The sequence below is a fragment of the Shewanella sp. WXL01 genome (assembly GCF_012263345.1).
GTDB lineage: Bacteria > Pseudomonadota > Gammaproteobacteria > Enterobacterales > Shewanellaceae > Shewanella > Shewanella maritima.
Genome location: NZ_JAAIKQ010000003.1, coordinates 173,015 through 230,685 on the forward strand (window position 1 = coordinate 173,015; position 57,671 = coordinate 230,685).

General features: G+C 44.0%; 54 protein-coding genes (2 of these 54 running past the window's edge). 34 read left to right on the forward strand and 20 right to left on the reverse strand.

Annotated features, from left to right (window positions below; genetic code table 11):
• The 6 genes from mnhG to G3R49_RS09600 all read right to left on the reverse strand — a co-directional run.
• Positions 1-291, reverse strand: the 5' portion of a protein-coding gene (mnhG, locus tag G3R49_RS09575; protein ID WP_167869506.1) for a monovalent cation/H(+) antiporter subunit G. The gene continues 51 nt to the left of window position 1, outside the view; only the first 291 of its 342 coding nucleotides appear in the window; its start codon is at positions 289-291; its stop codon lies off the left edge, out of view.
• Positions 288-584: a monovalent cation/H+ antiporter complex subunit F gene (locus tag G3R49_RS09580; RefSeq protein ID WP_130601257.1), complete on the reverse strand. Its 297-nt coding sequence runs from the start codon at positions 582-584 to the stop codon at positions 288-290. The genes mnhG and G3R49_RS09580 overlap by 4 nt, the downstream gene beginning before the upstream one ends.
• Positions 584-1,084 carry a Na+/H+ antiporter subunit E gene (locus G3R49_RS09585; protein ID WP_130601259.1) on the reverse strand — a complete coding sequence of 167 codons (501 nt, stop codon included), beginning with the start codon at positions 1,082-1,084 and terminating at the stop codon, positions 584-586. The genes G3R49_RS09580 and G3R49_RS09585 overlap by 1 nt, the downstream gene beginning before the upstream one ends.
• Before the next feature lie 108 nt (positions 1,085-1,192).
• Entirely contained in the window at positions 1,193-1,642 is a 450-nt protein-coding gene (locus G3R49_RS09590; protein ID WP_167869507.1) for a hypothetical protein, read from the reverse strand.
• Positions 1,643-2,925: 1,283 nt separating this feature from the next.
• A complete protein-coding gene (locus tag G3R49_RS09595) occupies positions 2,926-3,957 on the reverse strand; it encodes a CPBP family intramembrane glutamic endopeptidase (protein ID WP_167869508.1) in 1,032 nt (343 codons plus the stop codon).
• Positions 3,958-4,355: 398 nt separating this feature from the next.
• On the reverse strand, positions 4,356-6,161 hold the full coding sequence (locus tag G3R49_RS09600; RefSeq protein WP_167869509.1) for an acyl-CoA dehydrogenase: 1,806 nt from the start codon (positions 6,159-6,161) through the stop codon (positions 4,356-4,358).
• Positions 6,162-6,343: 182 nt separating this feature from the next.
• Here G3R49_RS09600 and G3R49_RS09605 point away from each other — a divergent pair, with 182 nt between their 5' ends.
• From G3R49_RS09605 to G3R49_RS09645, 9 genes are all read left to right on the forward strand, one after another.
• Positions 6,344-7,237: a helix-turn-helix domain-containing protein gene (locus G3R49_RS09605; protein ID WP_167869510.1), complete on the forward strand. Its 894-nt coding sequence runs from the start codon at positions 6,344-6,346 to the stop codon at positions 7,235-7,237.
• 337 nt (positions 7,238-7,574) lie between these two features.
• Complete coding sequence (locus G3R49_RS09610) at positions 7,575-9,689, forward strand: TonB-dependent siderophore receptor (RefSeq protein WP_167869511.1); 2,115 nt, start codon at positions 7,575-7,577, stop codon at positions 9,687-9,689.
• Positions 9,690-9,879: 190 nt separating this feature from the next.
• A complete protein-coding gene (locus tag G3R49_RS09615; protein ID WP_167869512.1) occupies positions 9,880-10,602 on the forward strand; it encodes an ABC transporter ATP-binding protein in 723 nt (240 codons plus the stop codon).
• A complete protein-coding gene (locus G3R49_RS09620) occupies positions 10,599-12,020 on the forward strand; it encodes a DUF3526 domain-containing protein (protein WP_130601275.1) in 1,422 nt (473 codons plus the stop codon). The genes G3R49_RS09615 and G3R49_RS09620 overlap by 4 nt, the downstream gene beginning before the upstream one ends.
• 56 nt (positions 12,021-12,076) lie before the next feature.
• Positions 12,077-13,291 (forward strand): DUF3526 domain-containing protein, encoded by a 1,215-nt coding sequence (locus G3R49_RS09625; protein WP_348633920.1) that lies wholly within the window; start codon positions 12,077-12,079, stop codon positions 13,289-13,291.
• Between the two features lie 159 nt (positions 13,292-13,450).
• Positions 13,451-14,659: a DUF1624 domain-containing protein gene (locus G3R49_RS09630; protein ID WP_167869514.1), complete on the forward strand. Its 1,209-nt coding sequence runs from the start codon at positions 13,451-13,453 to the stop codon at positions 14,657-14,659.
• A 259-nt stretch (positions 14,660-14,918) separates the two neighbouring features.
• A complete protein-coding gene (locus tag G3R49_RS09635; protein ID WP_167869515.1) occupies positions 14,919-15,347 on the forward strand; it encodes an HPP family protein in 429 nt (142 codons plus the stop codon).
• Positions 15,348-15,677: 330 nt separating this feature from the next.
• Positions 15,678-16,643 carry an ABC transporter substrate-binding protein gene (locus G3R49_RS09640; RefSeq protein WP_167869516.1) on the forward strand — a complete coding sequence of 322 codons (966 nt, stop codon included), beginning with the start codon at positions 15,678-15,680 and terminating at the stop codon, positions 16,641-16,643.
• A gap of 130 nt (positions 16,644-16,773) precedes the next feature.
• The gene (locus G3R49_RS09645; protein ID WP_130601285.1) at positions 16,774-17,019 is read left to right on the forward strand and encodes a DUF3297 family protein; all 246 of its coding nucleotides are present in this window, start codon (positions 16,774-16,776) and stop codon (positions 17,017-17,019) included.
• A gap of 112 nt (positions 17,020-17,131) precedes the next feature.
• Here the strand turns inward: G3R49_RS09645 and G3R49_RS09650 are convergent, their stop codons facing one another.
• Both G3R49_RS09650 and G3R49_RS09655 read right to left on the reverse strand, forming a co-directional pair.
• A complete protein-coding gene (locus G3R49_RS09650; protein ID WP_167869517.1) occupies positions 17,132-19,039 on the reverse strand; it encodes a monovalent cation:proton antiporter-2 (CPA2) family protein in 1,908 nt (635 codons plus the stop codon).
• A gap of 2 nt (positions 19,040-19,041) precedes the next feature.
• Positions 19,042-19,659 (reverse strand): NAD(P)H-dependent oxidoreductase, encoded by a 618-nt coding sequence (locus G3R49_RS09655; protein WP_167869518.1) that lies wholly within the window; start codon positions 19,657-19,659, stop codon positions 19,042-19,044.
• A 363-nt stretch (positions 19,660-20,022) separates the two neighbouring features.
• Between G3R49_RS09655 and G3R49_RS09660 the strand changes: the two genes are divergently transcribed.
• The gene (locus G3R49_RS09660) at positions 20,023-20,664 is read left to right on the forward strand and encodes a LysE family translocator (protein WP_167869519.1); all 642 of its coding nucleotides are present in this window, start codon (positions 20,023-20,025) and stop codon (positions 20,662-20,664) included.
• Between the two features lie 244 nt (positions 20,665-20,908).
• On the opposite strand, the gene G3R49_RS09665 is transcribed toward G3R49_RS09660, so the two are convergent.
• The 4 genes from G3R49_RS09665 to G3R49_RS09680 form a co-directional block, all read right to left on the reverse strand.
• Positions 20,909-21,580, reverse strand: a complete 672-nt coding sequence (locus G3R49_RS09665) for a transposase (RefSeq protein WP_167869520.1) — start codon at positions 21,578-21,580, stop codon at positions 20,909-20,911.
• Positions 21,581-21,776: 196 nt separating this feature from the next.
• A complete protein-coding gene (locus G3R49_RS09670) occupies positions 21,777-22,934 on the reverse strand; it encodes a DUF1624 domain-containing protein (protein WP_130601293.1) in 1,158 nt (385 codons plus the stop codon).
• Positions 22,935-23,180: 246 nt separating this feature from the next.
• On the reverse strand, positions 23,181-23,483 hold the full coding sequence (locus G3R49_RS09675) for a DUF3861 domain-containing protein (RefSeq protein WP_167869521.1): 303 nt from the start codon (positions 23,481-23,483) through the stop codon (positions 23,181-23,183).
• A gap of 77 nt (positions 23,484-23,560) precedes the next feature.
• The gene (locus tag G3R49_RS09680) at positions 23,561-24,055 is read right to left on the reverse strand and encodes a DUF2798 domain-containing protein (protein ID WP_167869522.1); all 495 of its coding nucleotides are present in this window, start codon (positions 24,053-24,055) and stop codon (positions 23,561-23,563) included.
• A gap of 145 nt (positions 24,056-24,200) precedes the next feature.
• Here G3R49_RS09680 and G3R49_RS09685 point away from each other — a divergent pair, with 145 nt between their 5' ends.
• On the forward strand, positions 24,201-24,626 hold the full coding sequence (locus G3R49_RS09685) for a MarR family winged helix-turn-helix transcriptional regulator (RefSeq protein WP_167869523.1): 426 nt from the start codon (positions 24,201-24,203) through the stop codon (positions 24,624-24,626).
• Positions 24,627-24,774: 148 nt separating this feature from the next.
• On the opposite strand, the gene G3R49_RS09690 is transcribed toward G3R49_RS09685, so the two are convergent.
• The 3 genes from G3R49_RS09690 to G3R49_RS09700 form a co-directional block, all read right to left on the reverse strand.
• Positions 24,775-25,383 (reverse strand): DsbA family protein, encoded by a 609-nt coding sequence (locus G3R49_RS09690; protein ID WP_130601299.1) that lies wholly within the window; start codon positions 25,381-25,383, stop codon positions 24,775-24,777.
• Positions 25,384-25,649: 266 nt separating this feature from the next.
• Entirely contained in the window at positions 25,650-26,354 is a 705-nt protein-coding gene (trmH, locus tag G3R49_RS09695; RefSeq protein ID WP_167869524.1) for a tRNA (guanosine(18)-2'-O)-methyltransferase TrmH, read from the reverse strand.
• A gap of 314 nt (positions 26,355-26,668) precedes the next feature.
• Positions 26,669-27,505 (reverse strand): mechanosensitive ion channel family protein, encoded by an 837-nt coding sequence (locus tag G3R49_RS09700; RefSeq protein WP_130601301.1) that lies wholly within the window; start codon positions 27,503-27,505, stop codon positions 26,669-26,671.
• Positions 27,506-27,662: 157 nt separating this feature from the next.
• Here G3R49_RS09700 and G3R49_RS09705 point away from each other — a divergent pair, with 157 nt between their 5' ends.
• Both G3R49_RS09705 and G3R49_RS09710 read left to right on the forward strand, forming a co-directional pair.
• Complete coding sequence (locus G3R49_RS09705) at positions 27,663-28,073, forward strand: ribosome recycling factor family protein (protein ID WP_348633921.1); 411 nt, start codon at positions 27,663-27,665, stop codon at positions 28,071-28,073.
• A 478-nt stretch (positions 28,074-28,551) separates the two neighbouring features.
• A complete protein-coding gene (locus tag G3R49_RS09710) occupies positions 28,552-30,294 on the forward strand; it encodes an AMP-binding protein (protein WP_245335324.1) in 1,743 nt (580 codons plus the stop codon).
• A 378-nt stretch (positions 30,295-30,672) separates the two neighbouring features.
• Here the strand turns inward: G3R49_RS09710 and G3R49_RS20090 are convergent, their stop codons facing one another.
• Complete coding sequence (locus G3R49_RS20090) at positions 30,673-30,921, reverse strand: EF-hand domain-containing protein (RefSeq protein ID WP_167869525.1); 249 nt, start codon at positions 30,919-30,921, stop codon at positions 30,673-30,675.
• Positions 30,922-31,246: 325 nt separating this feature from the next.
• Here G3R49_RS20090 and G3R49_RS09720 point away from each other — a divergent pair, with 325 nt between their 5' ends.
• The 7 genes from G3R49_RS09720 to G3R49_RS09750 all read left to right on the forward strand — a co-directional run bounded on the left by G3R49_RS09720 (position 31,247) and on the right by G3R49_RS09750 (position 40,194).
• Entirely contained in the window at positions 31,247-31,897 is a 651-nt protein-coding gene (locus G3R49_RS09720; protein WP_167869526.1) for a TetR/AcrR family transcriptional regulator, read from the forward strand.
• A gap of 50 nt (positions 31,898-31,947) precedes the next feature.
• On the forward strand, positions 31,948-33,222 hold the full coding sequence (locus G3R49_RS09725) for an NADH:flavin oxidoreductase/NADH oxidase family protein (RefSeq protein ID WP_167869527.1): 1,275 nt from the start codon (positions 31,948-31,950) through the stop codon (positions 33,220-33,222).
• A 193-nt stretch (positions 33,223-33,415) separates the two neighbouring features.
• Positions 33,416-33,655 carry a hypothetical protein gene (locus tag G3R49_RS09730; RefSeq protein WP_167869528.1) on the forward strand — a complete coding sequence of 80 codons (240 nt, stop codon included), beginning with the start codon at positions 33,416-33,418 and terminating at the stop codon, positions 33,653-33,655.
• A 388-nt stretch (positions 33,656-34,043) separates the two neighbouring features.
• Positions 34,044-36,218, forward strand: coding sequence for an OsmC domain/YcaO domain-containing protein (locus G3R49_RS09735; protein WP_167869529.1), 2,175 nt, complete (start codon positions 34,044-34,046; stop codon positions 36,216-36,218).
• 332 nt (positions 36,219-36,550) lie between these two features.
• Positions 36,551-38,410, forward strand: coding sequence for a DUF885 family protein (locus G3R49_RS09740; protein ID WP_210147178.1), 1,860 nt, complete (start codon positions 36,551-36,553; stop codon positions 38,408-38,410).
• A 218-nt stretch (positions 38,411-38,628) separates the two neighbouring features.
• Positions 38,629-39,648, forward strand: a complete 1,020-nt coding sequence (gene arsB, locus G3R49_RS09745) for an ACR3 family arsenite efflux transporter (RefSeq protein WP_167869530.1) — start codon at positions 38,629-38,631, stop codon at positions 39,646-39,648.
• A gap of 57 nt (positions 39,649-39,705) precedes the next feature.
• Positions 39,706-40,194, forward strand: a complete 489-nt coding sequence (locus G3R49_RS09750; protein WP_167869531.1) for a tyrosine-protein phosphatase — start codon at positions 39,706-39,708, stop codon at positions 40,192-40,194.
• A gap of 763 nt (positions 40,195-40,957) precedes the next feature.
• Here the strand turns inward: G3R49_RS09750 and G3R49_RS09755 are convergent.
• Positions 40,958-41,800: a LysR family transcriptional regulator gene (locus tag G3R49_RS09755; RefSeq protein WP_167869532.1), complete on the reverse strand. Its 843-nt coding sequence runs from the start codon at positions 41,798-41,800 to the stop codon at positions 40,958-40,960.
• A 172-nt stretch (positions 41,801-41,972) separates the two neighbouring features.
• On the opposite strand from G3R49_RS09755, the gene rimK reads away from it, so the two are divergent.
• The 11 genes from rimK (at position 41,973) to G3R49_RS09810 (ending at position 51,280) form a co-directional block, all read left to right on the forward strand.
• On the forward strand, positions 41,973-42,878 hold the full coding sequence (gene rimK / locus G3R49_RS09760; RefSeq protein ID WP_167869533.1) for a 30S ribosomal protein S6--L-glutamate ligase: 906 nt from the start codon (positions 41,973-41,975) through the stop codon (positions 42,876-42,878).
• Between the two features lie 9 nt (positions 42,879-42,887).
• Positions 42,888-43,931, forward strand: coding sequence for a succinylglutamate desuccinylase/aspartoacylase family protein (locus tag G3R49_RS09765; RefSeq protein ID WP_210147179.1), 1,044 nt, complete (start codon positions 42,888-42,890; stop codon positions 43,929-43,931).
• On the forward strand, positions 43,928-44,359 hold the full coding sequence (locus G3R49_RS09770; RefSeq protein WP_167869534.1) for a RimK/LysX family protein: 432 nt from the start codon (positions 43,928-43,930) through the stop codon (positions 44,357-44,359). The genes G3R49_RS09765 and G3R49_RS09770 overlap by 4 nt, the downstream gene beginning before the upstream one ends.
• Positions 44,360-44,383: 24 nt before the next feature.
• Positions 44,384-45,250 (forward strand): mechanosensitive ion channel family protein, encoded by an 867-nt coding sequence (locus G3R49_RS09775; protein ID WP_130601319.1) that lies wholly within the window; start codon positions 44,384-44,386, stop codon positions 45,248-45,250.
• Between the two features lie 24 nt (positions 45,251-45,274).
• The gene (locus tag G3R49_RS09780; protein WP_167869535.1) at positions 45,275-46,219 is read left to right on the forward strand and encodes a zinc transporter ZntB; all 945 of its coding nucleotides are present in this window, start codon (positions 45,275-45,277) and stop codon (positions 46,217-46,219) included.
• 259 nt (positions 46,220-46,478) lie between these two features.
• Complete coding sequence (locus G3R49_RS09785; protein ID WP_167869536.1) at positions 46,479-47,561, forward strand: GGDEF domain-containing protein; 1,083 nt, start codon at positions 46,479-46,481, stop codon at positions 47,559-47,561.
• Positions 47,562-47,635: 74 nt separating this feature from the next.
• On the forward strand, positions 47,636-47,881 hold the full coding sequence (locus G3R49_RS09790; RefSeq protein WP_130601325.1) for a hypothetical protein: 246 nt from the start codon (positions 47,636-47,638) through the stop codon (positions 47,879-47,881).
• 505 nt (positions 47,882-48,386) lie between these two features.
• On the forward strand, positions 48,387-49,046 hold the full coding sequence (locus G3R49_RS09795; protein ID WP_130601327.1) for a nitroreductase family protein: 660 nt from the start codon (positions 48,387-48,389) through the stop codon (positions 49,044-49,046).
• 297 nt (positions 49,047-49,343) lie between these two features.
• Positions 49,344-50,003, forward strand: a complete 660-nt coding sequence (locus G3R49_RS09800) for a nitroreductase family protein (protein WP_167869537.1) — start codon at positions 49,344-49,346, stop codon at positions 50,001-50,003.
• 164 nt (positions 50,004-50,167) lie between these two features.
• Complete coding sequence (locus G3R49_RS09805; RefSeq protein WP_210147180.1) at positions 50,168-50,662, forward strand: acyltransferase; 495 nt, start codon at positions 50,168-50,170, stop codon at positions 50,660-50,662.
• Between the two features lie 27 nt (positions 50,663-50,689).
• Complete coding sequence (locus G3R49_RS09810; protein WP_167869538.1) at positions 50,690-51,280, forward strand: hypothetical protein; 591 nt, start codon at positions 50,690-50,692, stop codon at positions 51,278-51,280.
• Between the two features lie 17 nt (positions 51,281-51,297).
• Here the strand turns inward: G3R49_RS09810 and G3R49_RS09815 are convergent, their stop codons facing one another.
• Positions 51,298-52,233, reverse strand: a complete 936-nt coding sequence (locus G3R49_RS09815; protein WP_167869735.1) for a LysR family transcriptional regulator — start codon at positions 52,231-52,233, stop codon at positions 51,298-51,300.
• Positions 52,234-52,480: 247 nt separating this feature from the next.
• Between G3R49_RS09815 and G3R49_RS09820 the strand changes: the two genes are divergently transcribed.
• From G3R49_RS09820 to G3R49_RS09830, 3 genes are all read left to right on the forward strand, one after another.
• On the forward strand, positions 52,481-53,134 hold the full coding sequence (locus G3R49_RS09820) for a magnesium transporter (RefSeq protein WP_245335325.1): 654 nt from the start codon (positions 52,481-52,483) through the stop codon (positions 53,132-53,134).
• A complete protein-coding gene (locus G3R49_RS09825) occupies positions 53,131-54,120 on the forward strand; it encodes an efflux RND transporter periplasmic adaptor subunit (protein WP_167869539.1) in 990 nt (329 codons plus the stop codon). The genes G3R49_RS09820 and G3R49_RS09825 overlap by 4 nt, the downstream gene beginning before the upstream one ends.
• Positions 54,121-54,264: 144 nt before the next feature.
• Complete coding sequence (locus G3R49_RS09830; RefSeq protein WP_167869540.1) at positions 54,265-55,548, forward strand: OmpP1/FadL family transporter; 1,284 nt, start codon at positions 54,265-54,267, stop codon at positions 55,546-55,548.
• A gap of 85 nt (positions 55,549-55,633) precedes the next feature.
• Here G3R49_RS09830 and G3R49_RS09835 read toward each other — a convergent pair whose 3' ends face one another.
• The gene (locus G3R49_RS09835; RefSeq protein ID WP_130601335.1) at positions 55,634-56,323 is read right to left on the reverse strand and encodes a response regulator; all 690 of its coding nucleotides are present in this window, start codon (positions 56,321-56,323) and stop codon (positions 55,634-55,636) included.
• An 86-nt stretch (positions 56,324-56,409) separates the two neighbouring features.
• On the reverse strand, positions 56,410-57,671 hold the 3' portion of the coding sequence (locus G3R49_RS09840) for an ATP-binding protein (RefSeq protein ID WP_130601337.1). Its footprint extends 241 nt past the window's final position; 1,262 of the gene's 1,503 nt are visible here — the last part of the coding sequence; its start codon lies off the right edge, out of view; it ends in the stop codon at positions 56,410-56,412.

Here is a 57,671-nt window from a genome sequence, read left to right on the forward strand (position 1 = left end):
AGGCTCTAAACCATTGTGAAGCGCCGCTTTAGCTAGTGCATGGCTAGCAGACGGGTTGATAAATAGGGTAAATACTAAAATTAAGATGAGTTTAATTAGCACCATACCGCTTGGGGTTTGCAGCATTAAGCCCAATAGGACTAAGCCTGCACCTAATGTATCGGTGACACTTACCGCATGCATTCGGGTGTAGAAGTCAGGAAAGCGTAAGATGCCAACCCCACCAGATAGACATAGGAAGCAGCCTACAAATAGGCATATGGCGCTGCTGATTTCCAGAAACAGGCTCATTTCTCATCTCCCTTGCTTGACTCGTGTTCATAGGGCGTGACCTTGAACTCTGCTGAGTCTGAAAAACGTAGCACGCCAATAACACTGATAAAGTTAATCAGTGCATAGACGAGCGCGATGTCGAGAAACTCTGGGCGACCCATTAAAAAGCCCAATACAGAGATCAGCAGTACGGTTTTAGTACCAAACATATTGAAGGCCAATATGCGATCGTAAAGGGTTGGACCGACGATGCAGCGAAGTATCGCTAGCAACATCACGACGAGAATGGCAATGGTGGCTGCAGCTAACATTATTTTTCTAGCTCTCTTACACGGCGGTCCATCTCGCCGGCTTTTAGTGTGTCGATATCAGCCTTGTGCAAGGCGTGAACGGTGAGTTGATCGTCAATTAAGTCGATGGCAACGGTACCTGGAGTAAGGGTAATAGAGTTGGCGTAAATGACTTTATTGATGTCGGTACGCTGACGAGTATCAATGGTGGTTAAGGTTGGCGCGATACTCGTGTTGCCTAGCCAAATACGTTTGACCACATTGATGTTAGATAAGATGACCTCTTTCGCTAGCCATAAGATATAGCCTGGCATACTGGTTGAAAGGTGGATTGGCTGAGACTCATGGTCAATCACATCCATTTTTTGAGATATATACAACACCAGCATGATGGATGCCGCACCTAGTGACAGCAGCAGAGGATTACTGTAGTTGGAGTTGATCCACCAAAACAGCGCTAAGGTTAGCAATAGACTCAGCTTGTGGCTTGGAACAAAGCTGGTGTTATTTTCTTGTGTCATAGTATTTCACGTCTTTTAATGGCTCTATTAAGTTGGCTGTACCATATCGTCAGGCAATGTTCGCAGTGAGCTGCATAGACTCACTACAGTTTAGGTTGTGATTGTTTGTTATCCACCTTGATTACAAGCTGATTCGGCAGCCAGTGCTTGGTAGATTTGTTTATGTAATAGCTGTATTGAGTCTGTTGTTGTTGGCAGTTGGGTTATTGTTCGATTGACCACGTTATCAAGCAGTTGTTGTTTGCTTTGATTTGATGGTATGCACACGCCTGTAGCATGTCTTTTCGATGTTTGGTTCCCCACACGTGTTCGATACGCTCGGTCTTCAAATCCGCTGAACGTTGTTCTCAATTCATATTGTTGATTAGAGCTCAATGAGCCAACTAGAAAGCCTTGAATATAGTAGGCGCAGGGTGAGTTTGCCGTATTGGTTTGTGAAGCTTTTTGAGATAAACAAGATGAAAGCAGTAATTGCTCGTCTTGCACATTATTTGCGGTAGCAGAAAATGGAAAAGATAGGGTAAATATTACTACTAACAAGCGCTGTATCATCTTCATATAAACACCTTGGTTTTATGTTGATTTTATTATTGATTAGTAATCAGCGGAGCTAAGAGTATTCATTGCTATTCACAGTCAGTTTTGTGTCGGCTAAAAGTATTAGGACTTATGGTTTAAAGCCTAACACTTTAGTGTAGTTGCCTTTTTTTGCTGTGTAATATCAATACTACCTCGTTGGCATGTATTGATTCGGTAGCCATGTTGTCACTTATTAATGTGCTTGCTTAAATCAACATGAAATCAATGTGAAACCAACTCCTCTCGCTCTACCTAAGTTATTTATAACACAAAATATTTAAGTTTAAATACTTAGCCTGTGTAAACTCGGATTTTGTTTCTTAATGCTGAGGAATTTCCGAGTTGATGAGTAAAACCCTTATTTTCTTTGCTCTGCAGCTCCCTTGTGGCAAGAGTTTGAGCCTGAAGTGAGCAAAGTTAAGCTTTGATTTATGTTAAGTTAAGCTGCTTTTCATTTTGGCTTAATTTTAAATTAAGTTTATTTTAAGGTTTGTGGTCGATTAACGGTAACCCATCATCAGTGGTTTTGTTGTGGTAATTATGCTTGTTGGAGGTAGTTATTTTTTTAGTTGATGGTTGAGCTTTTATAGGTTGTAGGGTCTTGATGTTTTTTTGTTATTTAGAGCTGTTTTTTATGCTCGTTATATAAGGTGAGGGGAGTATTAATTGAAAGACGTTAACGGCAAACTCGTTGCTATAAAGTTGGCTTGCCAAAATATGGAGTACTTCATCACTAATCTTGATTGGGGGAGTCGCAGTTAGCGTGAAAATATATCGGCTTGAATGACCCGCTTTATAATGTTCTTTGCTTGAATGTTAACTTGTTTACTTCCCTGTCTTAATTGAATAAAAGCTCTACTTTATATTGTTGTAATACCTCAACTTTATGATTTGTTTTTCTGTGATAGTTTAAGCAGCGTATTAAAAATTAGTTTCTAACAATCGTTAAGTAGAATCGCTAAAATCAATGATTGAATAGGCTTCTCTCACTAGTGTACCAATCACTAATTAGCGCTTTAACATTTGGGTCATAACATTTGGGTCAGAGTAAGATGTTAAATGCTAATCTTAATACTAGGCTTAAATAGCTTTTTTAATCTAGAAAGCAGAAAGCAGAAAGCAGAAAGCAGAAAGCAGAAAGCAGAAAGCAGAAAGCAGAAAGCAGAAAGTAGAAAGTAGAAAGCGCTGGATTATAGGCCAGCACTTTTTAACATCTGGGTCAGAGTAAACTAGCTCGTAGTTCTGAGAGGACATAGTTGTAGTTAATTCAATGCCCTGTTTACGTGCTGAGCAAGCTCATCACTTTTGTTGGTTCTCCACATCCGATCAACAACAATCATTGAAATAACCGCTAGTAGCAAGAATATGCCCATTTGCTCCGAAAACGGTAATATTTTCGGGGTATTGTTCATCGTTGTATGAAGGGCTACCGCCATTAATAGGCTTCCTCCGCTGCGGTTATATAGCCAGGTAAAAATGACACCTAACATGATGCAAGCACCTGTTTTGGCGAATATCATTTCTGGTGGGTCATCGTATTGGCCTATTAAAAACAAGGGTAAATGCCAAACTCCCCATACAATGCCAACAAAAACAGTACTCAGTAGAGGACTGAACCTTTCTTGAAGCTTAGGTAGCATCCAGGCTCGCCATCCTGATTCCTCACCAATTGCGACAACTAAGAAAGTGAGCAATATTGAGCGAGCAATAAAGAGTAGCCAGGTAGATTGTTCAAGGCTGTGCGAAATAGGAGTTATGGTTGCATCTTGTTGTTGAGCAACCAAAAGGCCTAGAGTCATCCATAACGCTGGCAAAAATAATGCAACTAGCCACCATTTGTACGATATGCGCCATTTGTTCAATGAATTCAGTGCAATTGAGCGACTACAGAGTAAACAAGCGATAATAAAGCTGCCGACACTGGCAGAGATGATAGAGGCTAGAATGCTGGTGACGCTGAAGCCTACAGGTTTAGCGTTGCTAAAGGACTCTGCCGATATCGCATCGCCAGTCACAAGAATCGAGAAGTAAAGACCAAGCAAAATCGCGAAGAAAACGACAAAGCAAAGCCACCAATTTTTTGTGCCTATCTGAGTCCCAGTGCCACTGAGATGATTAAGTACAATTGCCGCGATCGCAGGTCCAAAACCTGCGCCAACCACAATTCGGCCTAACGCCCAGTTGTCTCCAGCAATAAACGGGACACTAAACCACACCGCCCAGGTAAAGCTAATACTGATGAAAATAAAAGTTAAAATCGGGTACCGAGTTGAAACGCTTTTCAACCATTCCATTTGCTAATCCTTTAACGATAAGAGTCATTCTAGTTATTCAGCTAATGAAGTTATGCTGAGCGCTGTTTGTATCCATATGTATCACACTATTTTGGGTTTATTACGCATGAATGGTCAATTGGGCAATCGCATCAATAATGTAAGGCTTTATGTAGGCATGAAACATTTACGCTTGCGTCTTCAAGTCGTCTTATGATGTTTCGTCGCGGCTGGAACAGTAGCATTTGGGGTCAGAGTAAGATGTTAAATGCTAACCTGAATAGCTGGTTTAAGTTACCTTTTACAATCGGGACAGTGAAAAAAGTGCGGACTCAAAGCCAGCACTTTTTTACATTTGGGTCAGAGTAAACTTGTGTTTTTCCTTGGCAGTTGACATTTGATCTTAGTACTCACAGTGCTTAAAACCACTCTGGTTGCATATCAAAGTTAGTGGTGTCGAGATCAGACACTAACTTCGCCCAATGATAGATTTGCGGCAGCTCTGCGCGGTAGAAGTACTTCATTGCGTGCAGTTTGCCGTCATAGAAATGGACGTCATTTTCATGTGGCTGTGCTTTTAGGGCTTTGTCAGCCAACAAGCCTTGCTTAAGCCATAGCCAGGCGATGACTACATGTCCAAACACTTCTAAGTACTTCACTGAGTTGGAAAATGCTGCATCAATATTCATCGTTCGGGTAGCGCTCATGACGGTTTCTGTGGTCTTAACTAGCGTATCGATAGCTTGAGCGAGCTCGGTGCCATAGCATTCCAGCGAGCCTGTTAATTTAGTTTTCTCAATGGTGTTCCTCATTTCTGCAAGACACGCTTTATAGCCTGCGAAGTTGTTCATTGGCACTTTACGGCCGAGCAGATCTAGTGACTGAATCCCTGTTGTGCCTTCGTGAATAGGATTAAGTCGATTGTCGCGATATAGCTGCTCGACTGGATGCTCATTAATATAGCCATGGCCGCCCAGCACTTGAATAGCAAGGTCGTTAGCTTTGGGGCCATATTCTGATGGCCAGCTTTTAATAATGGGCGTTAAAAAGTCGAGTAGGGTATGAGCATCTTTGCGCTCTTGCTCAGTCGGCGCAGTGCGCTCATCATCGGCAAGCTGGGTGCCAAACAAACACAAAGCATAGGCGCCTTCAGCATAGGCTTTTTGTGCGAGCAGCATACGGCGAACGTCGCTATGTTCGATGATGCTAACTGGTGGCGAGTGCGGATCTTTTTCTGATAGTAACCGACCTTGTGGGCGCTCTTTGGCGTAATCGAGTGAGTACTGAAAGCCAGTTAAGGCATTGGTTGCAGCGCCTGTACCGACAAGAATACGCGCTTCGTTCATCATGTGGAACATGTAGGCAAGGCCTTTGTTTTCTTCACCCACTAGATAACCAATTGAGCCCTGATCTTCACCAAAGTTAAGTGCAGTTGAGGTTTGCGCGCGGCCACCCATTTTGTGGAACAAGCCTGCTAGTGCGACCTCATTTGACTCGCCTAATGAGCCATCGTCATTGACTAAGTATTTGGGCACGATAAATAGCGAGATCCCTTTAACGCCCTTAGGCGCGCCTTTTACTCTTGCGAGCACAAGGTGGACGATATTCTCATTGAGATTATGATCACCGCCAGAGATAAAAATCTTGTTACCCGATATGCGGTAGTTGCCATCACTATCGATTGTGGCGGTTGTGGTCAGGTCGGCAAGCCCAGAGCCTGCGCCTGGCTCGGTCATTGCCATAGTGCCGGCAAAGCGTCCCTCACGCATAGGCACGACCCATTTTTCAATTTGTTCTGGTGTGCCGTGAGCATCAATTAAATTAGCGTTAGCATTAGTCAGCGCGGTGTAGCCCATTGCGACGCCGCCTGCAGCACTCAAATATGCGCTAACAGCATTGGCAACGATTCCCGGCAGCTGCATGCCGCCAAGTTCAAAGTCGGCTGTGGTTGCAGCTAAGCCAGATTCAATTACTGCATCAATGGCGGTTTTTAGCTCGAAGGGTTGATGGACTTTCTCGCCATCGAATGTGGGTTGGCAGTTATCCAACTTTTGACGAATAGGTAGAAAGTACTTCTCGGCGATGGTGCGTGATGTATTCATCGCCATGGTAAACGTTTCGCGGTTGTGGTCACGATAGCGTGGGCGCGCGGTAAGGCTTTCGGCATCAAATAGCTCATATAACATGAATTCTAAATCGCGTTCGCAAAGTATTGGAGCTGGCATAGTTCGTTCCCTGTTAAGCTGCTGTTTTTGTCTCTAACAGACTGTATTGTTATCGGTTAGCCTGAGTTGTTTAGTGAACAGATTGTGCAGTGGCCTTTGCGCAGATAACATGACCTATCAGGTCAAGTTGTTACCAATTAGCCAGATCAATTAGCCAGATCAGTCAGCCAGAGTGAAAGGAAATGCCCAAGCAAATTGAGTCCAGCCTAGTCAGTGAAAAAACAGCGTCAGATGGGGTCAACAATGACCAAAGAAGTGAGCTAGCGTTTGGACGTATGCTGAAGTTTTGGCGTGGCGTTCGTCGCATGAGTCAGGAAGATTTGGCCTTTAGTTTAGATTCGTCTGCTCGGCATATTAGCCGCATGGAGAATAGCCGCGTACACCCAAGTAAAACCATGGTCGAGGCGATAGCTAGGGCAATGGACTTAGGGCAGCGCGATTCGTTAAATTTGATGATGTCAGCAGGCTTCACGCCGCAGCCGAAAAAGATAGACTTTCACGCGCCCGAGCTAAAGTGGCTTCGCAAGGCTATGATGCTGACATTAAGGGCATACGATCCATACCCTGCAATGCTGATGGACGCTTCAACTAACATCCTTATGGTCAATAAAGGTTGGGTAGGATTTTTTCAAAATGTGGTTTCCAAACAAGCCCTTGAACAGGTAGATAACCATTTTGATTTTTTGTTTAGCCAGCAAGGCGCTGGCAATATTATCAGCGGTTGGGAAGATACCTTGTCGGTGATTTTGATGTCGCTGCAACAAGCGACCTTGATGAATGGCGACCAAGGCATTGAGGCGTTATTGAATCGTTTGGCTCAAACTCCGAATGTACCTGATGATTGGCAACAGCGCGGCGCAAAGCTAGAGCCTATGGCGAGTTATCGGGTGCAGATGGAGCTTAGTGGTCAGTTGCAGACGTTTTTTAGTGTTAGCCAAAATGTAGGAGCGCTAGGGCCAAATGCTTTTGTGTCTGAGCCATATTTAACGGTGAGCACTCTATTCCCAGAAGATGAAAATCTCGATTTATCTCAACTAGTTGAGGGGGATTTGAGCCACCCGCTGCTTTTCTACTAGCTGTTAGTTTTGTACATATCACTGCAAGTATCTTTGCTAAATACACTCTCAAATGAAAACTATTTTCATTCGTTACAGTACTTGTAAGTTCATTGCAAGTAACTCTGTGTTACGGTTTTGTGTTCTGCGATCGCCTTCATGATACTGTGTATCATTTTTGTTTGGTTTATTTTTAGCGAATACCATACAGCCCAATTCAGCATACCTAACTTACTTTGGTTATTGAGACTGCAGCTCAAGTATCCATAGGCATTAAGTGTGCCCCTTCAATACTGATTGATGTGAAGCTCGCTTAGTTAGAGGTGAACATCATAAATAAGCTAAACAGGATTTTTTAATGAGCAACGAAGTTACCCGTGCGCCTAAAGGCATGGTGTTATTGCCATTGTTATGTACATTGCCGTTAGCCGCTCAGGCAAGCGATCAAGACACTAGTGATTCAACTGCAAATGTTGAGGTTATTCAGGTGACCGGTATGCGTCAGGCGTACCGTGGCAATGTACAAGAAAAAGACATGCCACAAGCTGTGGTTAAAATTGATAATGACACCATTGAAGCTGCAGGCATTACCAATCTTATGGATACCTTAGATTTAGTCAGTGGTGTTAGCCGTCAAAACGACTTTGGCGGCTTGTGGGACATGTTCGCCATTCGTGGTTTTGCGGGGGACGAGAACTCACCATCTGGCTATTTGATTAACGGGTTTAACGCTGGCCGTGGCTATAGCGGTAACCGTGATATGTCGAACGTTGAAATGATTGAAGTGCTAAAAGGGCCTAGTTCAGCGCTATATGGCCGCGGTGAGCCTGGTGGCACAATTAATATCACTACTAAAAAGCCCCAGTTTGAAGAGGCTGGTTCATTTAAATTAACTGGCGGCAGCTTCAATACTTACCGTGCAGAAGGTGACTATACCAATGCGATTACTGACAATTTAGCGTTTCGCATTAATGGTGCCCACGAAGATGGAGAAAGCTATCGCGATCATGTGTACAACAAGAAAACCGTGTTGACGCCATCTTTCTTGTACGAACTGAGCCGTGACACCAAGGTAAGTTATGAGCTTGAACTCGTTGATCAAGAAGCTGTGATGGATCGCGGTATTGTTGCTGTTGAAGGGAAAGAGTTTAATCGCAATCGCTTTTATGGTGAGCCTGGTGATGGTCCAGTAAAGATTAAGGCACTAGGGCACCAAGTCCAGGTGCAGCACGATTTTGAGAATGATTGGGCATTAACCGCAGGTGCAAGTTATCGTACGTCACAATTCCAAGGTACAGCGACAGAGGCTACCGGCTATATTGCTGAAACTAATCAGGTTTCTCGTCAGCGTCGTTACCGTGATTTTAATACTGAAGATTTATCGCTACGTTTTGAGTTTAGTGGCTCAGTTGAGACATTAGGCCTGACTCATAACTTATTAGTGGGCGGTGACGCCTACGAGTATGAACTTGATCGGGTGGTGTTGCGATACCGAGATAATGCCAACAAAGGTGATTATGCGATTGACTTTGACAAGCCAGTATATCGCGATCCAAAAGACCTGCCTGCGATGGGTGATAACATCAACGATGTTGAGTTGCAAAAAGGTCAAGGCGTGTATTTCCAAGATCAGATTGATCTATCTGATAAGTGGAAAGCGATGTTTGGGATGCGTTATGACAACTTCAGTCAAGAGATCACAAATCGATTAGGTGACACCAATACTGTCAAAAGTTCTTACTCCTTTTTTAACCCGCGCTTTGGCTTAGTGTATGAGCTTTCAAATGATGCGCGTGTTTATGCCAGTTACTCTGAAGGTGCTCGCCCCAATGCTGGTGTTGATACCAAGGGAAATGCCCATGACCCAGAGCAAAGTCACTCTTATGAGTTGGGGATTAAGTGGGATTCGCAAGCACTGGGTTTACGCGGCACTGCAGCAATTTTTGACACTAAAAAATTCAATATTCTAGCCAGTGCTCCTTCGGGAGATGGCTCAACAGAGGCTATTGGGGAAGCAACTAGTAAGGGCTTTGAGCTTGATTTGGCTTATGACTTAACCGAAGACACATTGGTGTCATTAGCGTATGCATACATCGATGCGCAAAATGCTAAGGATATTAAGTTATGGGGTGCGCCGATTAAAAAAGGTGCTGGCCTTGCCAATGTACCTAAACATAGCGGGAGTTTAATCGTGCGTCACTTTGCTGAAATTGGTAACTACGAAGGTAATGCAGGCTTCATTGCTAAGTACGTTGGTGAGCAAGTGGGTGACTTTACCGATCAAGATTTCAAGCTTCCTAGCTACCAACTGTTGAATTTGTTTGCCAATGTCAGCTTAAACGACAGCTTGGAGTTGAGCTTTAACATCGAAAACCTGTTTAACGAGGAGTACTACATCAATTCGTACCAACGAGCCTGGACGATGCCGGGAGCTCCGCGTACGTTCAAAGCCTCAGTTAAGTACACCTTTTAGGTAAGCAGATTCTGAGCAAACCAACCTGAACAAGCCAAAAATATAAAATGTTACCTAGTATCATTGCCTTGTTTTGGTTTAGTATTAGCCGGCATTTTGCCGGCTTTGTTTGTTCTATCGACAGCTTAGTTTTTGGTTGCATCAATGGGCGTAGAGCATTGATTAATGATAAAAACAAGAGAACTTATTTGTGAATAAAGAGATAGTTAAAGCGTCATCGTTAAGCGTTAGTTTCAATAATCAAACAGTACTTGAACACGTCGATTTTTCCATTGGTGAAGGAGAGGTGTTTGCGCTTCTTGGTGGCAATGGCGCGGGCAAGTCAACCACGCTTAAAACATTTCTAGGGACTGTTAAATCAAGCGGTGGTAGTGCCAGCGTACTTGGAATGGACGTGGCAGAAGATATTGACCAAATCCGCCGTAAGGTTGCCTATTTGCCTGAGTCAGTCACCCTTTATGGACATTTGACAGGTGTTGAAAATATTGAATATTTCTTGTCATTGGCAAATGTGGACCGCTCTAGTACTGAGATTGAACAAGCTTTAGTTCGCGTAGCATTGCAGCAAGAAGCATGGCACCGTGAAATGTCTCACTATTCTAAGGGGATGCGTCAAAAAACAGCAATTGCATTGGCATTGCTACGTGAAGCACCTGTACTGTTTTTGGATGAGCCAACCTCGGGTCTAGACCCAAATGCCATTGATGAGTTTAACCAGCTAATTGCGACCCTAGCGGCAGAAGGCACCACAGTATTTATGGTGACCCATGACGTGTATGGCGCCTGCCAAATTGCTCATCGAATTGGCTTGCTTGATCAGGGACGCATAGTAGGCATGTTTGAGCGTGGAGAGGGTGAACGAATCGATACCGAAGTGGTGCATACTGCGTTCTCTAATCGAGGTAAGTCATGACTCCAATTAAGCTCATCATGGCTGACGAATGGCGTTTTTGGAAGCGCACTCGCCTTGCCGTTAGCGTCATTTTTATGGGGATAGCACTCACTCTGGTAGCCGCTATTGTCAATACAGTCGAGATGCAACATGCCACCCATGAACGCGAACATCTGCAACATACCTCTGAGTCGCGATTTTTAGAACAACCTGACCGACACCCGCATCGTATGGTGCACTATGGTCACTATGTGTTTAGAACGCCAGCACCGCTTAGTATTATTGAACCAGGCGTAGATGACTATAGTGGCTCATCGATTTTCTTAGAAGGCCACAAGCAAAATACACCTATGTTCGCCGAGCAAGGGCAAGCCTCTGGCATGACGCATTTTAGTAATCTCACTCCAAGCTTTTTGCTTCAGGTGATTGTGCCTCTGTTCATTATCTTGGTTGGTTACGCCAGTATTACCCGAGAGAAAGAAGCTGGAACGTTAAATATTATGCTTACACAAGGTGTCAGCCTGTGGAGCTTAATGCTAGGTAAGTTGTTCGCCTTAGCTGGAAGTGGTTTGTTAATGCTTGTACCCCTTGTAATCGCAGTGATTTGGGCTGCATCAAATGGTGAGGCGCTGCTGACTAGTTTGAGTTTTGTGTTTGGCTACCTTGTATACATTCTGATTTGGAGTGGCATTGTGATTGCCGCATCAGCCATGCATAAAAGAAGTAGCGCTAGCTTTACGACGCTGGTGGGACTGTGGATTGTGCTATGTATTTTGACTCCTCGAATAGCCAGTACAGGCGCTTCAGCTATTGCACCCACTCCGGGAAAATTGGAAACCGACTTCATTGTCACCAAAGAGCTAGAAAAGCTTGGTAATGGACACAATGTTTCTGATCCTGCTTTTGACCAGTTAAAGCAAGAATTATTTAGTAAGTATAATGTTGATAAAATTGAAGATTTACCGTTTAACTTTCGTGGTACAGCAGTGCAAATTTTTGAAGAGAAACTCACTACGGTGCTAAATGAATTTGCCGAGCAACGCATGGCTGAGGAACTAAACCAAGCCCTTATTGCTCGCCAATTCGGTTGGTTGTCACCAACGACAGCAATGCGTTCATTATCTATGGTGATCGCTGGCAGCAGTATTGAAACTCATCATCGCTTTTTGCGAGAAGCAGAAACCCTGCGATACGACTTTGTGCAGTCGTTAAACAAAATCCAAACCGACGACATGACCTATGAAGACGATATGAAAGGATATGATGATCCTGCATCACGCGTAGAGTCTAGCAACTGGGAACTGCTGTCAACGTTCTCATTTAAGCCTGACTCAGCATCAACTCGGGTGGCGCGAAGCTTACCTTATGCAGCGCAATTATTGTTTTGGTTATTGCTAGTTGGACTGTCGATGCGCTTGGCGTTAAGGAGAGTGAGTTGATGAGTTATTTGGCACACATTAAAAGAGAAACTAGGTTTCTTTTTAAGCAGCGCTATGTGCTAGCAATATTGTCTATTGTGTTTTCGCTTTCAGTGTTTGCGGTTTGGTCTGGCATTGTGGAGTCTCAAGCACAATCTAAGACCATTGAGCGTTTAATTGAAAAAGATGCGCAAGAGCGTGCGCATATTCTCACCAAAAAGTCAGATTATGGCAGTGCAGGCTACTACAGTTTTCACTTAACGTACTCAGAGCCATCAAGTGCCGCATTTGCTGCGATTGGTCAACGTGATATTCATCCTTGGAAGCATCGCATTCGTCTGTTGGCGCTAGAAGGGCAAATTTACGAAACCGATGCGGCTAACCCTGAATTATCATTTGTTGGGCGTTTTGACTTTGCCTTCTTAGCGAGCGTACTTTTGCCCTTATTCGTGATTTTACTATTGCATGATATGCGAGCTGCTGAGCGATCATCAGGGCGTTATGATTTGTTGATTTCGACTGCTGGTTCATGGAAGCATTTATGGCTAGCAAGAGCACTCGTGCTTACTAGCGCGTTGATGCTTGCTTTGATATTACCTTTGCTAGCTGGTGCACTTTGGTCACAAACGCCTATTAAGCTAACTGCCTCTATGGCGCTAGTCGTGATAGGTCACCTTGTTTTTTGGTCGTTAATGGTGCTGTGGTATACCGCGAGCAGCTTTGCGCAAAAACAAACTTCGGCCCAAATTGCGTCAGTGCTGCTGTCTGCATGGCTTGCTGTTACTGTGTTGGTGCCAGTAGCTAGCGATATGGCTATCAATCATATGATAGATAGCCCAAATGGTGGTGACATAGTGTTAACTCAGCGAGAAGCTGTTAATGATGCTTGGGATTTGCCAGCTAAAGAGACATGGGATGTGTTCCTTACTGATTACCCTCAATGGCGAGAACTTGCTACCAAACCACCTGAAAAGGGTTTCAATTGGAAGTGGTACTACGCTTTCCAGCATGTCGGCGATTTAAAAACGCATGAGTTGTCGCAAGGCTTTCGCGATGCAAAGATAGCTAAAGATACGTTAGCAGGGCGTTTTGCGCTGCTATCCCCACCGATGTTTACTCAACGCCTGATTGCATCCATTGCACAAACAGATACTCAAGCTGCAGTCGCTTATGAGCAAAGCGTTCGCGATTATCATCAGACCATGAGGCACTTTTATTATCTAAGGTTATTTGGTGAGGCTGAGTTTGACCAACAGGAGATGGCAAAGCTTCCTGAGTTTTCACATTTATAGCGTTTTGCTTTGAAGTTGTGAGGGCGAGCTTATTCAGTCCTCTCTGCATCTTTGTGGATTCGCTCAAACTTTATGATTTGATACCGGCTGCTATGGCGGTATCAATTTTAAGCGTTTAAGCGATGACGTTAAATATAACGATAAGTTTTAGTAATTATAATGAATAACAACAATACGCCAATTGCAGCAGTACAAACCCACGCAGAGCATATTAAAAAACGCATTGCTTCAATTGATATCATGCGTGGTATCGTGATGCTTATTATGCTGCTCGATCACACCCGTGAGCGCTTTATGTATCACAACCAGGTCTCTAACCCGATGGACTTGAGCGATACCAGCACGGAAATGTTCTTCACGCGTACGCTTGCTCATTTGTGTGCGCCAACCTTTGTCTTTTTAACCGGGTTGTCGGCGTGGCTGTATTCACATCCCGCCAATATGCCTTATCGTAGCCCCACTTCATTTTTGGTTAAACGTGGTTTGTTCTTAATCTTTATTGAGATTGCGTTAGTGAATTACTCATGGCTTGGCAGCTATGACGTACTTTATCTGCAAATTATTTGGACTATTGGTGTGTGTATGGTGCTGCTGGGGCTGTTAGTACATGCTAACTACTGGGTGATTGGCGCAGTCGGCTTTGGTCTATTGTTCTTTAACCGTTTACTTGACCCTATTAGTTTTGAGGCTCATGAGTTGGGTTATAGCTTGTGGACTATTCTGCATGACGGCGGCTGGCTGGTCGAGAATGGGCCTGTGCAAGTGCGTGCTGGTGGCTTCCCTGTACTGGGTTGGTTTGGCGTTATGTGTCTTGGCTATTTTATTGGGCCGTTGTTTTCTAAAAACGCAAATTCAGATAAACGCCAAAAAGTACTGTTTATCAGCGGCGTCGCTGCACTTGCATTAATTGCATTTTTACGTGGTTTTAATATTGCTGGTGAAGAGTTGCCTTGGGTTGTGGGCAGTGATTGGCTTGAGAGTTTCAAGTCCATGATTAATTTTTCTAAGTACCCGCCATCACTTGGCTTTATGCTATTAACCCTTGGTTTTATGCTATTGATTCTGGGTGCATTAGAGCGCGTAAACAATCGTGTGAGTCAGGTGGTTGAGTCGTTTGGTTCTGCGCCTATGTTTTTCTACATTTTGCATTTGTACGTATTACTTGTGGCGTATGCTGTGCTTGAGGCGGTATTTGGTGCAACTAAAGTCAAAGATTTTGGCTGGAATCAAGGCATGTATTATGGCTTTGACTCGGTCGGCCAGATTTGGCTCGCCACCACAATATTAGCTGTATTGCTGTACTTCCCAACCAAAGCATTTTCTGATTACAAAAAACGTACAACTGTGTGGTGGGTGAAATATCTGTAAATATTAGTCGGCCTGTAAAGTAAACAGTTGAACCAACCAAATCAAGTGACCCTGTGTATATCTCGAGGGTCGCTTTTTTTTGGTTTTGTTTAACTGTATGGGGTTAACTGGCGGTTTTGCATTAGGTGTAAATGTTTAATGTCTCAAATGTCGAGCATAGCGTTTAGGCTGAGTTAATTGTTGGTTATACTTGATTAAACAATGAGCAAGGCTGATGGCTAGTTAACTTGAATAGCGACACCAAATGGAGGAGTTTTGTATGCGCGTTAGCGATATTATGACTGCAAACCCAATATGCATAAGTGATGCAGCGAGCTTAAAGGATGCTCATTTGTTGATGCAAAGTCGCAGTGTTAGACATCTGCCTGTGATTTCTGAGTCTACTGGGGAGTTTGTGGGATTGCTCACCCATAAAAAGATGATCTCAATTGTCCTAACCACGCTTAACAAATATGGTCAGGGCGCGCTTGATAGAAAAGAGCGCTTTGTGCCCATTGCGGAAATCATGGAAACAGATGCACAAAAATTAGGGTTAGATGAGCCACTTACGGTTGTAGTGCAGTACTTTATCGACAATAAATTGGGCTGTTTGCCAGTAATTGATGCGCACAACAAGGTGCAGGGCATTGTGACATCATCAGACTTTGTGAAGTTATGCCAGGTGTTATTGCTTAAGCAGTCTCTATAAACCCTGCTACATACTAGCTAGAGGCAATCTTGATCGGCAATAGGGAGCAGCGGAGTGAGTCATAGCGAAGTGGCTGGCCGATGAACCTAGAGTAAAGATTTTTAAACATCAATGGTGGCAGTTTAATGATTCAACCTGCGAGCGAAAGTCGTGGGATTCGACTTTTTATTCTAGAGTTAATACAGGGGCTACTTACATCTGCTTTAGTGTTGATAGGTGCAGTTTACCCATTGTTAGTAGGCATGCATTAATACTCTGAAAGTAATAATCAAAACTATTCTATAAAGATTAGGCGTCCCAATACTTCTATTTATGCTGTGGGGGCTCAATATGAAGTGGCTAACGCATCTGATTGCAGGCTTGTTATTGCTAATATCAGGCTATGGAGTGTCAGCTGAGCTGGTATTTATTCATAGTTATCATTTTGAATACCCTTGGGTGGTCGAATATCGCGAGGGTTTTAATCGTGTCATCGCTGATGCCTCTGTGCATGAGTTCGAGATGGATACCAAACGTCGACCGCCTAGTGAGTTTGCACAAGTCACCGAGCAAGCTTGGCAGTTTATTCAAGCGAAACAGGCCGATGTGGTGGTATTAGCGGACGATAATGCATTAAAGCATGTTGGCCCCAAATTAGTAGAGCACCGGATCCCGTTCGTGTTCCTTGGTATAAATGCTAACCCTCGTCAGTACATTGCAATGACTGAGTTTTCCTCTGGTGTATTAGAGCGCCCTTTGCTCAAGCGCTCAGCAGTGCTAGTGACTAAGGTTATGCCTAAAGTGAAAAAAGTGCTGGTCATGATGGATAAGTCTGTTACGTCTGATGCGATTATTGATAGCAGTTTCGATAGTCAGGTACGCCAAAGTCTGTCGGGTGTCGAAGTCGATATAGTCGGGGCTCAAGACTATTCCCATTGGCAACAACTGGTTGAGCAGGCTCCAGCGAAAGAGTTTGATGCGATTATTGTCGGCGTATATGCAAGGCTTAAAGAGCATGGGCGGCATGTACCGATTGATGAAGTCACGCGCTGGACAAGCGCAAACAGTGAGATCCCGGTATTTGCCTTCTGGTCGTACTCGGTGGGTCAAGACAAAGCCATTGGCGGCTTGCTGATCAGCGCGTTAGAGCAAGGCGAAACTGCAGCTTCCCATGTGAATACTTTTTTACGGACGGGCAAAATGCCAGCTATTGCCACTCCTAAGCGTGGCGCGTTTGTGTTTAGCCAAGCTGAGCTAGCGCGATGGGGTATTGTGTTGCCAGCCGATATCAAACAAAAAGCTCAGATAAAAAACTGAATTGGCTTGGCATTATGAGCTTGTGGTTAGCTATTATTTGCGACTTAAGTTGAGTTAGCTTGATAAGTAGATTGAGCATTAGCGCGTGATTGCCTAAAATACGCCAAGATTTTACTTATCGGATAACACCATGACTGAAACAACTAAGCCTGAATTGCCAGATCAACTTTCGATTAACCCACGTAGCCCACACCATGTTGCTGAAATTTTCCAGTATGACATCGGTATCAAGGTAAACGGTAAAGAGCGTTTTGATGTTGAAGAATATTGCATCAGCGAAGGTTGGGTTAAAGTGGCATCAACTAAGGCCCTAGACCGTCGTGGTCAGCCGCTATTGATGAAAGTAAAAGGCGAAATTGAAGCTTTTTATAAGTAAGTATGTAATTACTTGCTTCGATAAATAAAAAACGAGCCAATTGGCTCGTTTTTTTGTTGGGCTAAAGGGTAAATTTTAAGTTTACTCTGACCCAAAAGCTAAAAGTTTAGCGTTAGAAGTCACTTTCATAGCCTTTAGGTGGTGGTGTCCAGCCGCGTTCTTCACTGTTATGTCTATCAATTCTATCTTGCTGCATCGCTTCTTTAATGATGTCTTGCAGTTGCATAAACAGTTTGCGGAAGTCTTGATCGTATTGCTCGCCCTCAGTGCCTTTCAACCAGTTCTCATACAACATGGTTGAGGTGCGCTCTTCACTGCTATTAAAGGCGTGCTTCTTTTGTTCAACCAAGAACGGGTGCATGCCCAATGAGGTTAGCGCTTCGCCGCCAAGTTCAAGTGCAGAGTGATAAGTCTCGTTAATGATGATGTCGGCGCCAGCTTTACGCAGCTCATAGTTATGGCCTCTATCAAAAGCACGTACGAGTATCTTCACGTGTGGATAGGTATGTTTGACATAGTGCACCAGCTCTTTGGTGTTTTCGCGATTATCTATGGCGATAACAATCATCGCCGCCTCTTCAATGCCTGCTGTGTGTAGCATTTCAGGGCGGGTAGCATCACCAAAATAGCTCTTGATGTCTATCTGTCTTAAGTTATCTACCTGAGTAGCATCTAAGTCCATCACTACGGTTGGTACATCATTGGCTACTAATAAGCGGTTAATGATTTGCCCGAAGCGGCCAATACCTGCAATGATGACTTTGCCTTTTTCTTCAATCTCATCAAAAGGCTTATCGTCAGCTCTAGCTTGGTAGCGAGGTAAGATAACCTTGTCGAATAAGATAAATAGCATAGGGGTGAGGAACATGGACAGTGCGACAACTAGTTGCAGTATGTTGGCTGTCTCGATTGGAATAACGTGGTTTTGAATGGTAAAGCTTAAGAGTACAAAGCCAAACTCACCCGCTTGCGCTAGACTCAGGGCAAACAACCAACGGTGACTGTCTTTAATCTTAAAGATGATAGCTAGTCCCCAAAGTACCAGCGCTTTTAACACCATAACTCCAAGAGTTAGACCAATAATGAGCGCGGCATTGCTTGATAAAATGCCAAAGTCGATACCTGCGCCAACTGTGATAAAGAACAGGCCGAGTAGCAAGCCTTTAAATGGTTCGATATTGGACTCTAGCTCATGCCTGAACTCACTATTTGCCAGTACTACGCCCGCTAGGAAAGTGCCTAAAGCGGGAGATAAACCTACCAGGCTCATAAGTGCAGCAATACCAATAACAATTAGCAGCGCCGTCGCGACAAAGATTTCACGTAGCCCTGATTTCGCTACATATTGGAATAGTGGGCGGCTGACGAACATGCCAAGGAACACCACACCAGCGATGCTGCCTAAAATTGCTAATGCATAAGCCCAGGTAGGCAAGCCTGCAACCAAGCTTAGTTCTTCATGATGCTCTGCTGCAGTTTGTGCATGTTCGGCGGCTGCAACTAGCTCTGGCAAAGCGAGCATTGGAATAAATGCCAACATAGGGATCACGGCAATATCTTGCATCAAAAGCACTGAAAATGCGCTTTGGCCGCCTTCTGTCTTGGTTAAGCCTTTTTCGTTAAAGGTTTGCAGCACAATCGCTGTGGATGAGAGTGAGAAGATCAAACCTATTGCTAATGCCACTGTGGGGGGCTGATTAAAAGCAAATGCGATAGCCGCAATCAGTAGGGCGGTGACACTCACCTGTAGGCCGCCAAGGCCAAGTAAACGATGGCGCATTTGCCACAGCATTTGAGGCTGCAGTTCTAAACCCACAAGGAATAACATCATCACCACACCAAATTCAGCAAAGTGCTGAATTGCGATGGTTTCTTGGCCGACGACACCGGCAATCGGGCCAATGACTACACCCGCTATAAGGTAGCCAAGTACTGAACCTAGGCCGAGTTTTTTAGCCAGCGGTACGGCGATAACTGCTGCAGCAAGGTAGATAAATGCCTGAATAAAATAAACAGTCATGGCTAGGCTCCCTCGCTGCTGGTTTTATCTGAATACAGCTCGTTTATTGTGATCAGTTTGCTCACTTTTGCGGGCTCTATCGCACCTTGATGTAGCTGATTGAGTACGCGGTGCCATCGCTCAAGATGGTTATCTAGGCGGTTACCATTATTGGCGCTGCGGCTGCTAAATAGCGCGAAAGGCGGTAGGTAATGCATACCGGTTAAGTTGGCCGTTTGCTCAATTGGCTGCAATAACTCGCGTACAGTAAAATGGTTATACCCTTCGGCGCGGTAGGCTTGCTCTTTGCCGCCCGCGGTTAACGCACACATAAAGGTTTTGCCGTGAAGTGCAGTGCCACTTGAGCCATAGGCATAGCCATATTCCAGCACTAAGTCTTGCCACTCTTTAAGAATTGATGGCGTGGAATACCAGTAAAATGGGAATTGGAAGATCACTACTTCATGTTCGTTCAAACGAGTCTGCTCTTTGTCGATATCAATGTTGTAGTCAGGGTATTCTGCATACAAGTCGACAGCTGTAACAAAGTCGAGCTTCTTGGCAAATTCAAACAATGGTGAATTGACCTCTGAGCGGTGCTTAGATGGGTGCGCGAATAGTAATAAGATTTTTTTATTCATGTGCTTGATAACCTTAGCGAGGCGTTAGCTGCAGTACATTAACTTTAGACCCTCAAGCAAAGCTGTGCTGATAAAAATTGGGTCAGAGTAAACTTGGCAAATTTTAACCATCATGTTTTAAAAGCACCGTTAAATCAACAAACTGCTATCCCGTATACTTATTGATATTAACATTTGGGTCAGAGTAAATTGTAAAGATTACGACTTTATTGCTCGGGTGAATGAGTCAATCGGTTATTAAATCGACCCGTAAATAAAAACTGCCGTGATTGCTTCGCAATTTTCACCAACATGACTTTTATTCATGTTGAGTGTCTGTAGAATCCGCGCCTTGTTGATTTTTGTTATTGCTCGAGTGTTTTCATGATTGATATGGCTTTACTACCTCTCTATTTGAGTGCGGTAGTGGCTTTGCTGCTTATTCCTGGTCCTGACATGCTATTGATTGCCAGCTCAAGCCTTAGTTATGGCAAGAAGGTTGGTGTATATGCCAGTTTTGGCAATGCTACCTCGGGTGTGATCTTGACACTGCTTGCTGCACTGGGCGTGTCAGCATTGGTAGCAATGAACCCGATGGCACTTGAAGTCTTGCGAGTATTGGGCGGTGCTTACTTATTAAAAATGGGTTGGGATTGTATGCGTTCTGGCGCAGCTGATACGCCAGAGGTAAGTTGCCAATCTAATTTGGCTAAACAGTTATATAAGCGAGCAGTGTTCAGTAACTTGCTTAATCCAAAAGCACTCATCTTCTTCGTATTGTTTTTACCCCAGTTTGTTTCATCTCAATTGACGGCTAGCTCTGGTGAGCAGATGTTAGCGCTAGGCTTGCTGCTTAATGTTATGGGATTAAGCTTTAACTTATTGCTGGTGGCACTAGTTGGAACCCTAGGTAAACCTTTGCTCAAGAATGAAAAATTCCGCGCTAACCAGAACAAGTTTATGGGCGTGATTTTCTTTGTGTTAGCTATCTGGCTGCTAGCCTCTCAAGTCAAAGGTGTTGCATAAACTTAACCCTTTAACTCTGACCCAGGTAAAATTGGGTCAGAGCAAAATGTTAAATCTTAATCTTTTATTGTGGTCTATACCTTATTTTTAATCTTATTATTAGATTAGTGAGAGTGCAGAGGTTGGCGCCTTTGCATTTGGGGTAGAGTAGCATTTGGGTCATAACATTTGGATCAAAGTAAACTTGCAGCCAAGTTCTGTTGAGTTCTTTTTGTGTTTTGCTAGAGGAAGCGAGCTTCTGCTTCTAACTCGCCTTTGCATGAGAAGTTGCGCTTACTGCGAGAGCCTCAATTCTGGACATAAATAGAGGATCGCCAATGGCAAGCCCTTTGTGCGTAGCAAGAGTAATATCAGCTACTATGCTGGTATCAAGCTGTTGCTTCACTAGTTGTTGATAGGCAGCAAGTCTTGCTCGAGGGCTATTGGCAAGCGCAAGGTACACCTCGTGGGGCGCGCAAAGTTCTGAATGTTTTCCTTTGGCGTTAATTTGGTAGCTTGACCATTTATAATCATCGGGTGAGCTTACCATTCCTGCTCTGACTGGGTTTAGCTCGATATAGCGATAGACCTGCAGCAAATAAGCCTCGGTTTGTACCAGGCTAGATTTGAATCTTCCTTCCCATAGCGTGCCGCTACGAGAGTATGTTTTATTGATGTATCGTACATACTGTCTGCCAAGCGCTTGCATCATCAAGCTAATACCATTGGTTTGTCTTGGTGTGCACAACAGATGCACATGATTGGTCATAAATACCCACGCGTGGATATCTACCTTATATTCGTGAGCATATTGTTTTAACCAGTGGCTATAGGCAATGTAGTCTTGCTCGTCAAAAAAGCAGGCTTGGCGATTGTTACCGCGCTGGATGACATGAACGGGAATATCGTTAGGTGTGAGCCTCAGTGTTCTAGGCATATGCAAGATCCGTTTGCAAAAAAGACGCTATTAATAAGAGGGGAAAGTATAGGCGATAAATTCGAATTCACCCTGACAACTTTTGGTTATTAATATCTATCCATCAATCACGCCCAAAGTGTCAAAAAACTACAAAAATTGAGTCGAGTAAATTCAATAAGTTATGAGTTTACTCTGACCCAATTATGCTGTTTGGTTAGAAGTATTTTACCCAGCCGATGTTGGTGCGGCGCTTGAATGCCGCGAAGGTTTTTGTTGGCCAGTAAAGGACAAAGGTGAGGGCGAATGCACATAGCCAAACTTGCCAAACGCTGGCAAAGCCCAGGTAGTCTTGACCATAGTATTGCGTGTTGGTACCGAAGATGGCGACCGCTACCTTGTAGACGATTAATAAGGTGTATAAGTGGATGATGTAGAAGAACATGGGCGCTGAGCCAAAGGTGTTTAGCGCATCCAGTAACTTGTTATCTGCGTTTTCAAGCCAGGCTAACACCAATAACCCAACGCCGACGCCAAGTAATAAGAACGCCAGTGACGGTGGGTACTTGGTAAAGTTAAGCATGTCCATTACTGTTTGCGCCATTGTCCCTTGGCTTGCCCAAGGCAGCGTTTCACCATAAAGGTTAAATCCGCGTAGGATTGCTAATGTGCCTAAGCTTGCGAGGCCTAGCATTAGCAGCTGTTTACGTCTGGTTTCGCTGGCAACGCTTGGTGAGAATAATGGCCCTAGCGCCCAACCCACCATAATCACACCTATCCAAGGCAATACAGGATATGAAATACGGATCTTCAGCGCACCTTCGCTAATTAAATAGCCTCTGTCGTGCAAGATAGTCCAAAGGCTGTAACCCCATTCATTCGGAGCGAACTGAATTGGTGTGAGTAGGTTGTGACCAAATACGATTAGCAGACCAATCATGCCGACCCAAACTCGCGGCAATTTCGATAAAAAAGCGAGTGCAATCATGCTTAAACCAATCGCCCAAATGACTTGCAGGTAGAGGGTTTCGTAGTAACCAAACCAAGAAAAGTTGATCACGGTTGCTTCAAGTAAAATCAGAATAAGCCCGCGTTTTAATAAGAAATCTTGTGCGCTTCGAGGCTTGCCGTTGACAGGGTTGGCATACAGCCAGGCTGAAAGTCCGGTTAAGAATACGAAGATTGGCGCGCAAAAGTGTGCACTTAAGCGCGTAAAGAATAACTCAGGAGTTGTGGTATTAATATCCATTGGATCAGACACTTGCACATGTAAGAAGAAGCGCTCGCGCACATGGTCTACCAGCATTAGTACAATGACGATACCGCGTAAAATATCGATTGAGGCGATACGACGCTTAAGCTCTTGTTGAGTCATAAATCTGATTCTCGAAACTACAGGGTGGCTAAAAACGAATCCGCAATGATACGTAGTATCATCACTGCCAGCAAGCGTTATGCTTGAGTTAGGTCGCGCCTGATTAAAGCCATAGATGATGAACAGTGCTCTATGAGGGCTTAGCGAAGGCTAGCGTTTGATATTGTCAGTTAATTCTACATTCTGCGTTATGTTAGCCATGTTTGTTGGAAGGCGTCCTGCCTTTGTTAGCATCTACACTCGATATTAGCTTGCAGGTTTCGCACTTTTTACTTTGGATTTTAGGTTTTGCATGAAGGTTTTGAAATGAGGCATGAAATCTTTAAATAACTCATGTTTTCGCTCCGCCATCATCATTGGGCCTAGCAGTCGAAGTGCTAGCGTTAATCTCGGAGCTTGGTCTTTATCTATGCCGCTATGATCACCAATGACTTCGATAGTTTTAAATAGATCTTCTCTGTCTTCATACTCGAAACTGAGTGTTTTTATTGCCTGATTATCTTCACTAATTTGCTCGACAATTACGCGATATTGATTGTGCTTTGCCATATAAATACCTCGATGTTTGACTGTGATTGCTGAACGCAGGCTTCAGCTGGTGAAGCTGTGTTTTTTCAAATTTACCATTAGCTCGTCAGAATGCGTTCAATCCTTGGTTTTACGGTATTAGATACAACTAGCATGATGACAAGCCCTATTGGTAGCGCGACGATAAAGGCGTCAAACCAGGTCGTAAAAAAGGCACTATTGCTTAAACCTAGGTTGTTAGTGGTGGTAATAAATGCCAGCAATGCTTCCATGGTAACCGCCATTAACACGCCGACTATAAGGTTCTGCATTACCGCTTTAAGGTTTGGCGTTAGATATTTGATGAGCTTAGTGAACAAGGTCATAAACACAAACCCCGCTGGCATTGCCGTTGTTGCCGCAAACAAAAATGAGCTTAACCATTGGCTAAAAAACAGTTCACTAAAGCCTAGATTCATGTATGTCATTACGCCCGTTAATGTGCCAGCAATTGTGGACATTAAACCGGTCACCAGCAGCACTTTTAACCAAAGTGGCGTCGATGATTGCTGTGAGTTAGATAAGTTAGTGTCGTGCATCAGTTCTGACATCATTTATCCTTCTTTAATGTGGTTGATGTTGTCAACTATATTACTGTTGGTTGATGTTGTCAACTAGTTTGTGGTTTAATGTCGACAGAGTAAAAGGGGTTGGCAATACGCTGCTGCCAGATAGATAAACAAAATCGAGACAGAGTTGATGAGTAAACCAGCTTCGCTAGAGAACATTTTTAAGCTACTGCATGCCGTGAAAAAGCAAATGCATCAACATATTGAAGAGGCAGACCTTGGTATCACACCAATGCATGTAAGAGTGCTTAAGATCATTGGTGGTAAGCCTGCGTGCACAGCAATTGATGTAGCTAACTTTTTAGGAAGAGACAAAGCGCAAGTCACCCGTCTTCTGAACACGCTGATGCATCAAGAGTTAATCGCAAAACGTCCTAACCCCAATGATAAGCGCAGTCAGTGTTTATGCGTAACTGATGCAGGTGAGGACGTGCTTGCTACCGTTGCGGATATCGACCTAAAGGTGACGAGTAAAATGACTCAAGGGCTGAGTGATGAGCAGCAACTAGTTTTTGAGCAGACGGTATCTAAAATAGTGGATAACTTGGGGAAGTAGAGCGAACGTCGAGTTGTATAAATTCGCTCGCAGTATCTATTAGCTCTGAAACTTAACTTTATTTTGGAACATCATGAATTAACAAGGCCTGCACAAGCATCACACTTGTTGCAGGCCTTTTATTTTAAGCCTAGACGTTGAAGCGAGATTAACTCATCGCTTTAATTTCTTGCTCCACATCTTTAAGCACAGCTTGTGGCGATGCTAAGTATTTAGAGTGATCAATAAAAATGGCATTGTCATTGAAAACCATCACCAGTGCCGGAAAGCTCTGAGTACCTAACACCTGCTGGATTTCTGCAATATCTTCAAGTGTTTGTTCAGCGTCTAGACTAAGCTCATTTTTAAATACCTTGCCTGATGGTGATAGCTTAAATTGCTCGGTAATCGTATTGAAGTTGTGCTTGCTATCTAGCGGATTTCCCTCAACAAAGTGAGCGTGTTGCAGGGCATTTAGTACATCCAGTTGTTTTTGCGGCTGCTTGGCTTGCAACCAACGCATAAAGTTAGCGGCTTTTATTGAGTTCTTCGGGCTGTTTACGTGTTGCAAATGCAGCTTACCAAACTTCATCTGACTTGCCTTGATGACTGCATTAACCTGCTTTTCACCTGCGCAGTCTTTACCAATAAAGTGCGCTGTGTGCAGCAAATTAACCACCATTTTAGGGTATGCCGAATGTAACTCGTTAACGATTCGAGTCGCGGCGTAACTCCACGGGCAGTGGCTGTCGTAAACAAAATATAACTCAGTGCTCATTAGGAATGTTTCTTCAAAAAATAGGACTGGCGATCCTAGCGAGTTTCACGGTAATTCTCAAATAACATAGCGCAGCCTTTTACACCGCTCAGCGTTAAACATAGTGTAGCTTTTGCCAGTTAAAGCCTTAGCCACAGCAAGTTTACTCTGACCCAAATGTTAATAAATGAGAGGTTTGAATTTTTTACGTTCTAATTATTAGGCTAAAGAAATGATTGGTAACCTGGAAAATAGATTAGGTTTCAACAGTTTACTCTGACCCAATTTTAAGCTTCTAGCTCGGCGTCAGGGTCTGGGGCGCGCATCCTCTCCCACCATTGACTGTCGGCTACGATTTGACCTTGCTCGTCAACGGCTGGATATGGAATACGTTTACGGCGGCAGGCTTTGGCGTAAATAGGGTGGCCTTGTTCGAACAGCATGGTTTGGCAGTAGGCATCGTCAAGTTTGCGCTCGCCGTACATGCCTGCTAATTGGCGCTGGCGCTGAGCTTCATACATGATAAGCGCGCCAGCAACTGACACATTTAGTGATTGCACCATGCCAATCATAGGGATGATGATGTGTTGGTCTGCACCTGCAATGGCTTGTGAGCTGACGCCGTCGCGCTCATTACCAAGCAAGATAGCTGTTGGCTTGGTGTAGTCAATCTCACGAAAATCCACTGCGGTATCAGAGAAGGTTGTCGCAAGAATTTGCATATCTTGTGCTTTTAGCGCTTGCTTGGCGTCGCTAAAATCTGCGTGGCGCTTAGTCTTTACCCATTGCTGGCTGCCTGATGCGGTATTGCCCGATAACCACATTTCGTGATCTGGCCAAATCGCGTGAACCTGATGTATACCTACACTGTCTGCGGTGCGCACTACTGCAGCTACGTTATTCGCCTTGTGTACTTGGTCAAGGCAGACGGTTAAATCAACTTGACGATTATCAAGCATTTGATTGATGCGGGCGTAGCGTTCAGGACTCATGATTCTCTCTAAAGCGGATGTATAACAACAGGTATTAACTTAGGCGGTAAAGTCAGTACTGACTGTAGTTGCAGCTTTAGGCTCTGCTTCCAGCTATAGACAGTGCTTAAGACTGCGACTAAATTCGGCGGGCATTCTACGTTAAAACCGCATAAAACTCACCCATAAAAAATGCGGCTCGCATAGTTTTTGCACTAGTTTTTTGCACTAGTTATTGCACCATGTGAACCGCATTGTTGCTTTAGTTTGGGTGATTTGTTGTTTAAGTCATATCGACTGAGACACAAAGCCGCATCTAATTAACAAACTTTTGATTAACCCAAATCAGACTCTTTTTCGATAATGAGCTTTCTGTGCGGGAACGGGATCTCAATGTTGGCGTCATCTAGCGCCTTTTTGATTTGCTCAGGTACAGAGTAAAGAATGTCGAAGTAATGCTCTCCATGACAAAACGGACGAACCAGGAAGTCTACTGAGCTGTCGTTTAGCGTTTCGACTTCAACAAATGGCGCCGGGTCTTTTAGAATGTGCGGATGCGCAGCTAGCACGCTATCAATTACCTTGCGCACTTCTGCGGTATTTTCTTTGTATGCCACACCAAAATGCATATCGACACCACGAATATCATGGAACGAGTGGTTAACAATCTGAGCGCCCCAGATTTGGCTGTTAGGGATGATAATGTGTTGGTTATCGAAGGTTTTAAGTATGGTAGTGAATAAATCAATCTGTTGCACATTACCAAAACGGTCTGCAGCGCTAATGAAGTCGCCAACCTTGTATGGGCGGAACATTAGTAGCATTACGCCAGCAGCTAGGTTTGATAGTGTGCCTTGTAGCGCTAAACCTACCGCTAGACCTGCCGCACCGAGCAAGGCAACAATTGATGCGGTTTGCACGCCAAAGCGGTTTAGCACCGCAATGGCCACAAATGCCAGAATAATATACTTGGCAACACTGCCTAAAAAGCGAAATAAAGTATCATCAAGTCGTTCATACTTTTCGCCAATACGGAAAATGATGCTGCTGGCTTTATTTGCCAGGTATAAACCTACAACTAAAATGATTGCGGCGAGTAGCACATTGGTAGCGCCCTCAATCACCATAGGTAAGTACTGATTAATATCGATACTGTCTACATAGTCTTGCATGTGTTGCCTCCTGCAAAAAGCCAATCGCTAATAAATTGGTATTAGTTTTAGCAAGTTAACATTGCTATTAAGTTAAACTGCACACAGCTTAGCACATGTCAGCAATAGCTGAACAAAGCAGCTTACTTAACAGTTTGATTTTATGGTGCGTTAACATTTGGGTCAGAGTAAACTTGCGGGTATGAACAGTGTTATTTCTATTGGCTTTCCGGCGTTAATCCATCGCATTGGTCGGGAGCAAGCACAAACCCTCAAACTAATCGCAGTCAATTTTAGCTGTGAGTTAAAACGCGTGCGCCGCTCTCGAAACTGGCTGTTGCAAGGTGATGCACGTGAAGTGCAGGCAGTGCTTGAACACGTTCAAACTTTAGGTGACAGCTACAGTTATTTTACCACTCGACTTGCTAAGGCTATGGTGCCACATGCTGACAAGTTGGAGCCAATCGAGGTTAAGTTAGTTAGATTGATTAACGCATCGCCCAATTTAACTCTGGCTGAACTGATTGCCATGACACAATGCACAGAGGCCCAAGCTCGCACTGCACGTTTTAATGCAGATTTTGATTAGTTAGCTACCAAAAAATACTGATTTAACACTGTCGTTTTCAGAGCATCTTGCAGTTTTTTTTGAATCAAGACCTGTTTTGGGCTCCTTTTAGGCTTATCTGTCAGAGTTACCCTCAACTAGCCAGCGTTCATAGCTTGCCCTTTGAACAACATATGCGGTTTAACTCGTATCCCTTATCTAATTCTGTTTTCTTCAATGATTAGTGCTCGCTAAACATCTAAATGGATGCGATGCAGCGGAAACTGTAATTACATTGTATGTGTCGTGGTTTCAAACGGAGCTGGAGAATAAATAAGTTATTACTAATTTTGCTGGATTATTGGCCGTTTGAGTGGCAAGTTAAACCATAGCTTTAAGTTTTTACTCTATTTACAACATAAAAGCGGCCATGTACCTCTAGCTAGGTATGTGAAATCGTGCGTTTTGGTATTAACTTAAAAACAGTTGCTTGTATTTAGTCAGGTAAACAGCAATCAGTTTGATTAGCATTTCTGGCGGTGCAAGTTGGGGACAAGTGAAGGTTGAGGAGTACTTTACTGATGAGAACACAGTTAGAGGAAATAACAATAATATGGACTACCGCCTCCCTTTGCAGCAGATGCAGCATAATGTTGCCAATCACCCAGATCAAACCTGGCTACACCAGCCAGTAGATCGTCAATGGTATACCTACACCTGGAAGCAGGCTGACACTCAGGCGCGTAAAATTGCCCAGGGGTTATTGAGCCATGGCTTAGTTAAAGGTGACAAGGTTGCCATTATCGCTAAGAATTCTGCCGAGTGGTTTATTACCGACATGGCGATGATGATGGCTGGGTTAATTAGTGTGCCTATTTATCCAACCGCCAATGCCGACAACATTAAACACGTATTGAGCCATAGTGGTGCTAAGGCGATATTCGTTGGCAAGCTCGACAGTCAAGATGCGCTAGCGAGCGTGTTACCTGATGACATGCTAAGCATTGCTTTTCCATATCCGACCTTAAGTTGCAAAGCCAATTGGAATGACTGGTTGGCTCAATACGAGCCAATTTCAGAGCTACATGAAGCGCAAGCCGACGATATGTTTTCGCTTATTTATACCTCTGGCAGCACGGGTCTTGCCAAGGGTGTGATAGTGACTCATAAGAACGTAGCGTCATCGGCATGTAGCGCGGCTGAGTTGATGGCTGGGGAAGACAAAACACGCCTAATGTCTTACCTGCCATTGGCACATATTACCGAGCGCTGCGTGGTTGCTTTGCCATCGTTATATAAAGCCTGCGATATCTACTTTACCGAGTCGTTAGAGTACTTTATCGAAGATGTACGTTATGCCAAACCAACAAGTTTTATTTCGGTGCCGCGCTTATGGACTAAGTTCCAGTCACAAATTCTTGCAAAGGTGCCTAATAAAAAGCTGCAGTTTTTATTGAAGTTACCTGTGATGGGCAAGTTTGTAGCTAAGAAGATCCGTACTCAGCTTGGGCTTGATGAAGCTAAATTATTTGGCTCAGGCAGTGCACCGATTTCGCCGGATGTACTGCGCTGGTATCACGCTTTAGGCATTAGCATTGGCGAAGGTTGGGGGATGACAGAAACTTCAGGTTTGTCTTGTGCCAATATGCCGTTTGATTATGACCATATCGGCACAATTGGCACTGCGCAGCCATGTGTGGAAATGAAACTCTCTGATGAAGGCGAAGTGCTTATTCGTGGTGACGCTGTTTTCAAAGAGTATTACAACAACCCAGAAGCTACCGCAGCAGCGTTTGAAGATGGCTGGTTTAAAACCGGTGATAAAGGTGAGATAACCGCTGATGGTAGTTGGAAGATCATTGGCCGTGTAAAGGAGCAATTTAAAACCAGTAAGGGTAAGTATGTTGCGCCGGTGCCGATTGAATCTAGCCTTGGCCGTAACCCTGATATTGAGCAGGTTTGTGTGATGGGTGTGGGTCGTAGCCAGCCTATTGCGCTGGTGGTGTTAGGTGAGGGAGCGGAGGCGACGATAGAGCGTGAAGCGTTGTCACAGCAGCTTAATGATACGCTTGCGTCAGTGAATAATGAGCTTGAGCCTCATCAAAAGCTTGATCATTTAATCGTGGTTGATGAGCCATGGAGCATTGAGAATGGGCTATTAACGCCAACTCTTAAGCTTAAACGTGAACAGCTTGAAGCGAGATTTAGTCATTACTTAACAGCCAATTTAGATGAGCAGTTAGTGTGGGAGAAAGCGTCTTAAGCAAGTCGTGCTAGAGCTAGACAGGTCGCGCTTTAGATAGCAAAAATGCCGTGGATTTAGCTGTGAAATGCGCCGCGGCATTTTTTTGTTTTCAGCCCTAAACCACCTACTTCAGCAGGTGGTTATCATCGAGTAGGCTTTGCCTGTATTTCTGTTTACATGACATGTTAGGTTGAGCCTGCTATGTAATGATATTTAAAGCACGCAGCAAGCACATCCCCCCCTTTGTTTTACTAGAAGGCTCAACGAAAATATCCATGTTTTCAAAGGCTTTAAATATCATCACTTATAGATGCTATTGAGAATACAAAACCACTGAAGCCCCCCTTTTTAGGGGGGCAACACAAAGCCACCTTCTTTAGAAGGTGGTCAGGTTAACTAGCGGCGTTTTTGCGGTGGCTCAGGAAGCTCATCTTCACTCAGGGTGCCGTTGCCATCTAAGTCTAGCTGCTCAAAATCCTCTAATAGTCTGCCTTTAAGCTCATCTTGAGACAGCACGCCGTCGCCGTTGGTATCCATTTCTTCAAAGCTAGGTGGTTTTTGACCACGCTCTCTCGCTTCAATTGAGCTTATTGAAAGGCTAAATAGAGCTAGCAGCAGGCTGGTCATCACAAGTGTTCGTGTCATGGTTTATTCCTCTTGGGCCAGGGTATTCACAGGGGATGATGCTAAGTTACTGTGAAATTGTGCAGTGAGTATGGAGGCAATGAGCAGATAGCTAGTATTGGTGATAAAACCACGAGTTCGCGAGCTGCTTCAATTGACGTGTTTGTTAACTTCTTACTCTTGATATCTCCTTTTAAAAGCCCATTCGCTTCCAATTGAAAACAGCCATTTATAATCAAAGTTTGAATTTTAAGACGAGTGTCTGTAAACTCGATTTTAGTTTTAAGACGAGCGGTCATTAACTGGCTGCAAGTGAAGTTAATCAGCTATTGAATTAAGCGGTGTTATGGCAAGACCACGTAAAAACGATCATTTAAAAGATGAGCTACTTGCAGCAGGCATGGAGCAATTATTGGCTCATGGTTACCACGGTACTGGGATTAAGCAAATCCTTGATTTGGTTGGCGTGCCAAAAGGATCTTTCTATAACTTCTTCGCAAGTAAAGAAGAGTTTGTGGCGCAAATCGTTATCCATTATGGCGCATTAGCCGCACAAGAGTATCGGGAGCTATCTGCAAACCATAGCCAACAGAGTGAGCTAGTTAAGCTGACGTTGACCTTTTACGACAAGGTACAAAAGCGCGTAGTCGATAACAACAATTGCGGCTGCCTCGTTGCGGCCATGGCGTCTGAAATTGCGCAATCGAGTGGACTTTGCCGCCAGGCGCTAATGCAGGTTGAGCAGCAATGGTTAGAGTCGCTTGCTGAGCAATTTATGCGTGCACAACAGCAAGGCGATGTCCGGGATGATATTGATGCTGATGCGCTTGCAAGACAGTTTTTTAACAGTTGGCAGGGCAGTTTGCTTGAGTATCAAATTAGTCAGGAGTGGCATTTAATATTCGACAGATTAGCCGTGCTGCTCACTCTTATTACCACACCTAAAGGGCTTGAACAGCTTGAGTCTTTGTCTTGGTTTAACCACAAATCTAACTAGGTTTAGTTAAGTGAAGTTTAGTTAAGTTTGTTTAAGTAAAGGAATATCCCATGAGTCAGTCATTATCTGCCGAGCAACTACAGCTAGATGCAAATGAATCGCCAAAGCTATTGGCATCACCGCTAGCTATAACTAACAGCGCATTGGTTAAAAATCGTATTTTTAAATCTGCTATGAGTGAGCAGTTAGGTGATAAAAACTTCTTGCCTAAACCGCAACTTGCTCATCTTTATAAGGTGTGGGCGCAAGGTGGCACAGGTTTGTTGATTACTGGCAACGTGATGATTGACCGCAGTGCTTTAGGTGAGCCAAACAACGTGGTGCTAGATAAAGATTCCGAAATCGAGCCATTTAAAAAGTGGGCGCAAGCTGGAACTGAGAACAACACTCAACTTTGGATGCAGTTAAATCATCCAGGCAAGCAGTCGCCAAAGTACTTAAGTCCTGAGCCTGTTGCGCCGTCGGCGGTGCCTTTGGCTAAAGCTCTGCAATCTGGGTTCAACACGCCAAAAGCACTAAGTGATGAAGAGATTGTTGCCATTATCGAGCGTTTTGCGGTTGCGGCGGCGCGAGCGAAAGAAGCCGGCTTTACAGGCGTGCAGATCCACGGCGCTCATGGTTATCTGGTAAGTCAGTTTTTATCGCCACATCACAATCGCCGTGAAGATAAATGGGGCGGCAGTCTGGAAAATCGCATGCGCTTTGTGCGCGAAGTTTATAAAGCCATTCGCAGTAAAGTGGGTGAGTCATTCCCAATTGGCATTAAGCTAAACTCAGCTGATTTTCAAAAAGGCGGCTTTAGTGAAGATGACTCGATGCAGGTGATGAAAGCGCTGCAAGATGATGGCATCAATTTAATTGAAGTGTCCGGCGGAAATTACGAAAACCCAAGCATGATGGGCGCGCGGGTTAAAAGCTCAACGCTTGCTCGTGAAGCATACTTTCTAGATTATGCGGAAAAAGCCCGAAAGCTGTTAACTATTCCCTTGGTTGTCACAGGTGGCTTTCGCTCAGCACGGGCGATGGAAAGCGCGCTCACCACAGAGGCGACTGATATGGTGGGTATTGCAAGACCGCTGTCAGTTGACCCAGACTTATCTAATAAACTGATCGCTGATATCAATCATAAAATCAACCTGAAGCCACTTACAACTGGCGTTAAGGCGCTGGACTTTATGGCGATGCTCAACATTACTTGGTATGAGCAACAGCTAAGTCTAATCGGTCATGGCAAGGCGCCTAAACCAAACATGAGCGCCTGGATTTCGGTGCTGCGCACGTTCGCCAGTATGGGCACAACCGCATTTAAAAAGCGTCGTGCTTAAATAGATTTCCAATAGGTCACCAGCAAACACCTCAAATTGGGTCAGAGTAAAATTTACTCTGCCCCAGTTTTTAGACTCAAAATCTGTACTTTTAACGTCACATTAGAAACTGTTGATATACATCAATAGCTAGCCACTTATCGAGTGGTAGGGTGGAGTTAACATTCATCTAATTCTAAAGCTGAGCTAAGCAATGTCCGATGCGAGTTTGATTAAGCTATTAAAAGCTGTCATTTGTTGTGGCTTATGCTTGATTATGCTCGGAATTTATCTGCATAACTGGAATCATACCATTGAGGCGATGGGCGTTAAGGGGATTATCATCAGCGCCATGTGTGTGGCTATCGGTATGGCAATGTCGCTGCCAACTAAAATGTATCTGACATTTATTCTAGTAAAGCGTGAAGCGGAAAATAACCTACAAGATAAATGACTCTTTCTGCTTACATTGCCCACAATACCTATTGGAATGTAGTCAAACTATATTTTGAACATGCAATAATTCAATAGTTTAGCTGTTTACTCTGACCCAATTTTATTTATTTGCTGGTTAACTGGCTATCGCGACTGTTATTAGTGTTTGGTTAGCTTGTGATTTGTAAGAAAGCCACATTTTTCTCTGTATATAACTCAATGGCTTCAATGGCTTACAGGCTTACTCTGACCCAATTTGTTGGTTTTAGTGGTGGTTTGGGTAGCTGTTGGGGGATTCTTTTGTAATTAACCCAAGACTAATGGCTGAAAAACACCGATAATTCACCCTAATTTGATTCTATCGGCTGCTTGGTTCGTGAGTGGTTGTGTCTATTTGGGTGTAAGTAATGGAAATTAAAGTAAACTTTCTTGATAACTTAAGGCTTGAGGCTAAGTTTGACGATTTTACGGTAACGGCTGATCAGCCTATTCGCTATAAGGGTGACGGCTCTGCGCCAAGTCCGTTTGATTATTTCCTTGCTTCATCGGCATTGTGCGCAGCTTATTTTATTAAGGTGTATTGTAAGGCGCGGGATATCTCGACCGATAACATTCGCCTGTCGCAGAACAACATTGTTGACCCTGAAGACCGCTACAACCAGATCTTTCAAATCCAAGTAGAACTACCAGAAGATATTTCTGAAAAAGACCGTCAAGGCATTTTGCGCTCGGTTGAGCGTTGCACCGTTAAAAAGGTGGTGCAAACAGGCCCTGAGTTTAAGATTGAAACGGTTGAAAGCCTGGATGCTGATGCCAATGCCATGTTGATGGGACAAGCTGATGGCGACAGCAGCACTTATATTCTCGGTAAGGACCTACCGCTTGAGAAAACCATCGAGAACATGACGGGCATGCTTGCCGATTTGGGCATGAAGATTGAAGTATCTTCATGGCGCAATATTGTGCCAAACGTTTGGTCGCTGCATATTCGCGATTCAGCGTCGCCGCTGTGTTTTACCAATGGTAAAGGTGCGAGTAAAGAGAGTGCGCTGTGCTCTGCTCTGGGTGAGTTTATTGAGCGTTTAAACAACAACTTCTTCTATAACGATTGGTATTTGGGAACTGAAATTGCCAATAGTGAGTTTGTACACTATCCAAACGAGAAGTGGTTTGAGCTTGAGCAAGATGATTCACTGCCTCAAGGTCTGCTAGATGAATACACGTTAGAAATTTATAACCCTGATGATGAGCTTTGTGGCTCGCACTTAATTGACACCAACTCGGGCAATGTTGAGCGCGGTATTTGTGCCATTCCTTATACTCGCCACAGTGATGGCGAGACGGTTTACTTCCCGCAAAACTTGATTGAAAACCTGTTTCTCAGCAATGGCATGAGTGCTGGTAATAATATTAAAGAAGCGCAAGTGCAGTGCTTGTCAGAGATTTTCGAGCGTGCGGTTAAGCGCCAAATCATTGAGCAAGAAATTGTGTTGCCAGATGTGCCTGCTGAGGTGCTAGCCAAGTATCCCGCTATTGTTGCAGGTATTGAAGGGCTTGAAGCGCAGGGATTCCCGATTGTGGTTAAAGACGCCTCTCTTGGCGGGCAGTTCCCTGTGATGTGTGTGACCTTGATGAACCCGAAAACAGGCGGAGTATTCGCTTCATTTGGTGCTCACCCAAGCTTTGAAGTTGCGCTTGAGCGCAGCTTAACCGAGCTGCTGCAAGGTCGCAGCTTTGAGGGCTTAAATGATGTGCCTAAGCCAACATTTAATAGTCTGGAAGTGAGCGAGCCTGAAAACTTTGTTGAGCACTTTATTGATTCAACTGGCACCATTTCGTGGCGCTTCTTTAGCGCTAAGCATGACTATGAATTTGTTGAATGGGATTTCTCTGGCACCACTGATGAAGAAGCTGAGCGCTTATTTGCGATTATGGCTGATATTGGCAAAGAGGTTTACAGCGCTGAATTTACGCAGTTAGGTGCCAGTGCGGTGCGTATGCTAGTGCCTGATTACTCGGAAGTTTATGGCGTGGATGATCTTATTTGGGATAACACCAATAAGGCGTTGAATTATCGTGAAGATATTTTGAATCTGCACCGTTTGTCAGATGATGAACTTGCTGAATTGGTAGAGCGTTTAGAAGACTCACAGCTTGATAACTACACAGATATTAAAACTCTAATCGGCATCGTATTTGATGAAAATACCGTTTGGGGGCAGCTGACCATCATTGAACTTAAAATCTTGATCTACCTAGCGTTGGGTGCATTAGAAGAAGCGCAAGAGTTAGTTGGTGACTTCTTGCAGTTTAACGACAACACGGTTGAGCGTGGTCTATTTTATCAAGCGATGAATGTGGTGCTTGAGGTTGCCATTGACGATGAGTTGGAGATTGAAGATTACCTTACTAGCTTTACCCGCATGTTTGGTGAGCAAGTAATTGACGCTGTTATTGGCTCGGTTAACGGTGATGTACGTTTCCATGGGTTAACTGAAACCAGCATGGAGCTAGAAGGTATTGAGCCGCACTTACGCTTAATCGAAAGCTACAAGAAGCTACACCAGGCTCGTAAGGGCTAAGGGACATTTCTAAAGCTTCAAGTTAAGGGCTAACGATATGTGTTAACTCACTTTGAACAACTAAAAACGGACGCGATTAGCGTCCGTTTCTGTTTGAATAATAGGTTAGCCCTATATTTAGCTTTCACACATTAGACAAACATAACCCTTGTATTAATAGGTTAGCCCTATATTTAGCTTTCGCACATTAGACAAACATAACCCCAGTATTAATAGATGTTTGAGCGATATTTGAGCGAATCAAAACGAGAGTTTGAAATAGCCTTTATTTGTCTGTAACAATTTGTTAACTTCTTTTCTGCGCTTGATAACAATAACAATAAAGGTGTCGCATGATTAAGAAGACCTTAAAGTGGTTTGGACTAGGTACTGTTGGATTAACGGCTGTTGCAGCAAGTTTTGCTGCCCACGAGTGGTATGCCGAAAAGCCAGTATTTTTTAGGGCCTTCTTAGATCGCGAACTGGTTAAAATGGCTATTGAAAGTCCTGAAACCCTCACCTCATTGGGCGTACTGGAGTCTGTTGGTATTAACGGTCACAACGCTCATCTTGATGATGTTGACCCGCAAAAAGATGAAGAGCTGTTCGTAAAAGCCGCTAAGTTCAAGCGAACCTTGGTGCAATATGACGATAGTAGCCTAAACACCAATGAGCAATTCTCCAAGCAAATCGCCTTATATCTGCTTGATACTCTCGCAGCTTATGAGCCATATAAACACCATAATTACCCAGCTAATCAAATGTTTGGCGTGCAAAGCGGCTTCCCGAGTTTTATGCAGGCGCAACATGCGATTACCTCAGTGACCGACGCGAATAACTATCTGTCGCGTCTAGCTGAAGTTGAGCGCAAATTTGGTCAATATGTTCATGGCCTACAAATTAGAGAAAACAAAGGCATTATTCCGCCAAGGTTTGTTATCGACCGGGTACTAGATGAAATGATTGCCTTTGTTGACACCCCAGCGGATGAAAATATTCTTTATACCTCGTTTAAAGAAAAGCTCGACAAACTAAGCGAGATTGACCGCACTGAGTATCAAACGCTACTGGCAAAGGCGCAAATTGCGATTAATGAGTCGGTATATCCAGCCTATGACTTATTTATTACTTATTTCAGTGGTCTAAGAAATAAAGCAGGCGATGATCACGGCTACTGGCATTTACCCGATGGTGACAAGGCCTATGATGTGGCACTGCGATTCTTCACCACTACCGACTACAGCGCTGAACAAATTCACCAATTGGGTTTGCAGGAAGTGGCGCGTATTCATCAAGAAATGCTCAGTTTATTTGAGCAAGAAGGTGTCGATACCAATAACGGTTATTTGGCTGCAATGAACGAATATTCTGCGCGCCCTGAGTTTTATTACAGCGACAGCGACGAAGGACGTGAGCAAATCCTTAAGGATTATCAAAAAATCCTAGATGAAATTGACCAGGGCTTAGCCGCAAGCTTTAACATTCGCCCCAAGGCTGGAATGGAAGTGGTTCGCATACCTGAGTTTAAAGAGAAAACCTCACCTGGTGCATATTATCAAGGCCCGTCAATGGATGGCTCTCGCCCTGGGCGCTTTTTCGCTAACCTTTACGATATAAAGGCTACGCCAAAATACAGTATGCGCACATTGGCTTACCATGAGGGCATACCTGGCCATCATTTTCAGGTCGCTATTGCGATGGAGCTGGAAGGCATGCCGTTTTTACGCCGCTTTGCGCCATTTACGGCTTATACCGAAGGTTGGGCCTTGTATGCTGAGCGTCTTGCTTATGAGCAAGGGTTTGTCAAAACACCAGCGGATAATATAGGTCGCTTAGCTGATGAGCTTTTACGTGCAGTGCGCTTGGTGGTGGACACTGGTATACATGCTAAGCGTTGGACTCGTGAACAAGCCATTGACTATATGGCGAGTAACACAGGGCGGGTGCATAGTGACGTAGTTTCTGAAATTGAGCGTTATATTGTAATGCCGGGGCAGGCGACCTCATATAAAGTTGGCATGATCAAAATTTTGGAGTTACGAGAAAAAGCTAAGCAGGCTTTAGGTGACAAGTTTGATATTCGCGATTTTCATGACGCGGTGCTAAAAAATGGTCCTATGCCATTGGATATTCTAGAGCAGGTGATTGATGGCTATATTGATGATGCGCGCAATTATCGCCTAGCTTCTCAAGCAGAGACTGTCACTCTCTAAATTTTTTACTGCGTACACTACAAGCGCCCTATGCCAGTGAGCTAGGGCGTTTTCGTATGCGCTTTACTCAAAACCTAATTCATAGAGCAAATCCTGAGTGGAAATGCGAGATCTGCGAGTTTGATCATCCTACATGGATATTTAAAATATTGAATATATGAAAAAACAGATATAACATTGTTCGTATGTAAGTTAGTTCTATGATGAGAGAGTGAACGATGGGAATTTTTGAGCGCTATTTGTCTTTATGGGTTGGGCTAAGTATTGCCCTTGGCGTCGCACTTGGCTTGTGGCAACCGCAGGTATTTGAGGTTATTGCTACGCTTGAGGTTGCCAGTGTTAATCTGGTGGTTGCTGTTTTCATATGGGTGATGATTTACCCAATGATGGTGCAGATAGATTTTGCCGCAGTGAAAGATGTGCGCAAAAATCCACAAGGTTTAATCCTTACCTTAGTGATTAATTGGTTAATCAAACCTTTCACCATGGCAGCGTTAGGCTGGTTATTCTTCAAGGTGCTGTTTATTGACTTTGTCGACCCAGAGTCTGCACAAGAGTATATAGCAGGTATGATTCTGCTTGGGGTGGCACCTTGTACTGCTATGGTATTTGTGTGGTCCCAGCTCACTAAGGGCGACCCTAACTATACCTTGGTACAAGTGTCGGTGAACGACGTGATTATGGTTTTTGCATTTGCGCCAATCACAGCTTTGCTGCTGGGGGTGAGTGATATTCAAGTACCTTGGGAGACGCTGCTAGTTTCAGTTGTTTTGTACGTGCTTTTGCCACTCATTGCTGGCGTGATTACCCGCAAAAAGCTTAATGCTAAAGGCTCGCAAGGGCTGGGTGTGCTGCTGTCGACATTAAAGCCTTGGTCTATGGTAGGTTTACTTGCCACTGTGGTGCTGCTATTTGGTTTTCAAGCCAATACCATTGTGAGTCAGCCACAAACCATAGCGTTAATTGCAGTGCCGCTAGTGCTACAAACTTATGGTATTTTTATCATCGCTTATCTGGCTGCAAAGTGGATGAAGCTGCCTCACAATATTGCTGCGCCAGCTAGCTTGATTGGCACATCTAACTTCTTTGAGCTTGCTGTTGCGGTTGCCATTTCGTTATTTGGTCTACACTCAGGTGCAGCACTCGCAACGGTAGTCGGTGTATTAGTTGAGGTGCCGGTGATGTTATCACTTGTGGCAATAGTGAATCGCAGCAAAAATTGGTTTAATCAGGCATAGCATTTATCAAAAGGGGTTAGCATTTGGTTAGCCCTCTAAATGGATTTAGGAGTCAATATGACCACTCACCCTTACGATGCACTCAAGTTAGACAATGGCGCGCAGCTTATTTTTACCCCGTGCCCTGGCACCAAAGGCAGTAGTATTGATGATTCGGTGGCAACACTTAAGCAAGCTGGCGCTGATGTGCTGTTAACCCTGATGTTTGACAAAGAAATGGCTGAAAACAATGCCAGCGATCTGGCCGCTGTTTGTTACGCCAACGAAATGAACTGGCTGCAACTACCTATAGCTGATGATGCCGCCCCTGGGAATGAGTTCGAAACCGCCTGGGAGCAACATAAAGATGCGATCGTGTCTGTGCTGAATAAGCAAGGGAGTGTTGCCGTGCATTGCAAAGGTGGCTCAGGGCGCACAGGCTTAGTTATTGGCATCATTTTACGGGCATTAGGCTTTCCAAGCGATGAGGTGATTAAGCAGGTTCAAGCACTGCGCCCCAAAGCGTTAAAACACCCAGTGCAATTAGCGTACTTTTTGAAGTACTAGTTGAAGTTTTAGCTGCAGAATTATCATAAAGCCATAGTCGTGCCGTTAGTGGATACTAACGGCATTTTTATTTTCAGCCCAAAACCACTTACTTCAGTAGGTGGTTATCATTCGATTCGGCTTTGCCTGTAAATTCTAGTGTTTTCCATATCTGGCAGCTTTGATTGTTTGCTCACGTCGCAATGACATCTAAAGCACGCAGCAAGCACTTCCATGTGTGCTCGACGAAAACATCCATGTTTTCAAAGGCTTTAGATGTCACTACAACTCTAGCTTATAGTTTCAATCGGTGAAGCTAGGCTCCCTTTTAGGGAGCTCACACAAAGCCACCTTCTTCAGAAGGTGGTAATTTACTGCGTTAAGCTGATTTTGATGAGCGCTTTTTACAGGTGTTTTTGCTCTAGAGGTATTCACTGGACGCAAATATTAAATATCGATAAATATATTTTATTAATAAGATAGATTTATTTGGTTATTTTTATTGTTTGAGGCTTGTGTACTAGGACCTATTGATCTTTGCTGATTAGAATTTGTTCGAATTAAAAGCACTTTAATCAAGACGCGAGCTATGCAGTTTAGTCGACTAAACAAATGGCTCGCAACGCAGAGTAAAGTGCTTTTAAACGAACCTTTCAGGCAGCGCTTGTTGTCATTTCTACTGCGTTAACGACTTATCATGTGGAACAACCACACATCAAAGTCGTTGGCTTGTATAAATTTCCAACAAGCTGCTGCAAAAATAATCTTGAAAGATCAATAGGTCCTAACCTCGAACATAAGGGAACAAGGTTAATGCATCTTGAACTAGTTGAGTTTTGTGGCTCTTCGCTAGATAAATCGCATAGATATCACGTTTAAATTCTGGTGCACCGTCGACTATGTGTAGCTTGCCTTTTCTCAAGTGCTCAAAGCACATTTGCTTGGGCAGATAAGCACAGCCGGAGGCTTCTAGGATAAAGTTCAACGCGATTCGAGGTTGACTCATATTGTGGCTAATAATGTTTACGTCACTATAGTTTCGCATGATCTGGCTGTTCACCGCTTCCCCATAGTCAACCATAATCATATTTTCTAGCTCATTTGTAGTGATGTCTTTCTCTGTCGAGACTAGCTGCAGCGGTACACTAGCTACTTTTTCGCTGACAATATCTTCCATGAATGGCGGTTCGAATAAGAAGGCGATATCGATAAGTCGACTGATGATTTGCTTTCTAAGCTCTAGTGGCGAGTAGGTATGGGTGTGAAGATGTACATCGTCGAGATTACGATGAATTTTTTGCAGCCAATCTTGCAATACGATATCCCAAATAGACATCATGGAGCCGACAAATAGCTGCTGTGAGCTATCTTGAGTTACTCCTACGTCATGCTTTAGTTTCTGCCACATCATCACCATTTCATTAGCATGCTTCACCAGTCTGTGCCCTTCGGCAGTGAGCTTTAAACGTTTTTGGGTACGGTCAAATAGCAGTACACCCAGCTCTTCTTCAAGTTGTTTGATTCGGCTACTAATTGCGGCCTGAGTTAGGTAAAGGTTTTCCGCAGCCACTCTGACATGCAAGGTTTGGCTCACTTCTAAGAAGGTGGTCAGTAGCTCAATCTTCACGGGTTCAACCCTCTAGTTTGATAAAAAAAATCTATTATATAGTGCAGTTTATTTTGATTTCCTTTTCAAACTTATTCAACTAATTTTCTTCCCATCAAAACTGAGCATCACACGTCGGCATCAAGCATTGGCTTAAAAAATTGATGTGGCTGTACCAAAGGGGGGAAAGCAAATGAAAATCGCAATTTTATCTAGAAACGAAAACCTATATTCAACTCGTCGTTTAAAAGAAGCCTGCCTAGCGCGTGGCCATGAAGTTGATGTTATCGATACTTTGCATTGCTATATGGATATCACGAGCAGTCGTCCAGCGGTGCGTTATCACGGCGAAGAGCTGCCTCAGTACGATGCCATTATTCCACGTATTGGTGCCTCGGTTACCTTCTATGGCACAGCCGTCGCCAGACAGTTTGAAATGATGGGTACCTTTAACATTAATGAGTCGGTAGCCATTAGCCGCTCGCGCGATAAATTACGCTCACTGCAGCTATTGTCACGTAAAGGGATAGGGTTGCCACGCACAGGTTTCGCAAGCAGACCAGATAACATTAAAGACTTGATTAAAAATGTAGGCGGCGCACCGCTGGTAATTAAGCTACTAGAGGGCACTCAAGGCATTGGTGTGGTGCTGGCTGATACAGCCAAGGCAGCAGAAAGCATTATTGAAGCCTTTATGGGTGTAAGAGCCAATATTTTAGTGCAAGAGTACATCAAAGAAGCTGGAGGGGCAGATATTCGCTGCTTAGTGGTTGGCGGTCGAGTTGTCGCGGCAATGAAGCGTCAAGGTGCTGAAGGTGAGTTTAGATCTAACTTACATCGAGGTGGTAGCGCTGAAATCGTTAAGTTGACTAAAGAAGAGCGCGCAACGGCAATCAAGGCGGCAAAAGCGATGGGACTCAATTTTTGTGGCGTTGACTTACTGCGCTCTCACAATGGTCCTATGGTGATGGAAGTGAACTCTTCGCCAGGTCTTGAAGGTATTGAAACTGCTACTGGCTTAGATGTGGCGGGTAAGGTGATTGAGTTTTTGGAAAACAACGCCAAATTCAATGCCACCAAAACTAAAGGGCGAGGTTAGGTACGAGTTATGAAAAAAGTTATCGATAGCTTAATCATTGGCGAGCACACTATTTTACCTGGGCAGACTAAGAAAATTGATTTGCCAGTAGCTAAGCTATATACGGACGCTGACGTGCATTTGCCAATTTATATCATTCGCGGCAAAAAGCCGGGACCAACGATGTTTGTGAGTGCTGCGGTACATGGTGATGAGTTAAATGGCATCGAAATTATTCGCCGTTTAATTAACCTTAAGGGTTTTAAGATCTCGGCAGGCACTTTGATTGCCGTGCCTATGGTTAATGTTTACGGCGTGGTCAACCAAAGCCGCTATATGCCAGATAGACGAGATTTAAACCGCAGTTTTCCTGGCTCGGCAAAAGGCTCATTGGCTGCGCGAGTAGCGAATAAATTCCTTAAGGAAGTGGTGAGCCATTGCGACTATGGCATTGATTTGCATACTGGTGCAATTCATCGTTCTAACCTGCCGCAAATACGCGCCCATTTGCAGGATGAGCAAACCCTAGCGCTTGCCAAAGCCTTTGGCGTGCCAGTGATTTTGAACTCCGAGATTATTGATGGTTCATTGCGCGATGCTGCGGTAGAAAATGGCACCCGAGTGCTACTTTATGAGGCCGGTGAAGCGCTACGGTTTGACGAATACTCAATTCGCGCCGGGATTCAAGGAATTGTAAACGTGTTAAGGCACTTAAACATGATGCCTAAAGGGCGAGCGCGCAAAGGGGTCGTGAACCAGTTTGTTGCTAACAATAGCGGCTGGGTAAGAGCGAGTAGCAGCGGTATTGTTAGCCACCATTTTGAATTGGGCGACCAAGTGAAAAAAGGCGATGTACTTGCAGACATTGGCAGTCCTTATGGCGAGCGACTAGGGCAAGTGCTTGCTAACAAAAGCGGGGTCATTATCGGTAAGCAAAACATTCCGCTAGTGCAAGAGGGTGAGGCTATGTATCACATCGCTTATTTTAAAGAAGATGATGAACACATTGCCGAGCATATTGAGATCGCAGAAGAGTTAGTTAACAAGATTGATACTAACGAGGGCTTGTTATGAATGGCCGTATGATTATTGGACATATCGAAAATATCGAGTTGCCAGAGCTTGGGATTAAACAGTTAACGGTAAGGGTTGATACCGGCGCGCAAACGTCGTCGTTACATGTCGACAATATTCAGCGTACGCATATTGGGCACAAGCCTGCGGTGTCGTTTGATATTCATCCAGAAATCCACAACGTGGATAAAACTGTGCCCTGCACCGCCTTGTTGCATGATATTCGTAAAGTGAAGTCTTCGAACGGCTTATGTGAGCAGCGTTATGTCATCAAAACCCCAGCGGTGTTAGGGACACATAAATGGGATATTGAAATTACCCTGACAGATAGATCAGATATGACTTATCTGATGCTGCTAGGTAGACAGGCATTAGGTGAGCATTTTTATATGGATGCAGCAAACGCGTTTATTGCATCTCAGGTTTAAGTCTTGTGATGTTTGGAGGGAGTCATGTTAGAGCAAATTAAATACTGGTTGACTTACCCCTTGTTTACGTTCAATGAGCGAGTGATAAGGGTAATGGAGGTGCTAGCAGTACCATTGTGGCTACTGTTAAGTATATGGTTAGCCCACTATTTTATTTCAAAGTTAGGGGACAGATTACGTAGCAAAAACAAAGACCCTAATATTGTTCACTTGGTTCAGCGCCTGCTATACATTGTCGCGTTAGCTGTGATTTTTATCACTACGCTTTCCATGTTGAATGTCCCTATAACTGCGTTTGCTTTTTTATCTGGTGCAATCGCTATAGGCTTTGGTTTTGGTGCGCAAAATATCATTAACAACTTTATTAGTGGTTGGATATTAATGGGTGAAAAACCCATTCGAATTGGTGACTTTTTAGAAGTAGAGGGCGTTAAGGGAATAGTAGAAGAAATTAACACTCGCTCGACCCGTGTTCGCCGTGTTGATGGGGTGCACATGTTGATCCCAAATTCGAAGTTGCTTGAGAATACCGTTATCAATTGGACGCTTAGAGATAAGTTGATTAGAGGAACGGTTTCAGTAGGTGTAGCTTATGGCAGTGATTGCTCAAAGGTCAGAGATATTATCTTATCTGTCGCCAACGAACAGCCTGAAACGTTAGAAGACAGTGGTAAAGAGCCTCAAGTGTTCTTTCAAGACTTTGGCGACAATGCTTTAGTGTTCGAGGTGTATTTTTGGATAAACTCGCAGGTAGAAGGTGGGCTGCGCCGCGTGGCAAGCAATATCCGATTTGATCTAGATAAAGCATTTAATAATCAAGGCGTAACTGTTGCATTTCCACAACGTGATGTACATTTAGATGGCACCTTGAATATTATCAGTAAAGCTTAGGGTCTGTTGAAAAGGAGTTTATGCATGCATGATTTTATCGTTGAAGCTTGGCAAGTGGATGATGTTGAAAATCCTTTTGCACTGACTTCTAATCAACAGCTAGCCGACCGAGGTTATTGGTTGCACTGTAATCGAGGCTCACCCTTGTTTGAGCAATGGCTTACAGATGAAGGTGTTGACGAGTCAGTTAGGGCGTCTTTGCTTGCGAGTGACACGCGTCCGCGATTTCAGCAGATAGGTAAAAATAGCTTTTTCTTGAATTTACGCGGGGTCAATCTAAATAAAGGGAAAGAGCCTGACGACATGTTAACCGTCAGGTTACTTTATTCGCCGCAGCGGGTGATTACTTGTAGCCAGCAACGTTCTAGAGCGATTGAGTCGTTAGTTAACGCACTTAAGCGAGGAGAGGGGCCTCAGAGTATTGAGGGGCTAATTATTGAGTTGTTATCGCAACTAAATGACAAAATAGACTCCGTTATTGAACCGATAGAGGCCTTCATTGAGAGTCAAGACATAGATACTTTCTCGAAAGAGCAAGTATCAGAAATTAGTTTGCAACATCGAAAACTACTGCGACTAAACCGATTTTTGAAACCCCAAGGCTACGCTTTATCTGCATTAGCTAAGAATCAAATTATTACGTTTGAAGCGCATCAAGTGTCCTTAGCAACCCAATTAGATACTTTGCAGAGAATTGTCGATACCATCGATTTTTTCATTGCCCAAATTGAAGTAATCAATAACCGTATCGCTCACCTGAATAGTGAGGTGATGAATCGAAATACCTATTTGTTGTCTATTATTGCCGGTGTGTTTTTGCCGCTAGGTTTCTTGACTGGATTATTTGGTATCAATATTGGTGGTATGCCTGGCGTGGAAAACAGCAGTGCGTTCTATTGGTTTTGTGGTGCGTTAACGGGTATTGGTTTGTTTGAAGTCTACCTTTTTAGGCGGCTAAAGTTTTTGTAATGTGCTAGATAAAACAGCTCTTGCGTTAACTAATTTAAGCTTAGTCATACGAAATAGGCGTTTTTATCAGCTGCTTCTTATAGGTTTATCTTAATTGGTTGATAACTTCAGTGATTACGCTAACGATCTGTCTTTATTTCAATGTTTTTTATTAATAAAGGTGACGGAAGAGGTATTTTCATAGCAGGTGTATCTAGTATAAGTTAGCCTATAGATAGAGATAAAACACTGCTCTCAGAAGCTAGTTAGCGAGGTGTCATTGAAACAATTTTTTGAAGGCCCAGATCCCGCTCTACCAATTGAAATTAACCAAATCAGAATTTTGATTGTGGTTGGCATTATACTGATCGCGGGTTTTATGTCGGCGGATCTTCATGTGATCCCAGCCGCTATCCACGATAGCTATTTTTTCACCCGTGTTGGGGTGCAAATCCCGCTGTGTCTACTGTTTCTTGTTGCGAGCTTCCATTCCAGTTTTAAACGTTACTACTACCCGCTAGTCACTTTCATTATGGTGCTTATTGCATATACCAATATGTGGTTTGTTGACCTTGTGTGGCATAAGGAAAATATTTCATTTGCTTATGAGGGTACTGTTTTATATAGCTTTTTTGCTATGTTTATTTTGCGGCTCAGTTTTAAATATTCAGTCATTTACGCCGCACTGGTGAGTGGCGCTTTTGTATTTTTAGTTGGTCACAGCGAAGTTTATGGCGACCATGCTTTTCTCAATGTTGGCTTTGTACTGACGTCATTACTCGTGTGTTTAATTGGCGTATTGCAAATTGAGCAGGCGCAGAAAAAGTTAATTGCTGCTAATGAGCGCCTAACAGAGTTGAGTAAAATAGACCCGCTGACAGAGCTTTATAATCGCCGTACCTACAAAGCACTGTTCAACAGTTTATTGTCGCTACATAAACGTACTAACGGCAGCGTGTGTGTGTTCATTGTCGATCTTGACCACTTTAAACGCTACAACGATCATTATGGCCATCTTGCAGGTGATGCCATCATTCAGCAGCAGGCTAAATTTTTAAAGCAAATCTTTAAGCGTGATTCTGATGTCGTCGCACGTTATGGCGGTGAAGAGTTCATTATTGCCACTTTTGGTAATGATGAAGAATACTGCCGCGGACTTGCGCAGCGGATTATTGAATGTTGGCACCAGGACCCTTATCCTCACGTGCAAAGTCAATTTGGCCAGGTAACATGCTCTGTAGGCTGGTATTTAACTAATGCCAACAGCATAGATACTGAGAAAGACATTGTCTCCAAAGCCGATGATGCTATGTACCAGGCTAAGCGCTCAGGTCGAAATCAATTTATGCAGCACCATGAATAAGCGATATAATAGCGCCATCGTGTTATAAAAAGCCGTTGTTAATCTGGCTTGCAGAATCTTGATTGAGAGAACTGATGAATTTTGATGAAAATGTAATTGAAGACCTTGCTGAATTAGAGCGTTTTATCTTAATGATAGAAAGCGGCGTGCTGGGTTTAGAAGGTGTAGCGGGTATTGGCATGGCTACGAGCAATGCTGATGGACGTCATTTTGTTGCTGTGTTTGGTGATGGTCATAAGCTGCTATTAGGCCGTTGGGTTAGCGATGAAGTATTTGCTAATGGTAAAGACATGGTGCAAAACGGTATTAAAAAGCAGTAGCTTAGTATTTTTTATCCATACTAAGCGTGAATGAGCAGCCCAAGTGGCTGCTTTTTTGTGGCTGTTTATCGGCAGTTGAAGCCAGGGTGAGCGCATGAGTCATCTATTATTAGCCATACACTAAGGGTTAAAGAACTTTTATTGCGCAAGACGCCGTAAAATCATCCCTGATGGCTCCGCTTTAGCATCCTTGCTAAAGAGGCTTGCTTACTCAAAGCTCATTAATCCCGAAAAAATGCGCGACAATTGTTCATGATATTGCCCTGCAGGTGAAGCAATTTGAGACGATAAAATAGTATTAATGTGGTGTTTTTTGGCCATAATAAATGGATTTAATAGACCTTATGTTCGGTTGCTTGCATACGTATCATGCCCTCATTCGCTTAACGCGAGTTTGCATTAAGACTCAATTTGGGAGTTAGCAGCTGCAGCGTTAATCACCAACAGTTATCAGTCGCTTTCGTTATAGATAACACTTCAGCGGCATTGGATTGGAGTAATAAGTATGACGCACCCAATTATTCAAGATTTAAACTTCCGCTACACAGCTAAAAAGTATGATTCAAGCAAGCGCATTTCTGCTGAAGATATTACTGTGATTAAAGAAGCGATTCGTTTATCTGCTTCTTCTATTAACTCGCAGCCATGGAAGTTTATCGTACTTGAAAGTGATGAAGCTAAGCAGCGTTTTCATGACACGTTTGCCAATATGCATCAGTTTAATCAGCCGCATGCATTAGAGGCTTCACACATTGTATTGTTTGCTCACAACCCAAACTTTACCAAAGACGATTACCGTAAAGTGGTTGATGTTGAAGTGTCTTCAGGTCACCTACCAGCGGAAATGTACGACAACATGCTAAATGGTGCATTTGGCTTTGCAGAAATGGTAACTGATGAAAATGGTTACAATGGTCACTGGACCAAGGCGCAAACTTATATTGCGCTGGGCAACACCCTGCATACACTGGCACGTCTGAAAATTGATTCAACGCCGATGGAAGGAGTTGACCCTGAGCTGATTGGTGAAATCTTTAAAGAAGAGCTAGGTGATTATGTGTGTAATTTCGCGCTAGCCATGGGTTATCACCAAGATGGTGAAGACTATAACCACGGTTTGCCTAAGTCTCGTTTACCACAAGAAGCGGTTATCACGACACTATAATTTCTAGTTAATCGTAAGTCGTTATCGCTATTAGACGAATAACTCGTAGCCAGTCTTGATTAAATTGAGACTGGCTTTTTACGTACTGCGTGTTAACTGTTTCGTTGCGGCTAAGCTTCCCTATTGCTTTGCTGTTTGAAATGATAGCTGTCTTGATAGCTTACATGACTCGAGTCACAGAATTAATTCTGCCTAAATAATAGATTGATACACTTGCACTGTTTTATACGTATAGGTAACAGCTGTTTTTGATCCGCAGTGAGTTCTTATCAAATTGATGCCATTTGGAGTAAGTCGATGTCACACCCAATTATTGAAGATTTAAACTTTCGCTATACCGCAAAGAAGTACGATGCCAACAAACGTATTTCTGCAGAGGATGTTGCAGTGATTACCGAGACGCTGCGCTTATCGGCATCATCAATTAACTCGCAGCCGTGGAAGTTCATCGTGCTTGAGTCTGAAGCTGCTAAGCAGCGTTTCCATGATACTTTTGCCAATATGCATCAGTTCAATCAGCCTCACGCGACTGAAGCTTCCCATATAGTCTTGTTTGCCCATAATCCTAATTACACCAAAGATGATTACCGCAAGGTGATAGATGAAGAGCTAAAATTAGGGCGTTTAAACCAAGACTCGTACCAAGCAAGGCTTGATGGTGCATTTGGTTTTGTTGAAATGGTCACTGATGACAGCGGCTACAATGGTCAGTGGACCAAAGCACAAACCTACATTGCCCTTGGCACTACCTTACACACACTGGCGCGTTTAAAAATTGATTCGACACCGATGGAAGGTGTTGATCCTGAGTTAATCGGTGAAGAGTTCAAAGATGAGCTTGGTGGCTATGTGTGTAATTTTGCCCTTGCAATGGGATACCATCTAGAGGGCGAAGACTATAACCAGGGCTTGCCTAAGTCACGATTGCCAATCGATGAAGTCATTGTCACTTTATAATTTTGGCTGCTTGTCATTAGTAAAAAGCGGTAAAATCACTTTGAAAACCAGCGTTATTACGCTGGTTTTTTGTTTTTAAGTATTCGCTTTAACCTGTTTGCCTCAAACCAAACGCCTTGGTAACGTGTTAGCTATTAGTCATTAATGCTTGGAAGCGCAGACGATTGAATAACAAGTTTACCAATGGCAAACCTGGGGGTGATAACGAGTCCTTAGGTCATATCACGTTGGCTCAATACGTCAAAAAGCGCAATGGCGTTGCGCTTGGCGCTAAAGGCTCATTGTCCAACATGCTGCGCAATGCGTTAGGGGCAATATCATTTCATCACTTTTGGCTGTATTGGAATCCAATTTGGGGTTACTACCTGGGTCGTTATGTGATGCAGCCTGCTAGTAAGCTCATGCCCCAAGGTTTGGCGACGGTTACCACCTTTGTTGTTAGTGGGTTATTGCATGATGTGGCTATTTCTCTCATAAAGATGCAGCTGGTTTTGGTGCTAACCCCCTGGTTTGGTGTGATGGGCGTTGTGGCTTATATCAGCAAGCATTATAAATTCAGCCTTGCTCATTGGCCCTGGATTGTCCGCGCTGTGGTCAATGTATCCATTATTGTTGCTTGCTATCTAGTTGCTCGGCAGGGGGCTGTGTTAATTAGCTAACTGAGTGCATAAAAGGAATTAAAGTATTTGCCTAGATTAGAATCACTTAAGACTAACGGCTCGTTATTAATCACTTGCCTGTTACTGACAGCATGTCTTCTAGTAACAGCCTGCAGCGGCCCGCCAACCAAATCATTTGTATATACTCAGGTGCAGGGGGCTTATGCGAGCGGCTGCATGAATGAGTATCAAGGTATTGCTGATGCGAGCCGCTGCGATGAGTATCAACTTGGGCCGTTAGTAGTTGAAATGATGCCAAGAGGCAGTAAAAAGTATCATAGTGACCCTGAGCTGCCGCCTTACAAAATTCCAGCTCTGGTATGTACCATCGAGCGCGGGCAACACTATGACTTCAAAAAGCACTTTAAAGTTGAAAGCATTAAAGTAACCACTAATTCAGGTAAACAATTTTCTAGTTTAAATTGGGGTTTTATTAGTTATAACCAAGATTGTAAATACATAGCCTTTACCCCAAGACTTGCCATTAGTGTCGAGCAAGATCCTGAATTTACCGTTGAGCTGACAATGAGCATCGATGCGCCAGTAACCGCGCGCAAAACCATGCATTACCGTTTCGTCGGTCAGTCGCAATGGCATATTCCTTTTATTGGGCCATAGCGGTAAGTCAGCTGGTTTTAATCCAATTGCTTGGACACATTCTTAGCTGCTTGTGCCACTAATCCTCTAAACCACTTATGGCTTGGGTCATTGGTTCGTGACGAGTGCCAATATGTACACACGTCAATTAAATCCTCCATAAAGGGGGCTTTTAGGGTTTTTAAGTTGTATATATCCATATACTTGTTGACGAGCTTTTGTGGCAATAAGGACAGATAGTCGCTGCGCTCAACAATGGGCAAAATTTCCATAATACTGCTTGCCTGCCAGGCGGTTTTTCGTTGTTTAAACAGCGCTTCGTTAGTAAAACCCTGACCAATCAAGTAATTGGCATGACGGTCACTATCTTGTCCAAGTATTCCTAGAGTGACGTGCTTTTCCGTTAAAAACTGCTGCTCGTTAATGGTTGACTCAAGCCTAGGGTGGTCGGTTCGGCAAATAATATTGAGTTGGTCACACATGATGACCTGGCTGCGTAAAGGCCCGCGATAATCAGAGCCTGCGCTAATAAGTAAGTCATATTGCTGTGAGCGTAACATGTCAGTTTGGTCAATGTGCTTAAGCGGCTCGATACGCACGCTTGCCTGAGGCGCTTGCTGCGACATCAGCATTGCCAGCTCAGGTAGAATGTTAAACCCAAACACACTAAGCGATGACACCACAAACTCTTTATCACATTCAGCAGGATCAAACTTTTGATATTCAGGTAGGGTATAGATGATGTTCTCTACTGCGTTTGCTAAAGCAGGGTAAATGTCGTGGGCAAACTGAGTTGGCTCGACACCATGGCTTGCACGAATAAATAAAGTGTCTTTAAACACGTCCCTTAGACGAGTCACACCTTGGCTCACTGCCGACTGGCTAATGCCAAGTTGCTTGGCCGCTTTAGAGTAATTTTTGGTCTGCATGATTGCCACAAAAGTGGGAATGAGACTATAGTCTGAATGCTTCATCACTTATACACCTGCAATAAATCCCTACTGATATAAGTATAGTTATATCACATATCAGCTAAATACTGTGCGAAATAGCTAATATAAGCATCAGTTAAGATACCTTTCTGCAAGCATTCACCAAGAAATGTCACGTTAGTAAGTTTTCTAACATCCTTTAGGCAATTAGCCGCAGGGATGTCGTTAATTCATCTCTCATTGCTTTGCAGCGATAGCTGCAACTAATGATTAACTTTAAGGAATGACTATGGGCATGATCCGCCAGTTCTTTCGAGTTATTGTCACCATCATTGTGGTGCTAGCTAAGTTTTCTGCATTCATGGCTGTAATGCTGCTTGGTGCATACTTGCTGGCGCCTTTGGGCACAATTAACTCGAAAGACATTGATTTAACTCAGTTCACCAATGTCCCCAATAACGCCATGATGATGTTTTTCAACAGTGAATACTTCAGTGGCTATTTATTCGCGGTCACCATCGCTTTAGTGATATTTGCCTTGTATTTGCTATGGCAATTACATGAGGTTGCGGTGCATAAGGCCGAGAAGAAAAACAGCATGCATGTGCAGTTGGTGTTTGCATTGTCACTATGTGGTTTGTTCTTACATAAAGCCTGGTGGGTGATGGCTATCATCATCGCATTTGCTAACTGGCAGCAAATTGGTCAATCAATTAGCCGTATTATTCGCAATGGTTTACGCACTGAGGAAGAAGATAGTAAAAGTGGCGATAAAAGTGAATCAAACAAGTCCGCTGAGTATACTCAAGCTCAGGCAAGTGATCAGGTCGTCAGTGCAGCTAATTCGGTAAGCGAGCATTCAGCTTTTAGAGCTCAGCAACAAGTAAGTTTTAAGGTGTCTGGCACTGCCCAGGTGCAAGGCCGTAAGGAGGTGACGTCATGAAAGAAGTAATGATCCCTTATATCTTAATCATGTGGATTTTAGTGTCGACAGGTGCAATTAAATGGACACTAAAAAACGCCTTTTGGATTGTCTCTGGTGGCGCATTTATTCTGGCTGTATTAGCGATTATGTCGCGCTTATGGGCACCGGTTGATCTTACGTATTCATCAACAGTTAAAGCGCCTCATGCCGTGTTATCGCCATTAATTGGCGAGCAGATTGATAAGGTTCATGTGACCCATAACCAGCATGTTAAAGAGGGTGAGGTTATATACACCTTGGTTGATACCAGCTCTAAAGCCGAGCTCGAGAAAATCAACGCTGCGATAGTGCAGCAGCAAGAATCGATTGCGCAGATGAAGCGCGACATCGAGCGTGCTGAAGTATCTCCTGAGATTTTTAACGAGCGTGATGTTGAGAATTATCGCTCGCAACTCAAGATTGCGAAATCAACCCTTGAGTCGTTAGAAGCGGATTATGACAGAGTCGAGTTTGAACAAGAGCGTAAAACCGTACGAGCGCCATTTGATGGTCAAATTGCCGTGGTTAACGTGGCGAGTGGTAGCCGCATGGGTAACATGCACATCTTTGACACTGGGCGTAAGTTTGTAGAGATGCGTATTCCGGACCAAACCTATCGCTATGTTGAGCCAGGGCAATTTGCTGAGTTTTATGTCGATGCTTACCCAGGTGAAGTGTTCCGCGCACGTGTGCATAGCTTTACCTCAGGTACAGGTGAGGCGTCAGTATCACCGTTCCAAGGGCCGCAAAGCGTACGTCAACACGTTGGTGCCAACACCAGTGCTCACGGACGCACAGTGATTTTGGAAATCTTTGAGCCAGAGGGTAAAAGCATCCCGATTGGTGCGACGGGTTCAGCCTGGATTGCTGCGAAAAAACCGCACCCTTTCTTTGGGTTTATCGACGTGATTGGTGGTGCAACAGTAAGGCTACACTCTTACAAGTCTTACTTTAACGCTATGTAACTTGTCATTCGCCGGGCTGGTGGGTTAGCCCGGCAAAATCAACCGAATCTTTGACTTGCTTATGCACTTATTCGGTCCGGTGTTAACGGACTGAGGGGGATTTTATTGTGCAATGGCAGGTCGCAAATAAAGCAGGGTAATTCAATGTTCAATGAAAAACGAAAGCCAGCCTCATGGCTGAATATTCATAATCGCTATCGCAGTTCTCACCTGAAAGTAGGTTTACTGGCGTTAGCTGTTACTTCTGTGACAGCGCCTTATGCCCATAGTGGCGCATATATGTTCAATGAGCTGGGGATGATGAATATCAGCACGGCTGGTGCTGGTGCCCAGGCGATAGCTGAAGGCGCAGAAACCGCCTTTGCTAACCCGGCGGCAATGGCTGAGTTTGATAGCGCAGCCATCGCTTTTAACTTGCAAGGCATGGTTTCGAGTATTGAATATACCGATACTGGCTCAACGGGCATTTTTGCCAATGGTGAGCAGCAAACCCAAGCTGGTACCGCCATGCCGGTGGCATCTGGCTATTATGTGCAACCATTATCAGGCAACTGGCATTTTGGTTTAGCTTTGGCGTCAGCGGGTGGCTCTGTGATTGATTACGGCAATGACTTTTCAGGCGCTGTGTTATTGCAAGATGCGCAGTTAACCACAGTGCAGTTAACCCCAAGCCTTGCCTATTCGGTCAATGAGCAACTGTCATTCGGTGTGGGTTTAGTGACCGAATTTGGTTTATTGGAGCAAAACTTTGCCGGCAATGATGAGGCTTTGTTGCCAGCAGTTAAAGCAACGGGCGATAGTTTGGGCTTTGGCTATAACATTAGTGGCTTCTATAAGTACAACGACAAACACCAGTATGGATTTATCTATCGCTCGCAAATAGATCATCAAATGGAAGGGGACTTATCTGCCACTGAATTAGCCACAAACTCACGCATTGATATCGTGATGCCAGCGAGTTTACTTGTGAGCGGCGTTCACAAAGTGTCGTCGAAAACGAGTTTAATGTGGAGCGCTGGTTGGACTGAGTTTAGTCAAATCGAAGCAACGCCTATTGTGCTTAATAACATCAGCCTAGGGATAGACCGTCAGTGGCAAGATACCTACTCTGCAAGTATTGGCGTGCATTATCAGTTAACTGATGATTGGCGTTTAGAGTCTGGTGTTTATTATGAAACCTCACCACAAGATGACCCACAGCTGCAGTTCCCTGATGTACCAACCGGGGAAATTTGGAAGCTAGGGCTAGGGGCTACTTACGACATAAGTGAGCAATGGCGCATGCAGATGTACTACGAGTACTTTAATGCTGGTACCCCGAGTATTGACTACACGTTAGCGCAAGATACAGCTTTAGAAAGCACCTTGAAAGGTGACTATGATGCAGATTTACACTTTTTTGGCGTGCTGTTTAATTATCAGTTTTAGTTTGCTGTGAGCTTATTTCTTTAGCAAACACAGCCGCTGCAGTAATGAGTGCGCTGCAGCGGCTCTTTTCTTTCTGCGTCTAGTGCTAGTCAATCTTATAGCCAACGCCGTAGATTGAATGGATCAGTTCATCACTGGCGATATATGGCGCAAGCTTTTTACGTATATTTTTAATATGGCTGTCGATGGTTCGGTCACTCACTATACGTTCGTCTTTATAGCTAGCTTGCATGAGTTGTTCTCGCGAATATACGCGTCCTGGTTTTGCAACCAAAGTATGCAGCATCCTAAATTCCACCGGTGTCAGCTCCACTTCATTGGCATTGACCACACACTTAAAGCTTTCCTGGGTCAACTCGATACCTCGGTACTCAATACTCTTGTCAGACTGTGTTAGCTGCTCACGGCCTTTGGTACGGCGTAAGATGGCTTTAACTCGGGCGACGACTTCTTTAGGCAGAAATGGCTTGCACACATAGTCATCGGCGCCGGAGTCTAAACCGATCAGGCGGTCAATTTCATCGACTCTTGCTGTCAGCATCAAGATGGGTACATCAGAGAATGCCCGTACTTGCTTGCAGATACTAATGCCATCTTTTCCCGGCAACATCAGGTCTAAAATCACCATGTCTGGTTCCATTTGCTTGATTGTTTCAACCGCGTGAGTTCCCTCATGAATCGCCTCGGCATCAAAGCCATCAAGAGTAAGGTAGTCAACTAAAAGCTGGGCGATTTTTTGCTCATCTTCAATTACCAAAACTTTGCTATCTTGCATGTACAAATCAATCCTTGTTTGGTTAAGCGTTGATGCTGATTAAACTGCTAAATCTGTGAGTGTCTAAACCTATAAATGTGCCTTGATTAAAGTAGCGGTAGTTTTATCATCACGCAGATCCCGCCTAGCTCTGATGGATTAATGCTAATGCTACCTTGATGCGCCAACACAATATTGCGGCAAATGGCTAAACCAAGTCCTGCGCCGCCTTGGCGGCGATTACGAGACATCTCATTGCGATATAATGGCTCAAGTAGCTTGTTGCACTCTTTAACATCGACGCCAGGCGAGCTATCTTCGATAAAAATGGTCAGCTCATGGTCGACATTGACAGAAATCGCGATTTCACCGGGTGCATCGGTATAAGCCAGTGCATTGTTCAATAGGTTGCCAAATAGCTGCTGCAATCTAGCGCTGTCGCCTGACACCATCACCACTTCTGGTAGATTAGCCGATATGACCAAACCATGTTGTTTCGCTTTGTTGCTGACCTTCTCGATGCAGTAATCAAGGTCATCAATAATGTTGATATTGTTGAAGTTGTAGCGCAGTCCACCAACATCTGAAAGCGACAGTTGATATAAGTCCTCAATCAGGTTTTGTAGCCGTTCAACTTCTTGTCCTAGAGAGTCAACTTGCTGCATATCAAGTGGTCTCACACCATCTTTTATCGCGCTAATCTCACCACTAAGTACCGTGATTGGCGTTCTCAATTCGTGGGAAATATCAGCAATCCAGCGCTGGCGGGCGCTCTGATTTTGCTGCAATTGCATGGCAAGACGGTCAAGGTCGTTCATTAACAAGCCCAGTTCATCGCGTCTGTTTTCATTGAGCTGAGTTTGATAGTCACCATTAGACATAGTGGAAATGCGCTGCAACATACGCTTAATTGGCGCAAGGAAAATCCGCGTTAGCAATAACGACACGGCAAGGGCAAGCAAAAGTGCGATGGCTGCAATAATGCCACTGGTTATCCATTGCTGCTTAGAAAAGGCGGTTTCTTCTGGTGAGTCAAAACGCCTTTTTGAAGCAGTGACCAGGGTGCCTACCACTTGGTCATCAACCAGAATATTGATGCGAACCCACTGTTCATTATCGACTCTAGGTAGTTTGCCTGCGACAAACTTCTGTTCACGGTTAAGCAGTGCGGTTGGCGGCACGCGTTGATCGTCAATAAACTGAGGTTGTCCTTGGCGATTGCTTTCAGCATCGAGTGGTGGTTTAGGTTTGTGAGGAGGTCTAGGTTTGGGTTTTGCACCAGCGCGTGGCGGACGAGGCGGTTTCCCTTTGGCGCCAGGGCGTCTATTAAGTTGGATTTCACCATCATCGTTAATGACTTGTCCTAGCA

Excerpts from the sequence above, each read along its gene's own strand:
- G3R49_RS09580 (WP_130601257.1), bottom strand. The coding sequence starts at position 584 with ATGTTAGCTGCAGCCACCATTGCCATTCTCGTCGTGATGTTGCTAGCG.
- G3R49_RS09585 (WP_130601259.1), bottom strand. The coding sequence starts at position 1,084 with ATGACACAAGAAAATAACACCAGCTTTGTTCCAAGCCACAAGCTGAGT.
- G3R49_RS09590 (WP_167869507.1), bottom strand. The coding sequence starts at position 1,642 with ATGAAGATGATACAGCGCTTGTTAGTAGTAATATTTACCCTATCTTTT.
- G3R49_RS09595 (WP_167869508.1), bottom strand. The coding sequence starts at position 3,957 with ATGGAATGGTTGAAAAGCGTTTCAACTCGGTACCCGATTTTAACTTTT.
- G3R49_RS09600 (WP_167869509.1), bottom strand. The coding sequence starts at position 6,161 with ATGCCAGCTCCAATACTTTGCGAACGCGATTTAGAATTCATGTTATAT.
- G3R49_RS09605 (WP_167869510.1), top strand. The coding sequence starts at position 6,344 with ATGCCCAAGCAAATTGAGTCCAGCCTAGTCAGTGAAAAAACAGCGTCA.
- G3R49_RS09610 (WP_167869511.1), top strand. The coding sequence starts at position 7,575 with ATGAGCAACGAAGTTACCCGTGCGCCTAAAGGCATGGTGTTATTGCCA.
- G3R49_RS09620 (WP_130601275.1), top strand. The coding sequence starts at position 10,599 with ATGACTCCAATTAAGCTCATCATGGCTGACGAATGGCGTTTTTGGAAG.
- G3R49_RS09630 (WP_167869514.1), top strand. The coding sequence starts at position 13,451 with ATGAATAACAACAATACGCCAATTGCAGCAGTACAAACCCACGCAGAG.
- G3R49_RS09635 (WP_167869515.1), top strand. The coding sequence starts at position 14,919 with ATGCGCGTTAGCGATATTATGACTGCAAACCCAATATGCATAAGTGAT.
- G3R49_RS09640 (WP_167869516.1), top strand. The coding sequence starts at position 15,678 with ATGAAGTGGCTAACGCATCTGATTGCAGGCTTGTTATTGCTAATATCA.
- G3R49_RS09645 (WP_130601285.1), top strand. The coding sequence starts at position 16,774 with ATGACTGAAACAACTAAGCCTGAATTGCCAGATCAACTTTCGATTAAC.
- G3R49_RS09650 (WP_167869517.1), bottom strand. The coding sequence starts at position 19,039 with ATGACTGTTTATTTTATTCAGGCATTTATCTACCTTGCTGCAGCAGTT.
- G3R49_RS09655 (WP_167869518.1), bottom strand. The coding sequence starts at position 19,659 with ATGAATAAAAAAATCTTATTACTATTCGCGCACCCATCTAAGCACCGC.
- G3R49_RS09660 (WP_167869519.1), top strand. The coding sequence starts at position 20,023 with ATGATTGATATGGCTTTACTACCTCTCTATTTGAGTGCGGTAGTGGCT.
- G3R49_RS09665 (WP_167869520.1), bottom strand. The coding sequence starts at position 21,580 with ATGCCTAGAACACTGAGGCTCACACCTAACGATATTCCCGTTCATGTC.
- G3R49_RS09670 (WP_130601293.1), bottom strand. The coding sequence starts at position 22,934 with ATGACTCAACAAGAGCTTAAGCGTCGTATCGCCTCAATCGATATTTTA.
- G3R49_RS09675 (WP_167869521.1), bottom strand. The coding sequence starts at position 23,483 with ATGGCAAAGCACAATCAATATCGCGTAATTGTCGAGCAAATTAGTGAA.
- G3R49_RS09680 (WP_167869522.1), bottom strand. The coding sequence starts at position 24,055 with ATGATGTCAGAACTGATGCACGACACTAACTTATCTAACTCACAGCAA.
- G3R49_RS09685 (WP_167869523.1), top strand. The coding sequence starts at position 24,201 with ATGAGTAAACCAGCTTCGCTAGAGAACATTTTTAAGCTACTGCATGCC.
- G3R49_RS09690 (WP_130601299.1), bottom strand. The coding sequence starts at position 25,383 with ATGAGCACTGAGTTATATTTTGTTTACGACAGCCACTGCCCGTGGAGT.
- trmH (WP_167869524.1), bottom strand. The coding sequence starts at position 26,354 with ATGAGTCCTGAACGCTACGCCCGCATCAATCAAATGCTTGATAATCGT.
- G3R49_RS09700 (WP_130601301.1), bottom strand. The coding sequence starts at position 27,505 with ATGCAAGACTATGTAGACAGTATCGATATTAATCAGTACTTACCTATG.
- G3R49_RS20090 (WP_167869525.1), bottom strand. The coding sequence starts at position 30,921 with ATGACACGAACACTTGTGATGACCAGCCTGCTGCTAGCTCTATTTAGC.
- G3R49_RS09720 (WP_167869526.1), top strand. The coding sequence starts at position 31,247 with ATGGCAAGACCACGTAAAAACGATCATTTAAAAGATGAGCTACTTGCA.
- G3R49_RS09725 (WP_167869527.1), top strand. The coding sequence starts at position 31,948 with ATGAGTCAGTCATTATCTGCCGAGCAACTACAGCTAGATGCAAATGAA.
- G3R49_RS09730 (WP_167869528.1), top strand. The coding sequence starts at position 33,416 with ATGTCCGATGCGAGTTTGATTAAGCTATTAAAAGCTGTCATTTGTTGT.
- G3R49_RS09735 (WP_167869529.1), top strand. The coding sequence starts at position 34,044 with ATGGAAATTAAAGTAAACTTTCTTGATAACTTAAGGCTTGAGGCTAAG.
- G3R49_RS09740 (WP_210147178.1), top strand. The coding sequence starts at position 36,551 with ATGATTAAGAAGACCTTAAAGTGGTTTGGACTAGGTACTGTTGGATTA.
- arsB (WP_167869530.1), top strand. The coding sequence starts at position 38,629 with ATGGGAATTTTTGAGCGCTATTTGTCTTTATGGGTTGGGCTAAGTATT.
- G3R49_RS09750 (WP_167869531.1), top strand. The coding sequence starts at position 39,706 with ATGACCACTCACCCTTACGATGCACTCAAGTTAGACAATGGCGCGCAG.
- rimK (WP_167869533.1), top strand. The coding sequence starts at position 41,973 with ATGAAAATCGCAATTTTATCTAGAAACGAAAACCTATATTCAACTCGT.
- G3R49_RS09765 (WP_210147179.1), top strand. The coding sequence starts at position 42,888 with ATGAAAAAAGTTATCGATAGCTTAATCATTGGCGAGCACACTATTTTA.
- G3R49_RS09770 (WP_167869534.1), top strand. The coding sequence starts at position 43,928 with ATGAATGGCCGTATGATTATTGGACATATCGAAAATATCGAGTTGCCA.
- G3R49_RS09775 (WP_130601319.1), top strand. The coding sequence starts at position 44,384 with ATGTTAGAGCAAATTAAATACTGGTTGACTTACCCCTTGTTTACGTTC.
- G3R49_RS09780 (WP_167869535.1), top strand. The coding sequence starts at position 45,275 with ATGCATGATTTTATCGTTGAAGCTTGGCAAGTGGATGATGTTGAAAAT.
- G3R49_RS09790 (WP_130601325.1), top strand. The coding sequence starts at position 47,636 with ATGAATTTTGATGAAAATGTAATTGAAGACCTTGCTGAATTAGAGCGT.
- G3R49_RS09795 (WP_130601327.1), top strand. The coding sequence starts at position 48,387 with ATGACGCACCCAATTATTCAAGATTTAAACTTCCGCTACACAGCTAAA.
- G3R49_RS09800 (WP_167869537.1), top strand. The coding sequence starts at position 49,344 with ATGTCACACCCAATTATTGAAGATTTAAACTTTCGCTATACCGCAAAG.
- G3R49_RS09815 (WP_167869735.1), bottom strand. The coding sequence starts at position 52,233 with ATGAAGCATTCAGACTATAGTCTCATTCCCACTTTTGTGGCAATCATG.
- G3R49_RS09820 (WP_245335325.1), top strand. The coding sequence starts at position 52,481 with ATGGGCATGATCCGCCAGTTCTTTCGAGTTATTGTCACCATCATTGTG.
- G3R49_RS09825 (WP_167869539.1), top strand. The coding sequence starts at position 53,131 with ATGAAAGAAGTAATGATCCCTTATATCTTAATCATGTGGATTTTAGTG.
- G3R49_RS09830 (WP_167869540.1), top strand. The coding sequence starts at position 54,265 with ATGTTCAATGAAAAACGAAAGCCAGCCTCATGGCTGAATATTCATAAT.
- G3R49_RS09835 (WP_130601335.1), bottom strand. The coding sequence starts at position 56,323 with ATGCAAGATAGCAAAGTTTTGGTAATTGAAGATGAGCAAAAAATCGCC.